The following is a 57,209-nucleotide window of genomic DNA, read 5'->3' as shown; positions in this document are numbered from 1 at the left end:
GGCTGGCGCGGATAGGTGACCGAGAAATTGGCCATCGGCGGGTCGGTGAACAACACCTCGTCCAGCGCGTCGCGAGTGGACAGGCTGCCGCCGAGGACGTCGCCACCGAACCGGTCGTCGGTGAGAATCAGCAGCAGGGTGTTGACGATCAGATTCTGCAGCGGTTCGATACCCGCGCCGTAGAGCACGACGAGCTGGTGGATCACCTCCGCGTCGTCCAGGCCGGCCGGATGCCGCAGCAGTCGTGTGGTGATGTCCCGGCCCGGCTCGGCGCGCTTCAGTTCGATCAGCCGCAGCAGGGCGGTGCCGAGCATGCGGTTGCCCTCCTCGGCGTCCACCCCGTCGAACACGGCGGCGGTCGCGGCCGCGACCTCTCGCCCGATCTCCGGCGGGCAGCCCAGCAGGGCGTTGATCACCTCGAAGGCCAGCGGAAGGGCGTACTGGGATACCAGATCGGCGCTGCCCGCCGTGCCGAAGCCGTCGATCAGCCCGGCCGCGATCCGCTCCACCGTTTCGTGCAAGGCGTGCAGGTCGACGGCGTTGATGCTCGCGGTGTTGACCTGCCGGTAGCGCGCGTGCGCCTCGCCCACGCTGCGCATGGCGTTGGGGCGCCACTCCAGGACCGGCAGCACCGGGCAGTCGGCGGGGACGTTCGCCTGCCAGGCGCGCGGGTCGGCGGGAAAGTGCTGCGGGTCGTGCATGATTCGCACGGCGGTGTGGTAGCCGAGCACCAACGTCGCGGGCACGCCGGGGGCCAGCTCGACCGGCGCCATAGACCCGTAGCGGGCCCGCATGTCCCGGTAGGCGCGATGTGGATCGCTCGCGAAATCCGGCGAATACAGCGGTATCCGCTCGATCCGGTGGTCGATGGGCGAACCGTGGTGGGCGCCGGACTCGTTGCTGGTCCGGTCGAGATCTCGGGGCGTGGTCAAACGCGTGACTCCCACAGTAGAAGCGTTTTCGGCGAGCGCGGATGAGCGAACTCGGCGCGGATCGTCGCGACGCCGTCGTTCGGTCCATGCGGTGCACCGCTGGGCCGCGTCTTCTCGACCGCGCGGTGGCTCGCCACACAGGATGGTCGCGTAGGTAGGCTCCGGACATCGGTAGTGGCGGCCTGCCTGCGGCGATGCGATCACTCGTCCGCGCGGCATCCGCCCCCCACCGGCCACGGTCACCGGCAGCCGCGCGCGACTTCGTCCGCGCTCCCGAACCCGTTGGTGATGCTGAACCCGTTGGTGATGCTGAACATTCGCTGAAGGCGGTCGGGGCGATCGAGCGGTCGGATGCGCTGCGAGCTGCCTTCCGCGTGCTCGCATCGCCGGGAGCACAAGCACTTCCACGCGCGGACGGCTGGTGTATAACTTCCATCGGCCCGGTCGACTCCACCGACAAGCGATAGCGAGACACGATGCACGGTTACCTGAATCAGGTGTCCCAAGGCACGACCCCCTCCGGCTATCCGACGCGTGCGCCCGAGACCCACGCGGTCGCACCGCCCCGTCCGGCGGATCTCGTCGTCAGCGCACTGTTGTGGTTCCTGCCCGCGACGCTGGCCGCGATGTCGACCATCCTCGCGCCGTGGTTCCTGATGGCGGGGGGCATCTGCGCGTCCAAGCCCGAGTGCCGGGTCGATACCAGCGCGGGCGTGTGGATCATGGTCGGGGGCGGGATCGTGGGATTCGCCGTGGGGGTGCTGCTCTCGGGTATGGCGGCCCGGCAGGGGCGGGCGTTGTTCCCCGGCGCGCTCGTCGGTGCGGTGCTGGTCGTGCTGGCCTGGTTCGCCGCATCGTTCCTCATGGGCTGAACGCCGGTCGGCCGGACGACGGTCCGGCGGGAGTGGCACCGACCATCCAGGCTTCTGCACCCTCCTCGCCTCCGTGCGTCGACCGAACATCCCGGCTCTTCTCCCCCGGCACGGAAAATTGGCGCGGGTGTACTATTCGCCGGAATCACCCCACCGCGGGAGCTCGGGTACGGCCGGGCTGAGAGGGCGAACCGCACGCGTCGCCGACCGCATGAACCTGTCCGGGTAATGCCGGCGTAGGGAGAGCGTTTCCGTCATGTCGTCATCGACCCGCGCGAACGCGCACGAAGCCCCCCTGACCCTCGACCAGCCCGCACCGAAAGTGCTCTCGTTCTGGGACCAGAGTGCGTTCTGGGCCAATCTCGGCGTCAGCCTCTTCGCCTTCTCCGGGGCGTACACGGTGCTCGCGCCGAACGCCGAGGGGGCCGCGCAGCTCTCGATCGCGGCCGGAATCCTGGCCACCGTCCTGGGCACCCTGGTCGGCGCGGCGATGCTCGGCGCCGCGGCACTGACGGGCGCGCGCACGGGACAACCCGCGATGGTCCTGCTGCGCGGGCTGTTCGGCGCGAAGCTCAGCTATCTGCCCACCGCGCTCAACATCGCTCAGTTGATCGGCTGGGGAACGTTCGAGCTGATCGTCATCGGTGACGCGGCCGAGGAACTGTTCGGCGGCGGCCCGCACTGGCTCTACGTGGTGGCCGCGGGCGTACTGACGACGGTACTCACGATCTGGCCGCTCGGCTCGGTGCGGTTGCTGCGCCGATTCGTCACCGCCGGCGTCGTGATCGCCCTTGTCTGGTTCTACGCGCAGTTCTTGCGCGCCGGTCTGCCCGATCTGCGGGCGAACCCGGGCCCGAGCGGGGGTGGGCCGTTCGGCGTCGACTGGAACCTGTTCTGGGTTGCCACCGATGCCGCCTTGGCCGTCTCGATCTCGTGGGTGCCGGTCGCCGCCGACTACACCCGGCACGCCCGCTCCGATCGCTCGGCGTTCGGCGCGGCTAGCGGGGCATACGCGCTCACCCAGATCATCGCCTACGTCCTCGGCCTGTTCGCGCTGGCGCTCGCGACCGGCGAAGGCGGACCGTACGCGCCTTTCCTGCACGTGAGCCTCGGTGCCCTGTTCTTCTTCGTTTTCGTGCTGCGAGAGGCGGATCAGTCCTTCGCCAATGTCTATTCCACCGCCGTCTCGATCCAGAATCTCGCACCGCGCGTCGATCGCCGGGTGCTCTCGATCGGCCTCGGTGCCCTGATCACGATTCTGGCTCTGCGGTTGAACATGGCGAACTACTTCGGCTTCCTCGGGCTGATCGGCTCGGTGTTCGTGCCGCTGCTCGGCGTGCTCGTCGCCGACTTCTTCTTGCGTGCCCGCCGCGAATGGAACACCGCACCGGACGCGCCCGCGCGCTGGGGAATGGTGGCCGCCTGGCTGACCGGGTTCGCCGTATATCAACTGGTCAACCCGGGTGACGCCGGTGCGTGGACGCGATTCTGGGACGGCGTTCGGCAGGCTGTGCACTTCACCGGGCAGGCGTGGATGAGCGCGTCGCTGCTGTCGTTCCTGGCGGCGCTGGCGGTCGCCTGGCTGGTCGGCAAGGTGACGGCGAAGACCCCATCGGCGTAGTGAATTTGCCACCATGGAGGGATGGGCCGGATCAGGATCGGTACGTCGGGCTGGGTCTACCCGCCGTGGCGCGGAACGTTCTACCCTCGGGGCCTCGCGCACAAACGCGAATTGGCCTATCTGTCGGAGCGACTCGACAGCGTCGAGATCAACGGCTCGTTCTATTCGTTGCAGCGCCCGTCCAGTTACCAGAGGTGGGCGGAGCAGACTCCGGACGACTTCCTGTTCGCGGTGAAGGGCAGCCGCTTCATCACACACATGAAGCGGCTGCGCGACGGTGACGAACTGCTGGCGAACTTCCTCGCGTCCGGCCCGCTGGCGCTCGGGCCCAAATTGGGCCCGATCCTTTGGCAGCTGCCCCCGACCTTCCGCTTCGACGCCGACGTGCTGGACGGCTTCCTGTCCCGGCTCCCCCGCAGCACCGAGCAGGCCGCCGAGATCGCGCGGCGCCACGATCACCGCGTCGACCCCGCGCACACCGGCACCGATGCCGACCGGCCGGTGCGGCATGCCCTGGAGATCCGGCACGACAGCTTCCTGACCCCGGCGTTCACCGATCTGCTGACCCGGCACAACGTGGCCCTCGTCGTCGCCGACGCCGCGGGCAAGTATCCGCTGCTCGAAGAGGTCACCGCCGACTTCGTCTACATCCGGTTGCACGGGCACGACGAGCTCTACGTCAGCGGATACACCGACGACGGCTTGGACATGTGGGCGGAGAAGATCCGTTCGTGGGCGGGATCGTGCGACGTCTACACCTATTTCGACAACGACGCGAAGGTGCGGGCGCCCCGCGACGCGATGGCGTTGCGCGAGCGCCTGGAACCGGTCGTCCGGCCCGCGGGGTGAGGCCGGTGCGGCAAGTCGCGGTCTGCGGGCCGAGAGAGTGCACGCAGCAGGAAGCGGAGTGGGCGCGCGCGGTCGGCGGGCTCTTGGCGCGAGCGGGGGTGACCGTGCTGTGCGGTGGCGGTACCGGCGTGATGGCCGCGGTCGCCGCCGGCACCGCCGAGGACGGCGGGCTCGTGATCGGCGTGCGTCCGGACACCGATCGCGGCGCGGTGTGTCCCGGATTGTCGGCGGTGCTGTTCACGAACATGGGTGAGGCGCGCAACGCGATCCTCGTCGAGTCGGCGGACGCGGTGATCGTCATCGGCGGCTCGTGGGGCACGCTGTCGGAGGTAGCCCTCGCGCGGCGGCGCGGCGGGATTCCGGTGGTCTCCCTGGGCGGTTGGGAGATTCACGACGCGAACGGGCGACCGGTGGCTGCCACGGTGGTCGCGGCCGACCCGGCGGATGCGGTACGCCGGGCGCTGGACGGGATCGCGCAGGCCGACCCGACCTGATATCGCCGGGCCGCCACAGTCGGACGGACGAAGGGCCCTGCCCCTACACCATCCGATTACCCTCCGCGACAGTTATTTCGGCATACCGAGGCCGCTGATCTGGTCTGACACAGGACTTTCCGATCACGCAAACTTGCGTGCCATGCAAGTTGAGTTACGGTGGAGACGCCGGTCATCCGGGAGGCACTGCGGCAACTGTCCCTTCTTCCAGGAGCATTTCCGATGGACGTACCGTCCCAGCACACCCTCGCCGTCCCCGGCGCCACCCTCTACTACGAGGTCCGCGGCGCCGGACCGCTGTTGTTGCTGATCCCCGGCGGAAACGGCGACGCGGGGACTTTCGACGGCATCGCCGAACGTCTCGCCGACCGCTACCGCGTGGTCTCCTACGACCGGCGAGGTTTCACCCGCAGCCCCATCGACGGACCGCCGGACGATCGCGTGGTCACCGACGGCCTGGACGCCGCGGCGCTGCTCACGCACCTGACCGACCAGCCTGCACACGTGCTCGGCACCAGCTCGGGCGCGATCGTGGCACTCGAATTGCTGCGCGCCCGGCCGGAACTGGTGCGCACGCTCGTCGCACACGAACCGCCACTGGCCACGCTGCTGCCCGATGCCGAGAAGTGGCTGACCTTCCTGGACGGCATTTACGAACAGAGCAGGAGCGAGGGCACGTCCGCGGCCATGGCGGCGTTCGCGAAGGGCATCGGTCTGCGGATCGCGCCGCCTCCGCCGGGCGAGCAGCTGCCGCCGGAAGTCGTCGAGACGGCGCGGAGGATCCAGCGGAACCTGGTGTTCTGGATGGAGCACGAGCTGAGGCAGTACCCCCGCTACACCCCGGATCTCGCGGCGTTGCGTGCGTCGGCGGACCGCCTGGTGCTCGGCGTCGGACGCGAATCGCGAGGCACCTTCCCGGCGCTCCCGAACGCCGCGCTCGCGAAGGAACTCGGGCTGGACCTCGTCGAGTTCGCGGGCGATCACGTCGGCTACCGGAGCGCACCCGACGAGTTCGCCGCCCGGCTCGACTCGATCCTCACCCGCGACGACCGGTGACGCCGTCGCGGTGGCAGGTCAGGCCGACTGCCGCAGCGGATGCAGGGCAGCCAGTGCCCGCAGGGCGTCGGCGCGCGAAATGGGCTGGTCGTTCTCCAGGGCGGCCAGCTCCAGTTCGATCCAGTCGCGAATGAGTGCGGACATGGTCACATTGCGCTGCTCGGCGGCCTTCTTGACGCGCTGGTGCAGATCCAGCGGGATGCGCAGCGACGTGGTGACGGTGACCGTGTCCTCGGCGCGCAGCGGCGGGGGCAGCTCGGCCGGGTCGACGGGCGCGTCGCTGTATTCCAGACCGGACAGGAAGTCCCGGACGTCCTCGGGGTTCGTCGGATAGTCAGTCATCGGCGTGCTCCCAACGCTCGAGTTCGGCCACCTGGGCTTCGGTCATCTCGACCGCGCCCAGGATGTCCCACTGCCAGCCTTCGGTGCGGCGGACAGCGACGATGAGCGGCCGGCCCGTCTCGGTTCGGCCCCACACCGTCAGGACCGCGAGTTCGTTCCGGCCACGCGCCCGCCGAGGCCATCGGCGGGCGCCCATGAGCACCTGCAGCACTTCGCGAGGGTCGATCCCCACCAGCGACAACAGTGCCCACTCAGGCCAGTTATAACCCACGATCAGCGATAATACAAGTGTATTGCACGGGAGCTCACCGTGCTCTCGCCCGGGACAGATTCCAGCTCTGCCAGACGTCCCCGTCGAGGTCCGCGCGCAGCCCGGTTCGCACCTGCGCGCGCAGCGGCTCGGGGAGCCGATCGGTCGCGGGCAGGATGTCCGGCGAGAGGGTCACCAGGTATTCGGTGTCCAGCGTTTTGCCCCGCTGCCAGCGATCGATGTTCTTCTCGGCGATCAACCGCTCCGGGTCCAGGACGGCCAGCGCGAGCAGCGTCGCCATCGCGGTGCCCACCACCGCGCGCGGCAACCACGCCCGGCGCAGCCGCAGGACCGCGGCCGACACCAAGACGTAGACCAGGCCGAGCCACAGTTCGCACACTTCCACCAGCAGGCGCAGCACCGTGAACCCGTAGGCCTGCTGGTAGGTCCACATCCGGCCGAGCGCCGAGGCGACGATCACCAGCGCGAGCACACTCACCGCCACCAGCAGCCCCCGCAGCCACCACCGGTCGGCGGCGGTGTCCTGGGCCGCCCAGCGCAACACGACCATCAGCACCGCGAGGGTCAGCACGGTGACGGCCGACAGTTGCCAGAAACCGGTGCGCGCGTATTCGGCGTAGGTCAGGCCCGACGTCTCCTGGACGTAGTCGTCGCCACCGAAGAGCACCACGAACTGGGTCGTGACGAACGCCGCGAACAGGACCGCGAGCGCACCGACCGGCAGCGCCCACTCCGATCGGCGCAACGTCCGCCCGGCCACCGCCGCTGCGGCGGGCGGCGGCGGGCCCGCCAGCAGGAACAGAGCGCCGAGCGTGCCGAGGCCGGCCACCGCGAACAGTGCGATCCAGCGTGTCACCGACGGCATGTCCACGTCCGGCGTCACGGTCTCGAGCAACGCCGCGAACATGGCGTCGGCGCTGCCGAGCAGCGGAACGAACACCGCGAGCAGCGCGACGGTCACCGCTGCCGACAGCCCGAGCCGCCGCGCACGCAGCGCGTTCCCGCTACGCACGCGGGCGGTACCGGCGTATGCCCACGGCACGGCGGCAGCCGCCGCGAGCCAGACGGCGCACGCGTCGTAGAGGATGCCGTTCGCCGAGCGGCGTGCGACGACCGCCAGCGAACCGGCGACGCATGCCGCGACCACGCACAACGCGAACAACCAGCCCGCGGCGCGGACGGCACCTACCGCGAGCAGGGCGAGGGTGAGCGTCGCCCACCACAGCCGCCCGGCGTCGAACCGAGGAGAACCGGTGCGGGCCGTCGGTCGTCCTGATGTCGCCTCGACCGCATCATCGCTCGTCGTACTCGCCGCTCGCCTGCGGGCATTGCGGTCGACGAGGAACACCGCCGTCGCGGCGACAGCGGCCGCGAGGAGCCACCCGATGCCGGGCCGGTCCCAGTGGATCAGAACCGCGGCGGCCGATCCGGAGACGAGCGCGGCGAGCGCCACCCCGGGAGGGCAAGCGACCCCTCTCCACTTGGACGGACGCGGGGGAAGCATCGGCCCGGCCACCGGCGGACCGGCCTTCTCCGCCCGCGCCTCGGCCACCGCGACCCCTGAGCGCCCCGGCGGCGCCCACACCGATGCCTGCGTGGCGGGGACTGCGCTGGAATCGGTTGCGGATGGCGCGGATTCAGTTGACCCGGGGTCGGGCGCCGACGCTGGTTCGGGTTCTGGAGACATGGTTCGTTCCTTCGATAGGCGTGCGGAATCGCCCCGGGTCCGCGCTGCGGTCCGGGTCGGGTGGGATGTCAGATCAGCGTCCGGGCAGAACCACCCGGATGCGGGAGCCGGGATCGGCGACCGCGATGGTGCCGCCGTGCAGGTCGACCACCCACCGGGAGATGGCCAGGCCCAGTCCGGTGCCTCCGCCCGCGGTGCGGCCGCCTCTGGTGAACCGGTCGAACACCTGGGCGCGTTCGGCGAGCGGAATGCCGGGGCCGTCGTCCTCGACGTCGATCACGATCTCGCCCTGCGATGCGCGCACGGCCACGCGGACTTCCCCGCCCGCGGGCCCGTGCCTGGCGGCGTTGTCGAGCAGGTTGAGCAGCACCTGGTGCAGGCGGGCACGGTCGGCGTACACGCGGGCGTCCCCGGGCAGCACGTCGGTGCGGAAGCGCACGCCGCGTCCGAGCGCGGCGGTCATGACCTCCGCTTCGGCGACGACGTCGGCCAGCAGCGGCGCGATCGGCAGATCTTCACGATCGAGCGGGAAGGCGCCCGCTTCGATGCTGGAGAGGTCGAGCAATTCCGAGACGAGCAGCGTCAGCCGTTCGGTCTGGGCCAGCGCGGTGCGCAGGGTCGCCGGGTCGGGTTGGGAGACGCCGTCCACCAGGTTCTCCAGTACCGCGTGCAACGCCGTGATCGGGGTGCGCAATTCGTGCGAGACGTTCGCGATCAGATCGCGGCGTTGCCGGTCGGCCGCCGCCAGGTCGGCGGCCATCTGGTTGAACGCCTCGGCGAGTTGCCCGACTTCGTCGCGCGAACTCGCCCGCACCCGCAAGGTGTAGTCGCCGTGGGCCATCCGTTTCGCCGCCGCGGTCATCTCCCGCAGCGGCCTGGTGATGCCGTGGGCGAGGAACTGCGAGGTGATCAACGCGATCACCACCGCGGTGAGCGTGGTGCGCGGCGGCAGCCACCCGATCTTGAATCGGAAGAACCCGAACGCGACACCGCCGGAGCACAGCATGAGGATCGCGAGCTTCAGCTTGATCGACTTCACCGGGTCCAGCGGCCGCGGCAGCAGCTCGGCCACCCCGTCGCCGAGCCTGCGCCACTCGCCGGAAACGGTGCCGGACATCGTCTTCCGCGCCCGCGGCGCGTTCTCGGGACCGGCGCTCATCGGGCTTCCAGGGCGTATCCGACGCCGCGCACGGTGCGGATCAGGTCGGCACCGAGTTTGCGGCGCAACGCCTTGATGTGACTGTCCACCGCGCGGGTGCCCGCCGCGTCGGACCAGTCCCAGACGTCTTCGAGCAATCGCTCCCGCGCGAGCACCATGCGCGGGCGCCGGGCCAGCCGGGCGAGCAGGTCGAATTCCAGCGGCGTGAGCAACGCCTCCACCTCCGCGCGCCAGACCCGGCGCTGGTCGACATCGATGCGGAGGTCGCCGACCAGGATCGTCGCGCCGTCGCGGTCGGCCGCCCGGTCCATCCGGCGCAGCAGCGCGTGCACCCGGGCGGCGAGCACGCGCAGCGAAAACGGCTTCGTCAGATAGTCGTCCGCGCCGACACCCAAGCCGACTAGCTGGTCGGTTTCGTCGGCGCGCGCGGTCAGCATGAGCACGGGCACCGCGCGGCGCGCCTGAATACGACGGCACACCTCCAGCCCGTCGAATCCCGGCAGCATGACGTCGAGCACCACCAGGTCCGGGTCGACGGCCTCGGCGGCGGCGACGGCCGAGGGGCCGTCGTGTGCCAGTTCGACGGTGAACCCCTCCGCCCGCAGGCGCGCCGCGACGGATTCGGCGATGGTCATCTCGTCGTCCACGACCAAGATCCGCCGTACGGGGTGCGCCGGTGCGCTGTGTTCCATGCACCGAACCCTAACCACCGGTTGTGGAGAGAACCGGCGTCATTTGTGGAGATTTCGTGTGCGCGGGCAGGCGGTGCGGCCCGCGTTCACGGCCGGGGCCATGGACGCTTGTCGATGCGTTCGATGTCGGTGTTGAACCGCTTCAGGAATCCGGCGAACGCGGCGACGTCCTCGGCGGTCCAGTCCGACAGCACGCTCTCGAGAGCGCGGACGTTGTAGGCGCGTTCGGCGTCGAGCTGGCGCCCGCCCTCGGCGGTGAGGCGGAACTTGCGCGCCATGCCGCCGTCCGGATCCGGAATGCGTTCGACGAGTCCGGCTTCGCGCATGGCGGTCGTCTGACGGTGCAGCGTGGAGGTGTCCAGACCGAAGGCGTCGCTGAGTTCGCCCACGGACATCGGGCCCTGCACTCGCAGCCTGCTCAGCACCGTGTAGGCACTGCGGTCGAGGTGGCCGCTGCCCCGGCGGGCCTTGGCGCTGAGGCTGTGCCGCCCCAGCAGCATGGTTTCGAACTCCACCGAAGATACGGGCTTGTCCACACAACGCTCCTGCCGATATCCGCCGCTACGGGCTCATCTCCGCACCTATACCACACCCACCTGCCCGGGCCAGCGCATTTGCATAATGCAATTCTTGTGCATAATGCAATCAGTATGTACTGTACACACAATTCGAAGAGAGAGGGAGATCCGCGTGGCAGCACCATCGGAAGTCCGGTCGGAGGGCATAGTCGGCGTACTCGCGGCGGCGGGCATCGTCGCCGCCCTGATGCAGACCTTGGTGGTGCCCCTGATCGGGGACCTCCCCCGGCTCCTGGGCACCACGCCGTCCAACGCCTCCTGGGTCATCACGGCGACACTGCTCGCCGGTGCGGTGGCCACGCCGATCACCGGCCGCCTCGGCGATCTCTACGGCAAGCGGCGCATGCTGCTCGCGTGCACGGTTCCACTCATCGGCGGATCGCTGGTCTGCGCGCTGGCGACCTCGGTCGTTCCGATGATCGCCGGACGCGGCCTGCAGGGCATCGGCATGGGCGTCGTGCCGCTGGGCATCAGCGCGCTGCGGGACCTCCTGCCCACCGAGCGGCTCGGCACGTCCATCGCGGTGATGAGCGCCTCGATGGGAATCGGTGGCGCGCTGGGCCTTCCGATCGCCGCCGCGGTCGCCGAGAACGCCAGCTGGCGCGTGCTGTTCTGGGGCTCGGCCGTGCTCAGCGCCGGCGTGGCCACGCTGATCTGGCTGCTGGTGCCCGCCATCCCGGCGCGCGGAGGCGGCGGCTTCGACGTGCTCGGCGCGCTCGGCCTGGGCACCGCGCTGGTGTGCCTGTTGCTCGCGGTGTCCAAGGGCGCCGACTGGGGCTGGACGAGCGGAACCACCCTCGGCCTGTTCGCGACCGCGATCCTGGTCCTGGCGGTCTGGGGCTGGTGGGAACTGCGTACCGCCGACCCGCTGGTGGATCTGCGCGTAACCGCGCGCAAGCAGGTGCTGCTGACCAACGCCGCCTCGATCGTGGTCGGGTTCGCCATGTACGCGCAGTCGCTGATCATCCCGCAGCTGCTGCAACTGCCGGTGGTCACCGGTTACGGCCTCGGGCAGTCCATGCTGGCGATGGGATTGTGGATGGCCCCCGCCGGGCTGGTGATGATGGCGGTTTCCCCGCTGGGCGCCCGGCTTTCGGCCGCGCGCGGCCCGAAGGTGACGCTCATCGTGGGCAGCATCGTCATCGCGCTGGGGTACGGCTCATCGGTCCTGCTGCTCGGGTCGACCTGGGGCCTGCTCGTCGTGACGTGCGTGTGCAGCGGTGGCGTCGGCCTCGCCTACGGCTCCATGCCCGCGCTCATCATGGGCGCGGTCCCGCTGTCGGAAACCGCGTCGGCCAACAGCTTCAACACTTTGATGCGCTCGATCGGGACCACGGTGTCCGCGGCGGTCGTCGGAGTCGTCCTCGCGCAGATGAGCACCGGGCTCGGTGGACACACCATCCCCACCGAGGCCGGTTTCCGCACCGGCCTGCTGATCGGGTGCGGCGTCTCCGTGCTCGCCGCACTGGTCGCGCTGGCCATTCCGGTCCGCAAGCCCACCGAGCCGCCGCGCGACACCGCAGAACTCGAGCCCGCGGCCGCGCGCGCCTGAGGATCGCCCCGGCTCAGGCGAACAGGCGGGCGACGAACGGAATGCTGTGCGGCAACGAAGCGGCCATCGTGGCGCTGTGATCCTTCCCCGCGTACACGTGCACGTCGGGCCGGACACCGTGCGATTCCAGATCGATGACCAGCTTCGCGGTCAACGGGGCGGGGACGTCGGTGTCGTTGGTGCCCTGCCCGAGGAATAGCGGCCGGTCGTATCCCGTCAGCGGGACGTCCATGACCGGGCGGGCCGTGGCGGCGAAATCGCCGTCGGCGAGCGGGCGGGAGAACAACTGGTCGACCGAGATTCCCTGCGCGCGATCGGCGAGCGGCTGGAAGCACAGCGACTCCGCCGCGATCGCCAGTTGCTTGCCGACCGGGCTGAGATAGCTGTCCAGATCGAAGCCTGGTCGCGCCGCCTTCAATCCGTTCATCACATACGCGATATAGGCGGTGAGGTGCGCGTTGCCGATCGCGGGCACACCTGGTCCGAGGAACGAAGCGGCCTCGACGATATTGGAGGCGGGGCCGGTGGCGACGGCGCCGCGATAGTCGAGTTCGGGTGCGTATTCCGTAGCCAGTGACGCGGTGAACACCGCGGCGCCCCCGCCTTGCGACTGCCCGATCGCCACCCATTTCGACGACAGCGAAACGTCGGCCGCGCGAGCCGCACGCACCATGTCGATCGCCGCGTGCGCCTCGGCGCGTCCGTCCAGGTACGCGTGCGGTCCCGGGGTGCCCAGACCGATGTAGTCGGTCGCGACGACGGCGTAACCCTGGCGCATCCAGGTCGCCAGGTAGTCCAGGTCGCGTTTGCTGCGACCCGCGGTGGAAGGCGCGCATTCGTCGGCGAGGCCGACCGTTCCGTGTTCCCAGGACAGCACCGGCCAGCCCCCGCTCGGCGGCGTGCCCGCGGGCACGAAGACGGCGCCGCTGGACAGCGCGGGCTGGTCGTCGGAGGTCCGGGTCCAGTACGTCAAGCGACGGGCCGAGCCCGCGCCCTCGATCCAGAGCGGTTCGGGCATTGCCGCATCGGCGGCGACCGTGCCCGGCGCCGACCCCAGCCCCGCGGGATCGGCCACCGCCGGACCCATCTGGGCGCCCGCGCACAGCAGCGCCGCCATGGCCACGGTAATTCCCGCACGTCGCACCGACATGGGCGTCACCTCTCGATCGTCGGCTTGGTGTCTCGATGAGACACTCTAACCCGACAATCGGCTAAAGTGTCACTTTGAGACATCAACGTCGGACCATCGCGAAGAGAGCTGCGGACATGACGGGCGTGAACGGTCCACGCGAACGCGAGAAGACGCGAGTGCGCCGGGAGTTGGTCGAGGCGGCGCTGCGGCTGTTCGAACTACACGGGTTCGAACAGACCACCGTGCAGCAGATCGCCGACGCCGCGCGGGTCTCGCGGCGCACCTTCCATCGCCATTTCCCCTCGAAGCTCGCGGTGGTCTTCAGCCACGAGGAAGACCTGATGGCGCAATTGCTCGCCGCCGTCGACCGGCGCCCGGTGAGCGAATCGGTGCTGACCGCGCTGCGCGCGGCATTGCGCGACTTCTTGCTCGATGAGCAGGACGCCCCGGCACGCCACCGCCAAGCGGACACCGCGCGCCGGGCCAGGCAGCTGCTGGTCGGCAATCCGGAATTGCGCCGGGAGAACTTCATCGGCGCCCTCGGACGCCAGCGCGCGATGGCGCTGAACTTCGCCGCCCGCGCCGGGCTCCCCGCCGGCGATCTGCGGCCGCAGCTCACGGCCGCGGCCTGTTTCGCGGCCTTCGGCGTCGGCCTCGATCACTGGATGATGGGCGCGGACCATTCGATTCCGGCCCTGCACCGCGTCCTCGATCGCGCGGTGGCCTCGCTCCAGCAGGGCATCGACATCGAGGGCGCGGGCTGAGCGCGCCGAGGGCGGCGCAGCCCGCGCCGTAACCCGTTCCACCCGGGTCGCATACCATCGCGAAGGTGATCACGGTGGCCACTTGGAACGTTCTGCATCGCGTGCACGCCGAGAACTGGTACGAGGACGTCGCTACCCGATGGCCGGACGAGGGGGCGCGGATCGCCGCGGTGACCGCGCGGGTGGCCGAACGCACCGAACGGATCATCGCGTTACAGGAGGTCAGCGGCGATCAGTTGGCCGGTCTGCGAATGGCGCTGCCGGGCCGGACGATCCACGCGATGCGGTATCAGCGGTTGCCGACACCGCGGCGCGTCCCCAGCTCCCTGCTCGACGGCGGCGAATATCTGGTCGTGCTCACCGCCGAGCCGAGCCGTGAGGTCACCGCCGAATCCTTTGCCCAGGACCGCGGCAAAGGCGCACTCGTCGTCGACGCGGGCGGCCTGACCGTGATCGCCACCCACGTGACCGGTGACCGGCGGCGCGCCGACCAGCTCACCCGCCTGGCCGAACTCGCCACCGACGCATCACAGAACGCCGCGGTGCTGCTGGGTGACTTCAACATCGACCGCGCCTCCGTCGCCGCCGGGTTGGGCGACGCCTTCGTCGTCGCCGAATACGCCGTGGGCGCGATCCCCACCCGTCCGCGTGATTCGGGCCCGAAGTCGCAGTACATCGACCACGTGGTGGTGCACGGGGCGACCGTCACCGCGGCGGCGGTCGACGATGTCGGCGGGGTATCCGACCACAACCTCGTCCACGCGGCCCTCGCGATCTGAGTCGGCCACGTCGCCGTTGCGCTGCAGAGATATTGCGCGCCGAGCCGATTCGGCCCGAACAGCCCGGACTCGCGGCAGACCCGATGGCAGGGCTCGAACTCGATCCGATGCCGGTCACCGCTACGACAGGAAGTAGTATGAGCCGGTGGATAATCCGGCGGTAGTAGCGGCGCGGATGCGCGGCGCGTTCGTCGGATCCGCGGCCGGGGCGGTGAGCATCGCGGCGCACGCGCTCGGCGGCGGCGCGCTGTCTCCCGGCGCCGCGCCGATCGCCCTGCTGATCGCCGCGTGCGCGGCGGTGGGCGTGCTGGCCGGTGCGCGGCCGCACCGGCGTGGACCGGGTGAGATCATGGCGACGCTGGCGGTGGGGCAAGCCGTCGCGCACGTCGCATCCACCCTGTCGTCCGGCCATCACCACCACGCGGGCACCACGTCGGCGATGCTCCTGACGCATCTGGCGGCCGTTCCGCTCGGCGCGCTGCTCATCCGCGCCGCCGAACAAGGTGTGCTGCGGGCGGTTTCCGACGTGCGGCACGCGGTGCGCGTGCTCGCCGCCGGGCCCAGCGCACCGGTCCGGCTCGGCTCGTTCGCCTTCGGCCGGGCGCTGCCTCGTCCACGGCGCCTGCCGCTCGCTTCGGGCTCCGGTCTGCGCGGTCCACCACTCCGGGCCTGACCTCTTCCTCGCGCCGGCGAGCATCGCGGGCTCACCGCCCCGCGACGCGAATCGGATCGACATCGTCCACGCGGCTCGAAACCCTGGATTCAGCGAATGCCATGGCAGCTCGTGGCACACGGCACAGCGGTTCGCCACGAGATTCGGTGAGCCGCAGTCTATTTCGACGAGTCCCCCAGTGGTTGCGGCGTTCAGGAGAACGCCCGCCTCGGCCGGTCCGGTGATGTCCCCACGACTCCGCTGCGCCGGCCGATCGCACCCCGGTGACGGACCGGCAGGCCCACCGGCGGATCGGCCGACTCCGCACGCCTCGTCGGCGCACCACACCACATCGCGCGAAACTTCCGGAGTTCTCATGTTTGTCAATAGCTTCACTGCACCACCGATCTCTCGCCTCCTGCGGGGCGCGATCGCCGCCGCGGCGGTGCCGCTTCTGCTGACCGCGTGCTCGTCGGCCGACAAGGCCGACACCGTCGCATCAGCCGATGCCGTGACGATTGCCGACCAGTGGGTCAAGGCGGCCGACAGCGGGATGTCGGCCGCGTTCGGCGACCTGATCAACAGCGGCGATACCCCCCGCACCATCGTCTCGGCCACCAGTCCCGCCTCCGGCCGGATCGAGCTGCACGAAGTGGTCACCGACGCGAACGGGACGAAGGCGATGCGGCCCAAACGCGGCGGATTCGTCGTCCCCGCACACGGCCGCACCCAACTACGACCCGGCGGCGACCACATCATGTTCATGGACCTGCACGGACCACTGCGCACCGGATCGGAGACATCGCTCACGCTGACCTTCGACGACGGCTCGAGCACGACGTTCACCGCCCAGGTGCGCGACTTCGCGGGCAACCAGGAGAATTACGTGCCCGATCACGCGGGCGGCGAGTCACACGCCGGCGCGCAGACCCCCGCCCACGGTGGCTGAGCGGAACGGACCGCGACCCGCACGGATCAACCGGCGGCGCCTGCTGGGCGGCGGTGCCGCCGCGGCAGGCGTCGCCGGTGCCGGGCTCGGCGCCGCCGCCCGCATCGGACGGCGCGGGCCCGATCCGGCGCCGTGGGACGCGTCGGTGCCGTTCTACGGACCGCACCAAGCCGGGATCGACACCCCGGCGCAAGCGCACGCGGCGTTCGTCGCATTCGATCTGAGAGCGGGAGTGGGGCGCGAGGACCTCGTCGGACTGCTGAAGATATGGACCGGCGACGCCGCCCGGCTCACCCAGGGGCGGCCCGCCCTCGCGGACACCGAACCCGAACTGGCGCAGCGCCCGGCGCGGCTCACCATCACCGTGGGTTTCGGGCCCGCGGTGTTCCCGGCGACCGGCCTCGAGCACCGCAGGCCGTCCTGGCTGCGGCCGCTGCCCCCGTTCCCCATCGACCGGCTCGAAGCCGCCTGGAGCGGAGGCGACCTGCTCCTGCAGGTGTGCGCGGACGAGGCGACCACGGTGGCGCACGCGGTGCGTGTGCTGTGCCGGAGCGTGTCGTCGCTGGTCACCGTGCGGTGGGTGCAGCGTGGATTTCGCGATGCCGCGCCGGGCGGGACGCCGCGCAACCTGATGGGCCAGGTGGACGGCACGGTGAACCTCGCTCCCGGCACGCCGGAGTTCGCCCGCCTGGTATGGGACGACGGCGCGATCCAGCCCTGGCTGAGCGGCGGCACCTCGTGCGTACTGCGGCGGATCGCGATGACATTGGACACCTGGGACCGAATCGACCGAGAGGAAAGGGAACTCACCATCGGCCGCACCGTTGCCAACGGTGCTCCGCTGACCGGAACCGACGAGTTCGACGAACCGGACTTCACGGCCGTCGACGCGAACGGGATACCCGTCATCCCGCCGTCGTCGCACATCGCTCGAGCTCATCACACGCACGACGGCGAGCGTTTCCTGCGTCGCGGCTACAACTACGACGACGCGCCCGCGCCGGGCGGGATCTCCAACTCGGGTCTGCTGTTCGCCGCCTATCAGCGCGACGTGGACACGCAGTTCGTTCCGGTGCAGCGCAGGCTCGCGGAATTCGACGCGCTCAATGTGTGGACGACGCCGGTCGGTTCCGCGGTGTTCGTGATCCCGCCCGGGGTCGCGGCACCGGGCGGTTATCTCGGGCAATCACTGTTCGAGGCGTGAGATGTGTTCGGCGCCCAGTTGGGCGCCGAACACATCAGGTCAGAACACCTGCAAGGCATCCCGTCGAACAGCGCGTCGTCTCAGCCCGCGTTGCGGATCTGGGTCAGGAAATCTCCATTGGTCTCGGTTTGCCTCAGGCCGGTCAGCAGCAGTTCGAGCGCTTGCTGTGGGTCGCGGCCCGACAGGGTCTTGCGGAGGGATCGAGTGGCGGCGAGTTCATCGGCGGTGAGCAGCAGTTCCTCTTTGCGGGTGCTCGACCGGTCGATGTCGATCGCGGGGAACAGGCGGCGGTCGGCGAGGTGCCGATCGAGCTTCAGTTCGGCGTTCCCGGTGCCCTTGTACTCCTCGAAGATCACGGTGTCGGCCAGCGAGCCGGTCTCGACCAGCGCGGTGGCGATGATGGTGAGCGAGCCGCCGTTCTCGATATTGCGGGCGGCGCCGAGGAACTTCTTCGGTGGCGCGAGCGCCCCGGCGTCGACGCCACCGGAGAGGATCCGGCCGGACCCGGCGGCCGCCAGGTTGTAGGCACGGGCGAGCCGGGTCAGCGAGTCCAGCAGAACCACCACGTCGCGGCCCATTTCGACGAGACGTTTGGCGTGTTCGATGGCCAATTCGGCGAGCGCGATGTGTTCGCGGGCCGACTGGTCGAAGGTCGCGGCGGCGACCTCGGCAGGCACCGCGCGGGACAGGTCGGTCACCTCTTCCGGGCGTTCCCCGACCAGTACCAGCATCAGGTGGCACTCGGGATGATTCTTGGCGATGCCGTGCGCGATGGATTGCAACGCGGACGTCTTGCCGGCCTTGGGCGGTGCGACGATCATCGCGCGCTGGCCCTTGCCGATCGGCATCATGAGGTCGGTGACGCGCGTGGTCAGCTCGTGCGGCTCGGTCTCCAGCCGTAGCCGGTCCTGCGGATAGATGGGAATCAAGTCGGCGAAGTGCGGTCGCGACCCGGAATTGCCCGGAGGCAGGCCGTTGACGCGTTCGACTCCGACCAGCGGCGCGAGTTTCGCGCCTTCCCGCTTGGATCCGACTGTGCCGGTGACGATATCGCCACGGCGAAGGCCGTACTCGCGGATCGAGCGCACGGGCACATGAGCATCGTGCGGTCCGGGCAGGTAGCCGTCGACGTGCAGCGAGGCATGGTTGTCGGTGATATCGAGGATGCCCGTGACCGATGTCGTACGGTTCTCTCCGGTTGCGTTGTCTTGTCTGCGAATAGTGTTGTCCTGCATGGATTTACTCCTGCCGAGTTGTGGATGCGGCGGGTCGCCGTGAATGCCGCCTGCTGGGAATGACGCTCGCTGCGGCGCGCCGATGTGCTGTGTGGCCGGAGCCATCCAGTCCGAGCGCGGTGCCGTGGGCACGACATGCGAGAACGCCGTGGCGAATGTGGACTCTTGTGGGAGGGAACTGTCACCTACATCCACAAGATGGATACCGCACCAACAGTAGCGGCACCAGTGACAACACGCAATGGCGCCCGATTGTTCCAGTGGTCGATCGGATGACCATCGCCATGATCGAACCAGTACGGCGCACGTCGCACGAATCTGAGAAATGCGAGCCGAGTGGGTGGGCGGGGCGATGATCACGCCCGGCGTGACCGGCCTCGACGACATCCTGACCGGCCTTGCCGCACATGGCATCGGCCACGAACCGGTGGAGACCTATGGCAACGTCGTCGTACCCGACCCCGACGGGGACAGCCTGTCGCTCTCCGAATAACCGAGCGGCGACACGAATGCGCGAGACGACGCTCGGCTCCGCATCGAGAAATCCGACAGGTCGGGCTCTCGCGGCACGGCGGGAGCCCGACCTGTCTTGCGCACTACTTCGGTGCGTACGGGTTGTATTCGTTGGTGTAGAACTTCGAAGGATCGAACGAACCGCTGATCGCGCCGGTATCTCGCAGCCAAGCCTCCCAGCGCAGAAAGTCGGCGTCGGTGATGACGCCGCTGACGGCGGGCACTCCGACCGACAACCAGTACTTCACCGACGAGGCGTCCTCCCCCGATCGCTTCCGCTTCTCGATGATCTCGGTGAACTTCGCGATCACCTGGTCGCGCGGGGTCGTCTTCTGCCATTCGATGGCTTTGGCGACCCCGTCGACGAATGCGCGGACACTGTCGGGATTCTTGGCGATGAAGTCGTCGCGGAAAACGTACTGACCGCCGTTGAACGGACCGAATTCCTCGTAGTCGGTGAACACCGGACGCAGTCCGCCGTTGGCGATCGCCCGTTGCTGGAACTGCCCGCTCAACGCGGCGACGTCGACCTGACCGCGCCGAACGGCGTCCTCGGTGTTCGGCGGGGGCAAAACCACCAGCTGAACCGACTTGATCTGCTGGTCGTCGAGACCGATCTTCTTCAACGCGGTGTGGATATCCGCCTCGGACTGGCCGCCCAGCGTATTCACTCCGATCTTCTTGTCCAGCAGATCTTTCGGAGTCTTGATCGGGCTGTTCTCGGGAACATAGAACCCGGTGAACGTCTTCTCGTCGGACCCGTAGTAGTTCACCACGGCCGTAATCGGCGCGCCACCCTGCGCCAGCTTGGCCACCGCGCCCCCGAACGCACCGCCGAAGTCGACCTGACCGGTCGCTGCCGATTGGATGTCCTGCGGACCGCTGATGGTATTGCCTTGCCACTCGAGCTTCACTTTGCCGTCGAAGAAGCCGAGATCTTCCGCGAGTTCCGGAATGACGACTTGAGACGCCCAACCTTGATAACGCAGGACCGGCACACCGCCGGACGTACGGACCTCCCCGCCGCCGCATGCGGTCAGCAGCATCGCCACCGTTGCGGCGACTATCGCGCCGACCAGAAACCTGCTGTGCGCTCTCACGCTCATACTCTCCTCGCTAGCAGCAACGCACCGACGCGTCGCAGTCCAGCGATCGTTGAGCACGGGCGATCTCGCGTCCATGATTGTTTTCGGCGCGATTCGAAAGCGGCGATCAGCACGTGCGTGTCCACCGGCCGCGCCCGGGCGCCTACGATCCGGTCATGGCGGAGATCAGCACAGAGCGGCGGGACAAGGTCGCGGTCATCACCGTGCACGACCCGGATCGGCGAAACGCGTTGACACCGGAGCTGTCCGGACAACTGGCCGCCGCGGTGGCCGAGGCCGAGCGCGATACCGGCGTGCACGCGGTGGTCGTCACCGGAACCCCGCCCGCGTTCTGCGCGGGCGCCGATCTCAGCGCGCTCGGCGAGGCCCGGGAGCAGGGACTGCGGGTGATCTACGACGGATTCCTCGCGGTCGCGCGATGCGCACTGCCGACCATCGCGGCGGTCGGCGGCGCGGCCGTCGGCGCGGGACTCAACTTGGCGCTGGCCGCCGACGTGCGGATCGCAGGCCCCCGCGCCCGGTTCGACGCCCGGTTCCTGCGGCTCGGCATTCATCCGGGTGGCGGGATGACCTGGATGCTGCAACGCGCCGTCGGGCCGCAGCGGGCCGCCGCGATGACGCTGTTCGGGGAGATTCTCGACGCCGAGGCCGCCCGCGACGCCGGTTTGGCGCACCGGGTGATCGACGGTGACCACGCTGCGCTGCTGGACGGCGCGGTCGAGTTCGCCGCGGCCGCGGCCGACGCGCCACGCGACCTGCTCATCACCACCAAGCGCACCATGCGCCACACCGCGAATCTGGCCGCCCACGCCGACGCGGTCGACGCCGAGATCGTACCGCAGGTGGCCTCTCTCGAATCCCCCGAATTCGCCGCGCGGCTGGCGGCGAAGAAGGCCGAGATCGGCCGATCGAGATGATCCGACGGCGCTCGTGCGGCAGGGGCCGGCCGCCGCGCGCGTGACCCCGTTCGGCGGCCGGACAGCCGAGGAAGGCGAGCTCCGGTCCCGCTGACCTTGGCGGATCGAGCGACAACGGCGAATCCGGTTTGGTGTATTCAGCGGCGGGTAGCCGCTTCGAGACCGCATAGGACATGCGCGGCAGTTCTTGCTCCTCGTCCTCTGCGACCGACGATTCGTGCTGCTGCCCCCCAGGGCACGGTGCTTCTCGTGCGCGTCGAAGTGTCGGGCGACTACGGAGAGCAACAGGAGGCCCCATGCACTACATCGATGACACCAAACATTTGCTGAGCGACCTGGTGGGGTGGCTGATCGAGTCGGCGAGCAGCTATTCGAGCAGCCAAACCGTGACCATCGCTCGCCCGCGAGCCGAAGTCGAGCGGTTCTGGCGCGACCCGGCGAACCTGTCGGAGGTGCTGGGCGATGTCGCCGAGGTCAGGTCCACCGAACCGTCGATTTACGAGTGGACGTTGCACTCCGGCACCGACGGGCGCACGACCTGGAAGACCACCCTGCGCGAGGAGGACGGGCATCTGCGGTTCGTCGGCTCCGAGGACGAGGACAGCGCCTCCGCCCGTGGCCTCGAGGTCGACCTCGGCTTCCGGGACGCGCCGCGCAACCTGGGCACCGAAGTGACCATGCGGGCGCGGACCCCCCTGCCCGACCTGCTGACCGGCGCGGCCATGTTCACCGCCCTGTATCGAGCCCGAGCCCGGCTGCAGACCGGCGAAATGCCCACCCTCGCCCACAATCCGAGCGCTCGCTCGTCGGCTCGGTGAACAGGAGGAGACATGCGTGCGCTCTGCTGGAACGGCGTCGACGACCTCGCCGTGGAAACCGTGCCCGACCCCACGCTGGTCAATCCGCACGATGCCATCGTGCAGGTGCGGCTGACCACCACCTGCGGCTCCGACCTGCATTTCATCGACGGATATCTGCCCGGAATGCGGGAAGGTGACGTCTTCGGGCACGAATTCATGGGCGAAGTCGTCGAAATCGGGGCCGAGGTCGGCTCGACAAAGGTGGGCGACCGCGTCGTCGTCCCGTCCTTCATCGGGTGCACATCGTGCTGGTATTGCGACCACGAACTGTATTCGATGTGCGACACCACCAATCCGAACGGTGCGCTGCAACAACCGCTGCTCGGCTATCCGAGCGGTGGGATCTACGGCTACACCCACCCCTTCGGCGGCTATCAGGGCTCCCACGCGGAATACGTCCGCGTGCCCTTCGGCGACGTCAACTGCTTCCGGATACCGGAAGGCATCACCGACGAACAGGCATTGTTCCTCTCCGATGCCGTACCGACGGGCCTGATGGGCGCCGAGTTCTGCAATATCCACCCCGGTGACACCGTCGCGGTGTGGGGTAGCGGCGGGGTCGGATTGATGGCCGGGCACACCGCCCGCCTACTCGACGCCGACCGGATCTTCGTCATCGACCGGTTTCCCGAGCGGCTGCGCGTGGCCAGTGAGCAATTCGGCGCGGAGACCATCGACTACACCGCCGTCGACAGCGTCCAGGAGACGCTGCGCGAGAGCACCGGTGGCCGCGGCCCGGACGCCTGCATCGACGCCGTCGGAATGGAAGGCCACGGCACCGGATTCCAGCAGATCTACGACAAAGCCAAACAACTCCTGCGGCTGGAATCCGATCGGGCGACACCGCTGCGAGAAGCGATTCTCGCGTGCCGGAAAGGCGGCGTGGTCGCCGTGCTCGGCATCTACGGCCTCACCGACAAGTTCCCCATGGGCGTCGTGACCAACAAAGGCCTCACCATTCGCACCGCACAGCAGTTCGGGCAGCGGTACGTGCCCCGGATGTTCGATTACATCCAGCAGGGTGACCTGGACCCGTCCTATTTGATCACCCACGACATGCCACTCGACGACGCGGTGTACGGCTACGACATCTTCAAGCACAAAAAGGAAGGGTGCATCCGATCCGTCTTCCGGCCTTGATGCCGAATTTTCGAAGGATTGGGTGACCCTCCGGCGGCCCGCCCGTCTCGAGCCATGCGGCGCGACTTCCCCCCTGCGCGCCGACGCCCGGCACTGTGGTCGGCGGGGGGCTTCGAGCCGCGTGATCGCGACCAACCGCCGGGGCGCCGGGACGCCGACGGTGGCACCGCCCCACCGACCCGGCTACCAGGTTCGGAAGCGCCGATCTCGATTGGGAGAGCGCGACTTTCGGACAAACTCTTGACTCGTTCCAGAAAGCGGACGAGACTTCCGTGCATGCCAACGGCCTCGGAATTCCAGCAGCTGCTGCGAGGAGTTTCGCTGCGTGTGACCCGTCCGCGGGTCGCGGTGCTCAGCGCGGTGCACGACCATCCGCACGCCGACACGGAGTCGATCATCCGTGCCGTTCGATCCGCGCTGCCCGAGGTATCCCATCAAACGGTGTACGACTCGTTGAACGCGCTCACCGCCACCGGCTTGGTACGGCGTATTCAGCCCTCCGGGTCCGTCGCGCGCTACGAGTCGCGCGTCGGCGACAATCACCACCACGTCGTATGCCGGGCGTGCGGGGTGATCGCCGATGTCGACTGCGCCATCGGCGATGCCCCGTGTCTGACCGCGTCCGATGACAGCGGGTTCTCGATCGACGAGGCCGAAGTCATCTACTGGGGCCTGTGTCCCGATTGTGTGGAAACACAGGCTTCCCGATCACATCCGTGATCGCAGCCCACATCACTCATTCAGGAAGGAATGCTGTGTCATCCGATAGCCGCCCGCCCAATCCTGACACCGAAACTCACAGCTCGAGCGAAAGTGAGAACCCGGCGATCCCGTCGCCCACCGCGAAGACGGATCATCGCCCCCGCAGCAACAAGGACTGGTGGCCGGAGCAGATCGATGTCTCGGTGCTGCACGCCCATTCGTCCAAATCCAACCCCCTGGGTGAGGACTTCGACTACGCCGCGGAGTTCGCGAAACTCGACGTCGATGCCCTCAAGACCGACGTCGCCGCGGTCCTGACCGATTCGAAGGACTGGTGGCCCGCCGACTACGGCAACTACGGCGGCCTGTTCATCCGGATGAGCTGGCACGCCGCGGGTACCTACCGCATCGCCGACGGCCGCGGCGGCGGCGGTCAGGGCGCGCAGCGCTTCGCGCCGCTCAACAGCTGGCCGGACAACGCCAATCTGGACAAGGCTCGCCGGCTGCTGTGGCCGGTCAAGCAGAAGTACGGCAACAAGATCTCCTGGGCCGACCTGCTCGTCTTCGCGGGAAACGTGGCCTTGGAGTCGATGGGTTTCCAGACCTTCGGTTTCGGCTTCGGCCGCCCGGACATCTGGGAACCGGAAGAGGTCTTCTGGGGCCCGGAGGACACCTGGCTCGGCGACGAGCGCTACAGCGGCGACCGTGAACTGGCGGGCCCGCTCGGCGCCGTCCAGATGGGCCTGATCTACGTGAACCCGGAAGGCCCCAACGGTCAGCCGGATCCGGTGGCCGCCGCGCGGGACATCCGGGAGACGTTCGGCCGCATGGCGATGAACGACGAGGAGACCGCCGCACTGATCGTCGGCGGCCACAGCTTCGGCAAGACCCACGGCGCCGGTGACGCCGGCCTGGTCGGCGCCGAGCCCGAAGGCGCCCCGATCGAGCAGCAGGGCCTGGGCTGGAAGAGCGCCTACGGCACGGGCAAGGGCAAGGACGCCATCACCAGCGGCCTCGAGGTCGTCTGGACGTCCACCCCGACCCGGTGGGGCAACGGCTTCCTGCAGAACCTGTACGGCTACGAGTGGGAGCTGACCAAGAGCCCCGCCGGAGCCTGGCAGTGGAAGCCGAAGGACGGCGCGGGCGAGGGTGCCATCCCGGATCCGTTCGACGGCCCCGCGCGTACCCCGACGATGCTGACGACCGACCTCGCGCTGCGGGAAGACCCGATCTACGGCGAGATCACCCGTCGCTGGTTGGAGCACCCCGAAGAGCTGGCCGAGGCGTTCGCCAAGGCGTGGTACAAGCTGCTGCACCGCGATATGGGACCGATCACCCGCTACCTGGGGCCGTGGGTTCCGGAGCCGCAGCTGTGGCAGGACCCGGTTCCCGCCGTCGATCACGAACTGATCGACGAGCAGGACATCGCGGCCCTGAAGAGCAAGGTCCTCGAGTCCGGCCTGTCGGTGGCGCAACTGGTCAAGACTGCCTGGGCGTCGGCGGCCAGCTACCGCAGCACCGACAAGCGCGGCGGCGCCAACGGTGCCCGGATTCGTCTCGAGCCGCAGAAGAACTGGGCGGTCAACGAGCCGGACGAGCTGGCCAAGGTTCTGCCGGTGCTCGAGCAGATCCAGCAGAACTTCAACGGTTCCGCCTCCGGCGGCAAGAAGGTCTCGCTGGCCGACCTGATCATCCTGGCCGGGTCCGCGGCGATCGAGAAGGCCGCGAAGGACGCCGGGCACGACGTCACCGTGCCGTTCACCCCCGGGCGGACGGACGCGACCCAGGAGAACACCGATGTCGAGTCGTTCGCGGTGCTGGAACCGCGGGCCGACGGGTTCCGCAATTACGCGCGCAGCGGCGAGAAGGCTCCGCTGGAGCGCCTGCTGCTCGACCGGGCCTACATGCTGGACGTGACCGCTCCTGAGCTCACGGTGCTCATCGGCGGTCTGCGGGCCTTGGGTGCCAACTACGGCGGCACCGACCACGGTGTGTTCACCGACCGGCCGGGCGTGCTGACGAACGACTTCTTCGTCAACCTGCTCGACCAGGACACCGAGTGGAAGGCGTCCGAGTCGGCGGAGAACGTCTACGAAGGCTTCGACCGGTCCTCCGGTGCGGCCAAGTGGACGGCCACCGCCAACGACCTCGTCTTCGGGTCGCACTCGGTGCTGCGCGCATTGGCCGAGGTGTACGCGCAGGACGACGCCGGGGCGAAGTTCGTGAACGACTTCGTCGCCGCGTGGGTCAAGGTGGTCGAGAACGATCGGTTCGACCTCGCCTGATCCGTCCGGGCGAATTCCAGGCCGACCCTACGGGGCCGGCCTGGATTCGCGGGTAACGATGTCGCGTGACGCCCGGATCTAGCCGGGCTGCAGAGCCGTGTCGTCGGGCCGCTGCCCGGTGGTCATGTACAGGGTGCGGCGGCCGACCTCGACGGCATGGTCGGCGAAGCGTTCGTAGTAGCGGCCCAGCAGGGTGACATCGACCGCCGCGGCGGTGCCGTTGTCCCAGCCCTCGGCGAGGATCGCGGCGAGCAGATCGCGGTGCAGGTCGTCCATGGTGTCGTCGCGGGCGTCCAGATCCGCGGCGTCGCCGGGGTCGGCGGTGGTCAGTACGCCGACCGCGGCGTCGGCGAGGTCGACCGCCGTCTCACCCATGTGACTCACCAGGTTGCGCACCGGCGCGGGGACCGCGTCGGCGGGATGCCTGCGCCTCGCGGTGCGGGCGATGTGCTCGGTCAGGGTGCTCATCCGGGTGAGGTCGTCGACCAACTGCAGCGCGGTCACCACTCGCCGCAGTTCTCCCGCCACCGGCGCCTCGAGCGCCAGGAGCGTGACCGCGGCGTGTTCGGTGTCCTCGCGCATCGCCACGGTTTCGGCGCAGTAGTCGATGGTGCGCTCGGCCAGCTCCAGATCCGCGCCGAGCAGCGCGTCGGTCGCCATCGCGATGGCTTCCCGGTTGCGCGCGCACATCACTCGCAGTTGACCGGCGAGCTGCTCGAGGTGATCGTGATAGCGGGTGCGCACTACTCCATCATCGCGCGGATCCCGCTCGTGCGCTGCAGGCTCGCGGGCATCAGCCCGGTACAGGTCGCCCCCCCCTGGCGCACGGGTCACGGAATCGTTCGGGCAAATGCTCCACGGACAAGCCCACGCAGCGCCGCGCGGTCGGCACGCCGCCGTGAGTCAGCCGCTCCCGCCACGGCGGACCGGGGCTGCTGCGAGACCCGATCAGCGCTGCACGTAGCCTGCTCGTCGCACCTTCCCGGCGGCGAGCACCAGCGGGATTTGCAGCGGAAGCCGCACCAGGGCAACCGCTTTCACAGGCGCCGGGATCCGATCGTTACGCAGCCAGTCGACCGCCATCTGAATGTTGGCCGGGAACACCGCCAGGAACAACCAGGCGGCCCATCGCCCGCCCCACCGCCGCGTCCGCGGCGTGACGAGCGCGGCGGCCACGACGAGTTCGGCGACCCCGGAGCCGTGCGTGTACAGGCGGGGGGCGGCCGGGCAGCTGGGCGGGGATCACCGAATCGAACGGCTGTGGCGCGAGGAAGTGCAGTATCCCCACGCCGAACAGGAGCGCGGCCAGTCGCCGCGCCGTCGATGCCGCTGCGCGTTCGCTCGCGTCGGCATGTTCCACTGATGCCATCACCTCTCGCCTTCCGGCAACCGAGCGGGATACCCGCGTGGATAGAGAGAACCTTTAGTAACTTAATTACTTGTACTTGCCGACTCTAGCGGCCCGGCTATAAGCCGTCGACACAACATCGAATTTCGAAATAATCTGCCGCTCCATTCTGCCATATGGACGCGCGCACCGATCGACCAACAACGAGAACATCAGTTCACATAGTGCGGTGCGCGAGTAGGCTGTCGTCGGACATGTCGCTGCCGGTCGGGCGGGAAGGGGCGGGTGTGGGATTCCCATCAACCGGACCGTTGACGGCGCGCACCGGCGCTGCCGGCACGTGGTGGTCGTGTTGCGCCGCCGGGATGTCGATGCCGTGGCGCACGGTGTTCCCCCGCCGCCCCGACGCGGAATTGCTGGGCTCGATCACGAACGCGGGACTGCCCCCGGCACGGGCCACAGTTCGTTTGACGGCGCTCGTCCACGGTGTGCGCCCCGCCCCGGCCTACGGGGTGATCGAAGGAGCGCTGCGGCCGCCCACGGTAGCGATCGCGATGACCAGTTTCCTGGTCGAACACCCGGAAGCTCGTTTCCTGGTCGATCCGGCGATGTGCGCCGACGTGCACACCCTGGTCCTGCCGCGGCTGCGCCGCCCCTATCGCGGGCTCGTCGCGCCGAGGAAACCGCTTGTCGGATTGGGCGATTCGCTGGCGATGTCGGCCGTCCCCGTCGACGCGGTCGACTTCGCGATCGCGACGCATCTTCACTGGGATCACGTGGCCGGACTGCTCGATCTACCTGCGTCACTCGCGCTGCGCACGTCCGCGGCCGAACTGGCGTGGGCGACGAACCCCGCGACGGCCCCGGTGGGAGTCGCCGAGTCGCTCGGCTCACGACCCACCCCGTCCTTCGACCTCGATGGACCTCCGGTTCTGACTTTTTCCCGCAGTCACGATTTCTTCGGCGACGGCTCGGTCCTGGCGGTGGATCTCTCCGGCCACACCCCGGGCAGCATCGGGCTCGTTCTCGCCGTACCGGACGGCGGCACCGTACTGCTGGCCGGTGACGCCGTCTGGCGCCGCGAGCAGATCGCCCTGCTCCGCGAAAGGCCTCCGCTGCCGGGTCTGCTCGTCGACCATGATCGGCCCGCCGCCTTCGCCGCCATCCACCGCCTGCACCGCCTGCCCGCCGGCATCGAGGTCATTCCCGCCCACGACCACGCGGCAGCGAAAAGATGGGCGCTGTAAGAGATCCTGGCACCGGGCCACATTCCCGCACCGGGTCGGCTGGTGAGCGACTCGGAGCCGAGCCGACCCCAGGCCGCATACGGCCGCATCGGGCCTCGGTCATCTCCTGAATCGGTCGACGAGGGCGGGAAGCTTGGAGGCGGCCAGCAGGGCACGGAACTGCCAGCTGCCGTCACCGGGGAGGATTCCGGCCCGTTGCGTGACATCGAAAGCGTCGTAGAGGGTTTCGCCTTCTTCCATCAGTCCGTCCTGGTTGAAGTGATAGCGGTCCACGGCCGGGCACTGGATGAATCGGCCGTCGCCGTGGAGCGCGGGCGCGCTGTCGTCGTAGGGGTACAGGCGCAGCGGGCCGTCCCAATGGCCGCTGCCGATGTACCGGATGACCGTGCGCACCCGGCCTTCCGGCGTCACGTCGAGGTACACCTGGCCGGGCACCGGGTCGTATCGCCAATCCGGGATGGCGTCGAAGAAGGCGAAGTTGTACTTCACGAACTCGTCGATGCCGACGATCGTGCGTCCGAACGTGGTCACATCGGTATAGCGGACGTCGGCGGTGTAGAGCTCGTGGTTGAGGCTCATGTCCCGGACCAGGAAGCTCCACCAGTACTTCTTCGCCCAGTCGAGCAGCCAGCCCAGATCGATGCCGAGCTTGCCGTAGTAGGCCAGTTTGCGCTCGAACTCGCCGAACCACTCCTCGGTCGTGGCCTGTAGCTCCGCTTCCGGGACAGCCCGGATCGGCACCGCCCGGTTCGTGCTGAGGAACTCCGGTACCGGTTTCGACAATCGGGGACGTCGCAGGGCTTGCTGGAACTGTTCGTCGCTGAACATGGGCAACCTTTCACCGCGGCCGCAGGGCGGGCGAGGCGGCACGCCCACCGAACTTGAATCAGATGATTCATGTTGAATCGGATGATGTCAACACCGGTGGCGCGGCATCGCGATGCGAGGATGAGCGGGTGAATGCGCCCAAGCTCTGGCGTGGCCAGACGCTGCGAGACCGATCCGGCGATCGCCGCGAACAACTCCTGGACGTCGGGTTCGAACTGCTCGGTACGGCGGGGACGAGCGCGGTCACCATGCGGGCGGTCACGCGTCAGGCGAACCTGAGCCCGCGCTACTTCTACGAAAGCTTCGACAGCCGCGAGACACTGATCCGGGCTGTCTACGACCGGGTCGAAGCGGCCTTGCGGGAGCGGGTCGCCGCCCTCGAGCCCGCCACCGATCCGCGCGCCGCCGTCCGATCCGCGCTGCGGACCTGCGCGGACTTCTTCGAAGAGGACCCCCGCCGCGCCCGGGTACTGCTGCGCGAGCCCCTCGCCGATGACGACCTGCGCCGCCACGTCGCCCTCCGGACGCCCGCGGTCGTCCGGGCCTTCGCTCCGGTCCTCGGCACGGCCGCCGTCGGCCTGTTCGCCAGCAGCGACGAGACGCTCGCCGCCATCGGCACCGCCCTGGCCGGCGCCCTCACCGCGGTCTACGTGGACTGGATCGACGGCAGGCTGCCGATGGACCGCGACCGGCTCGTGGACACCGCGGGCGACATCGTCGTCGCGCTGCTGAGCGTCGCCTTCGAGTTCTGATCCGGAATCTCGATGGTCTCGGACCCACTGCCACACCCAGGAGAGCCATGGCCACGGGAATCCGCTCCACGACACACACGCTCGCTGAGGTCGGCTGAGGTCACACCCACTTCGGGACGTTCGGCCCACGCTTACGGGTAGCAGTACCCTCCCGTCGGAACCACCGCGGGAACAGTCTGTGTGCTATGTCACCCCGGTTCATCCCCCGACACTCGTCCGGCGGAACCCCGGACCCGGAGGCCGCTCCGCTGGCGGTTCCCGCGGTGGTGGTCGCAACGATCATGCTGCTCGGGATGCCCGCCGCGGTCCTGGTGTTGCTGCCCGAATGGGCCCGCGATTACGGCGCGAGCTTGGTGTACCTCGCTGTCCTGATCTACGCCGGTCTCGCGGTCCGGCTGTTGTGGTGGGGCGTGGCGATCCTGCGTACCCGTGTGGCGGAGACCGAGGAGTAGGACGTGAACGTCACGGCGGCGGGGGCCCCGATCCGCTCCGGCGCCGGACGCGCGGGGACCAAGGACCCTGCGTCCCGGGCGGAACGCCCGTGGTCCGCCGCGACGATCGCGCGAAGACTCGAAGCATGACCGCGAACGACGAAGCACCCGGCCTCCCGGTACCCGATCATCGGGTGATGCTTGCCGCGCTGCGGCTCGCCACCCGCGCGCCGTCGGTGCACAACACCCAACCATGGCGCTGGATCTTCGACGGCACGCGCCTGCACCTCTACACCGACGCCGACCGGCTACTGCCCTCGACCGATCCGCACGGACGCCAGCTGGTGATCAGCTGCGGAGCCGTGCTGCATCACGCGCGAACCACCTTCGCCGACCGGGGCTGGCACACCTCCACGACGCGCGTACCCGACCGGCAGCGACCCGACCACCTGGCGGTGATCGAATTCCAGCCGTGGGCCGACCCGCCCGAGGGAATCCACAGCCGAGCACTCGCCATCGACCGGCGACGCACCGACCGGCTGCCGATGACCGAACCCGGCGGCTTCGCCGACGTGCTCCCCCGTCTGCGGATGCTCACTTCCCCGCACGAGGTGGAACTCAGCGTCTTGGACGACAGCGTCCGGCCCCGGCTGGCCGCCGCCTCCGAGCAGGTCGGCGCGCTACGCAGGCACGACTTGCTGTATCTGACCGAATTGGAATGGTGGACAGGGCATTCCGAGAACCCCGAGGGCGTGCCCGCCGCCGCGCTGGTGTCCGACGCGGAATTCGCTCGGGTCGGAGTCGGCCGCGCGTTCCCCCCGGCTCCGCATTCGATGCGACGCGCCAGGCAGGAGGATCGCGCGCGGCTGGTGGTGCTCGGCACCGAAGGCGATTCGGTGACGCAGTGGCTGCGCACCGGTGAAGCGTTGTCGGCCGTCCTGCTGGAATGCACCGCCGCGGGGCTGGGGACCTGCGCGCTGACCCATATCACCGAACTGCCGACAACACGCGGACTGCTCGGCGGTCTGGTCCCGCGTCCGGCCACCCCGCAAGTGCTGATCCGTATCGGAACCGCGCCCGACGACACGGACCTGATCCCGCCGACCCCGCGACGACCGGTGACGGACATCTTCACCGTCACCGGTTCGCGCTGGACCACTGAGACCTAGGTGGCGACATCCGACAACCACGATCCACCCCTGAAAGGCACCCTCATGAGCTACCACCGCGACCCCCTCGCACCGGCGATACACACCGCACACGAATGGCTGCGCACTCTCGCCGACGGACTCGCCACCGAAGACCGGCCCTTCGCGCACCGCGCCTTGCGAGCCTGGCTGCACTCCGTCCGTGACCGCATCGGCGTCAACGCCTCCGCGCACCTGAGCGCCCAGCTGCCCGAACTCCTGCGCGGGATCTACTACGAGGGCTGGGTTCCCGCGCACGTCCCCGTTTCGCACGACGTACCCTCGTTCGTCGATCAGTTCGCGCGGGAAGCGGGCGTCTCCAGGGACGAGGCCTACGCGCTCGCGGGCGCGGTGACCGACGCGCTGGCCGACTTGTTCTCTCCCGGACAGCTCGATCACGTGTTCGCCTGGCTGCCGGAAGATCTGCGGGCGGTACTGCGCGGAACCGACCTGGCGGGCACCCTGCCGGAGAAGACCGCGGTCCGGCCTGCGGAATCGCCCCGTCTCGACGAACTGGACAGCCGCCTGCGGGCACTCACCGACGCGGTGACGGTGCTCGCCCGCAGCCTCGAAGCGACTTCGGCCGGCGACGCGGGCGATACCGAGCAGCTTTCCGCCGCCCGGCAAGCCCACCGGATCCTGATCGCCGAAGGACTCGCCCGCTCCGACGCACCCGCGCGCTGACCCGATCCCCGGCGGCGGGCCGGCTTCCGGCGCGTCGTCCCCAGCCGCCGCGCATTTCGCAGCGCGCCGCGCGCAGCTTGACGCGTCCGCGCGAATTCATGATGGGCAGTTGTGCGATACCTATTCGTCCGGGGAAGAGGACTTTGGTCCGTACCGAGCCTTCCGTCTCCTGCGTAGTGTCGACCACACACCTGCTCCCGGATTGGACACCATCATGATCACGGTGTTTCTGGTCGACGATCACGAGATCGTCCGCCGCGGCCTGGCCGACCTGCTCTCCGACGACCCGGAACTGTCGGTGATCGGCGAAGCGGGCGACGTCGCCCAGGCACTGGCCCGCATCCCCGCCCTGCGCCCCGACGTCGCCGTGCTCGACGTACGCCTGCCCGACGGCAACGGCATCGAACTATGCCGCGACCTGCTGACCAAACTCGACGACCTGCGCTGCCTGATCCTCACCTCCTTCACCGACGAACAAGCCATGCTCGACGCCATCCTGGCCGGAGCCAGCGGATACGTCGTCAAAGACATCAAAGGCATGGAACTGGCCAAAGCCATCAAAGAAGTCGGCGCAGGCCGCTCCCTGCTCGACAACCGCGCCGCCGCCGCCCTCATGCAACGACTGCGCACCAACACCCAGCAAGACGGACCTCTGGCCGGCCTCACCGACCAAGAACGCAAACTACTCGACCTCCTCGGCGAAGGACTGACCAACCGGCAAATCGCCGAACGCATGTTCCTCGCCGAGAAAACCGTCAAGAACTACGTCTCCCGATTGCTGGCCAAACTCGGCCTCGAACGCCGTACCCAGGCCGCCGTCTACGTGTCGAAACTCCGCTCCCGTTCGCCCGGCTCCACCATCGACTTCTGATCGTTCATTTCCGCCACGGGGTGAAATATCCTGGAGCAATGGCGAGCAGCCGCGCGGGCGGCGTTCCAGGGGCAGCACAGCCGGCCGATTACGCGTCGGCCGACGCCTATTCGGTGCGTGACACGCTCTCGCAACTGCGGCTGCGCGAACTGCTCGGCGAGGTCAAAGATCGCATCGAGCAGATCATCGACGCCCGCGACCGGATGGACGGCCTGATCGAGGCCATGCTCACCGTCACCTCCGGCCTGGATCTGGACCGCACCTTGCGCACCATCGTGCACACCGCGATCTCCCTGGTCGAGGCCCGCTACGGCGCCCTGGGCGTGCGCGGCCACGACCAGCAACTCACCCAGTTCATCTACCAAGGCATCGACGAACCCACCCGCGAACGAATCGGTGACCTCCCCCAAGGCCACGGCGTCCTGGGACTACTGTTCAGCCAGCCCAAACCCATCCGGCTGGACAACCTCGCCGAGCACCCTTCCTCGGTCGGCTTCCCCGCCCACCACCCACCGATGCGCACCTTCCTCGGCGTACCCGTCCGCATCCGCGACGAAGTGTTCGGCAACCTCTACCTCACCGAGAAAGCGGGCGGCCAGCCTTTCACCGAAGACGACGAAGTCATCGTGCGAGCCCTGGCTGCCGCGGCGGGCATCGCGATCGACAACGCGCACCTCTACGAATCCGCCCGCACCCGGCAAGCCTGGATCGAAGCCACCCGCGACATCACCACCGAGTTCCTCGCGGGCACCGCACCCGATCGAGTCCTGACCGACCTGGTGGAGGCCACCTGCCGGCTCACCGGCTCGCAACAGACCTTCCTGGCGGTCGTCCCCGACCCCGAGAGCCCGCCCGAGGAGATCACCGAACTGCTGATCACCCACACCGCGGGCAGCACCGACGACCAGCGGCCGATCAAACTCCCACTCGGAGACACCACGATCGGCCAAGCGTTCGGCTCGCGTTCTCCGCAGCGGGTCAACGACGCGCGCCGCGCCGATCTCGGCAAGATCTTCCCCGACGCCGGACCCGCCCTGGTGTTGCCCATGCAGACCTCCGACTCCACCGTCGGCGTGTTGGTGGCGCTGCGCACGGTGGAATCGGCGCCCTATGACGACGAGATCCTCGCATTGACCGCCGCCTTCACCGATCAAGCCGCTCTGGCGATGCGGCTGGCCGACGCCCAACAGCGCATGCGGGAGCTGGACATCCTCTCCGACCGCGACCGCATCGCCCGCGACCTGCACGACCACGTCATCCAACGCCTGTTCGCCGTCGGATTGAGCCTGCAGGGAACCGTGCCCCGCACCCGCGTTCCCGAAGTGCGCGAACGCATCACCGACGCCATCAACGACCTGCAAGACGTGGTCCAGGAGATCCGGACCTCGATCTTCGACCTACACGGCGGCGACAGCCACAGCGCGCGAGTACGCCAACGCATCGAGGAAGCCATCCGGCAGCAGACCGAGGCCAGTGGACTGCGCACCTCCGTGCGCATCACCGGTCCCCTCTCGGTGATCGACCCGGAACTGGCCGACCACGCCGAAGCCGTTGTCCGCGAAGCAGTCAGCAATGCCGTACGACACTCCGGCGCCGACACCATCGCGATCGAGATCACCGTGGCCGACGACCTGACCGTCGTCATCGAGGACGACGGACGCGGTATGCCCGCCGATGTGACGCCGAGCGGACTGACCAATCTGGCCCGGCGCGCCGAGCAGGCCGCCGGAACTTTCACCGTCACGGCCGGTACCGGCCCGGACGGCAACGCAGCGGGCACCCGATTGTGCTGGACAGTGCCGCTGCGCTGATCATCGAGAGTCCGGTAAGGGCGCATTGCCGAACGAGGAGGGTCATGGCCGAGGAGCCGACGGAGTGGGGTGGTGCGCTGTGGGCTGCTGCCGACCTGGTGACCCCCATGGCCATCCGGGTGGCGGCGACGCTGCGGCTGGCCGACCACATCGCCGCGGGCACACGGACGGCCCAGGCGCTGACCACGGTGGTGGACGCGGACCGGGACGCGCTGGGACGCCTCTTGGACCACCTCGTGACCGCCGGGGTGTTGTCTCGTGAGGATCCCGGTACCTACGGCCTGACGGCGTTGGGCGAGCGCCTGCGGGACGATCATCCGGAAGGAGTGCGACGCTGGATCGATCTGGAAGGCGCCGTCGGACGCGCCGATCTGTGCTTCGTGCAGCTGTTGCACACCGTTCGCACCGGTGAACCCGCGTTCCCACGTCAGTTCGGCCGCACCTTCTGGGACGATCTGTCCGCCGACCCCGGGCTGGGAGCGTCTTTCGACGCTCTGATGGGAGCCCGGCTCGCGCAGGACGCACCCGCGGTGGCCGACGCCTACCCATGGGGCGCCCTGAAGCACGTCATCGACGTCGGCGGCGGCGACGCCAGCCTGCTCATCGCCCTCCTTCGCGCCCACGGTGCACTGCGCGGGACGGTGATCGACCTGCCCGGCCCGGTGGCCCGCGCGCACCGGGCCATCGCCTCCGCCGGACTGGCCCATCGAGCCGACGCACAGGTCGGCAGCTTCTTCGATCCCCTCCCCGCCGGAGCGGGCGGCTATCTGCTCTCCGGTGTCCTGCACGACTGGGACGACGAGGCCGCGGTCCGCATCTTGCAGCGATGCGCCGACGCGGCCTCGGAGACGGGAAGGGTGCTCGTCGTCGACCACATCGGCGACGCAGGCGGCAGCCCGCCGGACACCGAGGGAGATCTCCGGATGCTCTGCTACGTCCGCGGCCGGGAACGCACCCTCGACCAACTGAGCGCGCTGGCCGAGCCGGCCCGCCTACAGGTCGGTTCGGTCGTCCCGGCCGGTTCGCGGTCGATCATCGAGTTGCGTCCTACTCGCTGAGCCACCACCGAGCGGGTGCACCGGATCGCAGCCCGCGACTTCCGATCGTGTTCGCCCCTGATGCGATTCAGGCGCTCAGCACATACCCCTCCCGAGGTGGATTGCGCCGCTCGTCGAGGCGGGGTCCCGCTGACCGGATTCAGGGTCGCAGTTGGGAGGCGGGTCCGGAGCCTGGACCGCTACAACGATTGCGCCCGAACACTGACCCTTGATCTGCCCGATCCCTCGCGGCTATGCGATCTATCGGGACGGTCGAACCTGCCTGCCGGCGTTGGATTTCGACAGCACCCTCGACTGCCCGCTGCGGTCGACCGTGAGGTCGAGCGCTGCCTGGGATGGGTTCGCGAAGCCGGCGGCAGCGATCACCGACGGCATCCAAAACGGACTAAAACAGATCGAAGATGCGTTGCCCAGCAACTAGTCCTGGGGCGTTAATGGAAACAGCGGGCCGCCAATCGAGTCGTGCACCAATCCGGTGCAGAGCAATCAGCACCACCACGGCAACAGGAGGCTGTGCCATGCCTACCATCACATCCATCTCGCCCACGTCCGGACCAACGACGGGCGGTACCAGCGTCACCATCACCGGCACCGGGTTCACAGGTCCCACGACCGTGCGATTCGGCAACACGGCAACAACTTTCACCATGAACTCCCCGACCCAGATCACGGCCATCGCGCCCGCCGGGTCGGCCGGTACGGTACAGGTCACCGTTACCACCGCGGCCGGAACCAGCAACGGGGTCTCCTATACCTATCTCCCTGTTCCTTCCCTGAGCAGCGTCAGCCCCAGCCAAGGGTCCACCTCCGGCGGGACGACGGTCACGCTCACCGGGTCCGGCTTGACCGGAGTCACCGCGGTCAATTTCGGAAGCACGCCGGCCACGTCGTTCACGGTCAACTCCAACACCCAGATCACCGCGGTATCTCCTGCCGGGAGCGGCATCGTATCCGTCACCGTCACCGGGCCGGGTGGCACCAGCAACCCGGTCACCTTCGTCTATGTCATAGTCCCGACCATCACGTCGATCTCCCCGACAGCGGGTCCCACCTCGGGCGGGAACAGTGTCACGATCACCGGCACCAACTTCACCGGTCCCCTGACCGTGCGGTTCGGCTCCACCGCAACCCTTTTCACTGTCAACTCGCCGACCCAGATCACGGCCACCGCCCCCGCCGGGTCGCCCGGCACGGTGCAGGTCACCGTCACCGGCTCCGGTGGAACCAGCAACGGCGTCTCCTACACCTATGCCGGAGTTCCCACCCTCACGTCGATCAACCCGAGTTCGGGGCCCACCACCGGCGGCACAACCGTCGTGCTCACCGGCACGGGCCTGGCCACTGCCAGCGCGGTCACTTTCGGTGGTACACCGGCGACCTCGTTCACGGTCAACTCCAACACGCAGGTCACGGCGGTCGCTCCTGCGGGTACAGGGACGGTACAGGTAACCGTCACCACCGCCGGTGGCACCAGCAATGGACTCCCCTATACCTATGTCGCCGCGCCCAGTCTGAGCTCGGTGGTGCCGAATTCCGGTCCAGCGGCAGGTGGGACGACGGTCGTCCTGACCGGAACGAATCTGACCGGTGCTACAGCCGTCACCTTCGGTGCGACACCGGCGACCTCGTTCACGGTCAACTCGTCGACCCAGATCACCGCCGTCGCGCCTGCCGGAACGGGAACGGTGCAAGTCACTGTCACCACCCCAGGCGGAACCAGTAACGGGGTGTCCTACACCTACATCCCTGTTCCGACTCTGTCCTCGGTGGTGCCCAGTTCGGGACCAGTGACGGGTGGAACGACGGTCGTTCTCACCGGAACAGGATTCACCGGAGCCACCTCGGTGAGTTTCGGTGTGACACCAGCGACGTCGTTCACCGTCAACTCCTCGACCCAGATCACCGCCGTCGCGCCCGCCGGAACGGGAACAGTCCAAATCACTGTTACCACCCCAGGTGGAACCAGCAACGGGGTGTCCTACACCTACGTCCCTGTTCCCACCCTGAGCACGGTGGTGCCCAGTGCGGGTCCGGTCACCGGTGGAACGACAGTCGTTCTCACCGGAACGAATCTGATCGGTGCTACAGCCGTGAGTTTCGGTGCGACACCGGCGATCTCGTTCACCGTCAACTCGAACACTCAGATCACGGCCGTCGCGCCCGCCGGAACAGGAACAGTCCAAATCACTGTCACCACCCCAGGTGGAACCAGCAACGGGGTGTCCTACACCTACGTCGCGGTTCCGACTCTGTCCTCGGTGGTGCCGAGCGCGGGTTCGGTCGCTGGTGGAACAACGGTCGTCCTGACCGGAACGAATCTGACCGGTACTACAGCCGTCACCTTCGGTGCCACGCCAGCGACGTCGTTCACCGTCAACTCGAACACACAGATCACCGCCGTCGCGCCCGCCGGAACAGGAACAGTCCAAATCACTGTCACCACCCCAGGTGGAACCAGCAACGGGGTGTCCTACACCTACGTCCCTGTTCCCACCCTGAGCACGGTAGTGCCCAGTGCGGGGCCGGTCACCGGCGGAACGACAGTCGTTCTCACCGGAACAAACCTGGCCGGAGCCACCGCGGTGAGTTTCGGTGCGACACCGGCGACGTCGTTCACAGTCAACTCGTCGACCCAGATCACGGCCGTCGCGCCCGCCGGAACAGGAACAGTGCAAGTCACTGTCGCCACCGTCGGCGGTACCAGCAACGGGGTCTCGTACACCTATGTTCCTGTTCCCACCCTGAGCACGATAGTGCCGAGCGCGGGGCCGGTCACCGGCGGAACGACAGTCGTTCTCACCGGAACAAACCTGGCCGGAGCCACCGCGGTGAGTTTCGGTGCGACACCGGCGACGTCGTTCACCGTCGACTCCGCAACACAGATCACCGCCGTCGCTCCGGCCGGAACAGGAACCGTACAAGTCACCGCCACCACCCCAGGCGGAACCAGCAACGGCGTCGCCTACACCTATGTTCCAGCTCCCACTCTGACCACCGTGGTGCCGAGTGCAGGTCCGGTCACCGGCGGAACGACAGTCGTGCTCACCGGGACCAACCTGACCGGAGCCACCGCTGTCACGTTCGGTGCGACACCAGCAACGTCGTTCACCGTCGACTCCGCAACACAGATCACCGCCGTCACACCCGCCGGAACAGGAACAGTCCAAGTCACCGCCACCACCGCAGGCGGAACCAGCAACGGCGTCGCCTACACCTACGTCCCCGTTCCCACGCTGAGCACGGTAGTGCCGAGCGCGGGGCCGGTCACCGGTGGGACGACAGTCGTGCTCACCGGAACAAACCTGACCGGAGCGACGGCGGTGACTTTCGGTGGCACACCGGCGACGTCGTTCACCGTCGACTCCGCGACCCAGATCACCGCGGTAACCCCGGCGGGCACGGGGTCCGTGCAGGTCACCGCCACCACTGCAGGCGGAACGAGCAACGGCGTCGCTTACACCTATGTTCCGGCTCCCACCCTGGCTAGCGTGGTTCCCAGTGCGGGTCCGGTCACGGGTGGGACGACGGTCGTTCTCACGGGGGCCAATCTGACCGGGGCCACAGCCGTCACTTTCGGTGCGACACCGGCGGTCTCGTTCACGGTCGACTCCGCGACCCAGATCACCGCGGTCGCCCCCGCGGGGACGGGTTCCGTTGCGGTTACCGTCACGACCGTCGGCGGAGTCAGTAACGGCGTCACGTACACCTACATCCCCGTTCCCACGCTGAGCACGGTAGTGCCGAGCGCGGGGCCGGTCACCGGCGGAACGACGGTCATCCTGACCGGGACGGGATTGATAGGAGCGACCGCGGTCAGTTTCGGTGCGACACCGGCTACGTCGTTCACCGTCGACTCCCCGACCCAGATCACCGCCCTCGCTCCGGCCGGAACGGGGACCTTACCAGTCACCGCCACCACCGCAGGCGGAACCACCAACGGCGTCGCCTACACCTATGTTCCGGCCCCCGCACTGACCACGGTGGTGCCGAATTCGGGGCCCGAGGGTGGTGGGACAACGGTCGTTCTCACCGGAACGAATCTGACCGGAGCGACCGCAGTGACTTTCGGTGCGATAGCGGCGGCTTCGTTCACGGTCGACTCCGCGACACAGATCACGGCAGTCGCTCCCGCCGGAACGGGGACCGTACAAGTCACCGCCACCACCGCAGGCGGAACCACCAACGGCGTCGCCTACACCTATGTTCCGGCCCCCGCACTGACCACGGTGGTGCCGAATTCGGGGCCCGAGGGTGGTGGGACAACGGTCGTTCTCACCGGGACCAACCTCACCGGGACCACAGCCGTCACTTTCAATGCGACACCGGCGGCCTCGTTCACCGTCGACTCCCCGACCCAGATCACGGCAGTCTCTCCCGCCGGAACGGGAACAGTACAGGTCACCACCACTACCGTGGGTGGGACCAGCAACGGCGTGGCCTTCACCTACGTTCCGGCTCCCGCTCTGACCACAGTGGCACCGAACTCGGGAACCGCAGCGGGTGGGACGACGGTTGTCCTCACCGGCACCGATCTGACCGGAACTACCGCGGTCAGCTTCGGTGCGACACCGGCAACCTCGTTCACCGTGGACTCCCCCACACAGATCACGGCCGTCACTCCCGCCGGAACCGGGACGGTGCAGGTCACCACCACCACCGTGGGCGGCACCAGCAACGGCGTCGCCTACACCTACATTCCGGTTCCCGCTCTCACCAACGCGGTTCCCAACTCGGGACCGGTGGCGGGTGGGACGACGGTCGTCCTGACCGGATCGGATCTGACGGGAACGACCGCGGTCGGTTTCGGTGCGACACCGGCGGCTTCGTTCACCGTCGACTCCCCGACACAGATCACCGCGGTCTCTCCGGCCGGAACGGGGACGGTGCAGGTTACCGCCACTACCCCGGGTGGTACCAGCAATGGCGTGGCCTTCACCTTTGCACCGGTTCCGACAGTGACCACGGTGGTGCCCAGCTCGGGAACGGCAGCGGGCGGGACGACGGTCGTTCTCACCGGAACGGATCTGACCGGAGCGACCGACGTCAGTTTCGACGGGACACCGGCGGCTTCGTTCACCGTCGACTCCCCGACGCAGATCACGGCCGTCACTCCCGCCGGAACGGGAACGGCGCAGGTCACCGTCACCACCGCGGGTGGTACCAGTAGCGGCGTCTCCTACGCCTATGTCCCGGCCCTGAGTTCGGCGTTCCCCTTCCAAGGGCCGGAAGCAGGCGGAAATCAGGTCTTCCTCACCGGGAACGGCCTGACCGGCGTCACCGCGGTCACCTTCGGCGGCACACCGGCAACCTCGTTCACGGTCGACTCCGACACACTGATCACGGCCTTCGCCCCCGCGGGGACGGGCGCCGTGCAGGTCACCGCCATCGGCCCGAACGGCACCAGCAACGGCGTGTCCTACACCTATATCCCGGTTCCCACCCTGACCTCGGACAGCCCCACCTCAGGGCCCGAAGCAGGCGGTAACACGGTCACCCTGACCGGGACCGGCTTGTCTACCGCGGGCGCGGTTCTGTTCGGTATCTCCGCGTCCGACTTCACCGTCGTATCCGATACACAGATCACCGCGACCGCTGTTCCGGGGACGGGGACTGTGCAGATCACTGTCATCACGGCAGGTGGAACCAGCAATGGTGTCGCCTACACCTATGTCCCGGCTCCCACCCTGACTACGGTCACACCGAATTCGGGGACGGCAGCGGGCGGCACGACGGTCGTTCTCACCGGAACCGATCTGACCGGAACCACCGCCGTCGATTTCGGTGCGACACCGGCGGCTTCTTTCACGGTCGACTCCGCCACACAGATCACGGCAGTCTCTCCCTCCGGAACCGGCACCGTACAGATCACCGCCACGACAGGTGGTGGGACCAGCAACGGCGTCGCCTACACCTTCATCTGACAGGTGATTCGACTGGGCCGCCGGCACGTTGTGCCGGCGGCCCGGTCTCGTATCCGTGCCCCTTCGGAACAATGCTCGACAAGATAGCGGCTGCCGCGTGAAAGGCGAATTGGAAACGGACTAAACCGGATTGAAGATGCATTGCTCAGCGACCGCTGCATGGGAGTTAATGGAAAGGCGGGCCGCCCACACAACTGAGCACCACCCGGTGCCGAGGAACCATTCAGCAATAAAGGGGCAACGCCATGCCTACCATCACTTCCCTCGCCCCGACGTCCGGCCCCACGACGGGGGGTACCAGCGTCACGATCACCGGTACCGGCTTCGCCGATACCACAACTGTCCAATTCGGTACCACCTCAGCCGCCTTCACGATCGACTCCGCCACACAGATCACCGCCACCGCTCCCGCGGGGACGGGCACCGTGCAGGTCACCGTCACCGGTCCGGGTGGAACCAGTAATGGTCTTTCTTACTCGTATTCACCATGCGTGAGTACCACGACCATTACCGTGACCGGGACGCTTCAGTTCACCATTACGAGGACGGGTAACTGTAATCCCTGCACCTGTGCCGCGACTCCCACTCTGAACGCGATCAGTCCGAGTGCGGGCTCGGCGGCAGGCGGGACCACTGTTACCCTCACCGGCACGAATCTGTCCACTGCCAGTGCGCTCTCGTTCGGAAGTACGGCGGCTCCGTCGTTCACTGTCGATTCCGATACCCAGATCACGGCCGTCTCCCCTGCTGGGACAGGGACCGCGCAGGTCACCGTCACCACGGTGGCTGGTACCAGCAACGGCGTCGCCTACGCCTACATTCCGGCACTGGCGTCGATCTTCCAGTTCCAGGGGCCCGAAGCGGGCGGACACCTCGTCTACCTCAACGGGACCGGCCTGACCGGAGTCACCGCGGTCACGTTCGGTAGTACGCCGGCGACATCGTTCACTGTCAAATCCGATACGGAGATCGCCGTTTTCACCCCTGCCGGAACGGGTACCGTGCAGGTCACCGCCACCGGCCCGAACGGCACCAGCAACGGCGTGTCCTACACCTATGTTCCGGTCCCCACTCTGACATCGGTCAACCCGACTTCGGGGCCCGAAGCAGGCGGGAATACGGTTGTCCTCACCGGGACAGGTCTCGCTACCGGCGCATCGGTGAGGTTCGGCATCGTGGCATCCGACTTCGTCGTGGACTCCGATACGCAGATCACCGCGACCGCTGTTCCGGGGACGGGGCCGGTGGATATCACCGTCATCACCGCGGGTGGAACCAGTAACGCCGTCAGCTACACCTACATCTGACAGGTGCCGCGCGAAGTTCCTATGTGATCTGGAAGAAAGACTTCTTCCGGTGCGCGGTTTGCGCGAGCGGAGGTGGTTCAGAACACCGTCTCGGCGAGCTTCTGGGTCGCCTGCTGGAACGGGACGGCCAGCGACAGTGCGGCGTCGTCGACGTAATTCAGTGCGGCGGTGAGGATTTTGCTGCCGTCGGGGGTGCTGAACATCAGCGCCGCGTGGCCCGCTGCGCCGCCGTTGTGGGTGATCACGGTGCCGCCGGAGGCGGTGTCCTGCAGGAACACTCCCAGGCCGTAGCCCATGCCCGGGAGGGGCGTCGCATGCGGATTGCACATCTCGGCCAGCAGCGGGGCCGGCAGCAGCTTGCCGCTCGTCAGGGCGGAGATGAAGGTCTGCAAATCCTGAGTGGTCGAGATCATGTCGCCGCCGCTGGAGATCCAGGAGGGGTTGTGGCGGGTGACGTCGACCGTCTGCTCAACTCCGTCGTCCTCGTACCGGAAGTAGGCGTGGGCGTGCGGTTCGGGGATCTCGGTCCGGGTGCTCGGCGCGGCGGTTCCCGACAAGCCGAGCGGACCGATGATCAGTCGCTGCATCTCCGCGGCGACCGAGCGGCCGGTGACTTTCTCGATCAGCAGCCGGGCCAAAACGTAATTGGTGTTGGAGTAACTCCAGTCGGTACCCGGCTCGAAACGCGCCGGCTTGGACAGCGCCAGCCGGGCCAGTTCCTCCGGCCGGTAGGTGTGGAACCGGTTGTCCACCCATTCCTTGCCCGAGGTGGTGGCGGGTATCCCGGGCACCATTGTCCCGTCGGGGTAGTACTCGCCGGTGAAGTTGAACACGCCGCTGGTGTGCTGCAACAGCATTCGCACCGTGATGCGCGGGTCGAGATCGAACTCGGGCAGATAGGCGGCGGCCGGGGTGTCCAGGTCGACCTTACCCTCGGCCACCAGCGCCAGCACCAGGGTCGCGGTGAAAGTCTTGGTGTTGGAACCGATCCGGACGTGCCCGTCGACCGGCGGCTTCGCGGTCCCGCCCAACTCGGCCACCCCGGCGCTGCCGATCCACTCGCCGTGCTCGTCGCGCACGCGCAGGGTGATCCCGGTGATGCCGGATTCGACGAACTCTTCCAGGATCTGCTGCAGTTCGGGGCGATCCGGCCCGGCAGCGCTGTCCGCGGCGTCGAGGGCTGCGGTGATCTTGCCGACCATCGCAGCCGCTGTAGGGCTGGGCTCGCCCGTGCAAGACCGGGCCGCCGCGTCGACGGCGATCAGGACGGTGCTGCGGAAGTTGCCGGCCTCGGCCGGATCCGGCGCCAGCAGGTGCATGGCCGAGGTCAGGGCCGGCAGCACCTGGTCGGCGAGCTCGGCGACGGACTTGCCGTCTAGTTCGATCTCACCGGATTTCGCGGCGAGCACATGCCCGGCCAGGCCGGTGGCCGAGGTCAGGGCGATGGAGGCGTCGGTGGCCGACCGGTGCGGCGTGCCGGTGGCCGACAGCAGCGAAACGGCACCGTAGGCGGCGGTCCGCAGGATGTTCTTGTCCTGGTCGGTCAGGGTGATCGACATGGCGATTGTTCCTTTGCAACAGTGTGACTCGGTTGGTATGCGAATACTGTCGCCCGCCTGCCTGATACCGGCCTGACACCGGTCTGACACGACCGCTGACACCTGACTCGGACATCAGCGAACAGCCCGCGACCACGCCGGAGCCCCGTTCCACATGGTTTGCATCGCGTCGCCGAACGCGACCAGCCGGTGCCCGGGTGAGGTGATCATGTAGCCGAGATGGCTGAGGCTGTGGCCCGGAAGGGCCAGGGCGTGGACGCCAGGGAAGATTTCCGCACCGTCGGTGACGGGGCGGACTTGGGCGGCGAAGACATCGAGCATCTCGGCGCCGGCGCCGGTCGCTGCGGCGAGGCCGCGGTGCTGCAGTGACCTAACGCGCTATGAACCCACAGACGTAGCGAATTCGCTGCCCAACGGGTGCTCCAAGAGAAGGTAGAGACCGGTGAAGGTGAAACCCACCATGACCAGCATCAGAGCCAGTTGGCCGGTGACCCGGTGGGCCCGCGGCAGCAGCCGTAGGCAACGGTCGTGCGCGGCGGCTACGCCGAGGATGTGGCCGATCACCACGGCCAGCACCTTGATCGTGCCGAGCACCGCGGGGTGGGTGGACAGGAGGTAGGCGACGTCGCGGTCGGCGAGGCCGGCCAGGTTCCACCCTCGTCCGAACGGATCCGCGAACAAGAGCAGCGTCGCCTGACCCTTCTCGACCAGGAACGTGAGGTAGTGGGCCACCAGATAGCCCGCGACGATCGGGGTCAGGCTGTGGGCGAGGCGAACCGGAAGCAATGTCCGCTCGGCCGCGGAGAGGCCGCCGGTGGCGCGGGAGGCGGTCCGGAACGCGACGGCGACGACGAGGATGAAGCCCAGCAGCCCGGCCGTCTTCAGGAGGGTCGGCAGGACATCGGATCCAGTGTCACCGGCGTCGGCCAGCAGCCCGCGCCAGGAAGGGAATGTGGTGAAGCTGTCGAACGCCGTCGAGCCGAGCAAAGTGGCGGCAACGGCCACCCCGCCGATCCGCACCGGAGTGCCCGCGAGGTTGTCCAACGGCGATCGCAGAACGAGTGCACCGGTCTCGCGCCGGCCGACCGGGCTCAGCCTGCCCACCAGACTGCTGTACACCTCCAGCGGATCGGCCTGCTCGGCCCATGCGGTGCCGCACACGATCAGTCCCGTCGTGCTCACCACCAGGTAGGCCACGAACCACGTCGTCACGGCGCTCACCGAACCGGGTTCCGGGTAGGCCAGTTCGAGCCACACGAAGGAGAACAAACCCAGCACCGCGGGCCACTGTCCCCAAGAATCGGGATAGCGCACCAGACCGTCGGCGGGCCGACGCCCCCACACCAGGCAGATGGCGCGATGCACCGCACGCGCCGGTGACAAGACCTTCCACACGGGTCCGGCGACCAGCGAGGCGACCATGACACCGACCCACAGGAAGATGTAGACGACACCGGGGACGGGGTTGCGTGCCGGGGCGGATGGCCCGAACAGGCCGATCGCGACGACGGCGATGGCAACGGCCACGCTCACCGTCGAGATCGCGACCCGGACCGCCCGCGAGTCCACGAGCGCTCGCACCACCGACGGCAGCGCGACCCCCGGCGACCGGGAATCGAGCCGGGGTTCGCGCCAGGCGAGCACCAGCACCGCGAACGAGAAGGTCAAGGCCCAGGCGGCTCCGATGAGCGCGTACGACAACGGGATCGGCAGGTCGGTGGCACCGCCGATGCCGTGGGCGAGAACTGTCATCCGCGCACGAGCAGCGTCGCCACCGTGCGCCGGGCGTGGTGCAGTTCGATCTCCACCCGCCCTGGCACTTCCACGGTGAAGCGGAACCGCTGACCGGCACCGGGGGCGATCGCGAAGGTGTGCTCGGGCGTGGCATGGACGTGCAGTTCGTCGTCGGTGTCGCTGTCGACCACGAGTTCGATCGGTCGTCCCACCCTGGTTTCCAGGCGGACGTCGGCCGGGCTGACCGAGCCGGCGGCGATCCGCACGGCGACGACGAGACTGTCCGACTCCCCGGTTACGGTGGCCGGCGGCGCGTCGGCGGCGGGATCCGAGAAGGCGCAGCCCGCCACGAGCAGACCACCCGCGAGGACGAGCGCGCCCCAATGCCGCGCGAAAGCCATCACTCCTCCTTCTCCCCGCCGTGCTCGGACGGCGAACCGGACGCTCGATCGCGCTCTTCGGCGCGACGATCTCGCACAGCGACGAGAACTACGACGGCGACGACGAGCAGGGCGGGCAGGAAGGCGGGGATCGCGAGCAGGAGCGAATGATCGGCCAGCACGTCCACGCTGCCGGAGCCACGGGTCATCGGGACACCGCCGGTTCCGGCACGGCCGTTCGGCTCGTGCGCGGATACCGGTCGTTGATGCGCGCCGCGCCCCAGGACAGCGCCCCGACGAGGATGAGGCTGCACGCCAGCACGACGAGCGACGCCGCGGCGAACAGCCAGGAGGGGTAGTCGAACGACCGCTCCCGCTGAAGCACGGAGATCTCGCCGATGAACGGCCGGGTGAACGAGGCGAGGGCGGGCACCTCCTCGACGCCGATGCCGGGGTCGGCGGCCATGAAGATCGGCGCCGCGGTCAACACGCGCCCGTCCTGCATGCGCAGGACGGTCTTCCACGACCCGTGCGCCGGAACGGGTTCGGTGGAGACGTAGTGCCCGGCTTCCACTCGCTGGAGGTGGTCGACGACCAGCCCACGGCCGGGACTGTCCGAGCCGATCCCGCCCTGCCAGGCGAGGATCTGCATCCATTCGGGATCGGAACCGACGAGATCACCGGGCGTGACGCGGACGTCCGCGAGCACCATCCTTTTGTCCGTGTCCGATCCGGCGTCGCGCAGTGTGACCGTGGCGGTGGCCTGTTCCGGTACGTCGATCAGCAACCCGTTGGCGGTCGCGGCCGCCACGATCAACACCGCGGCGCTCATCAACCCGCGGCGCACCGGCGGACGTGGCAGCGGCTCGCCCCGCAACGTCATCGCCAGCAGAGCGCCGACGACACCGCCCGCGACGCCGGTGGGCACTGCCATCACCAGTAGTTCCGGCCACATGGCGGTCGGCCAGGGGTTGACGAACATCGCACCGACCCAGAGCGATTCGAGCCACAACCCAACAGTCGCGATCCCCAGACCGCAGAGCGCGCCCCACCAGATCGGCCGCCGGGTCAGCGGCAGCAGCGCGAGCAGTTCCACCACGACCGCGCAGCCCAGATAGAGCGGGAAGACATTGCGTGGCGCGTCGATGATCGGACCGCCGACCAGCACGGCCACCACGGTCCGCACCAGAGCGGCGAAGCCGACCACCACCAGCGTGCTGAACGGCCCCAGGCTCGCGCGCGCGGCGACCAGGGAGATGGCCGCCGCGGCGGCGATGAGCATCGGTTGCAGCACGAGCCGGAATTGCTGCACGCCGAAGTCGAATTCCACCTGGAACACCGACAGCCCGATGAGCAGGCCACCGAAGGCGAATGACCGCAGCAGCCACATCAACCGGCCGTCGGCTCGGTCGGGTTCGGGCCTGCTGTGCCTGCCCTCGAATTCGAGCAGCAACACACCGACCAGCGACAAACCCGCGCCGCCGATGAGCATCAGGTGCGTCGGCCCCCACAGCGTGACGTCCTGCCCGAAGATCCGATGCCAGATGTCGTCGAGCGGGAAGCCGATCAAGGCGTAGAGACCGGCGCCCGCGATCAGGATGCCGCCGACGGGCGCGTACCAGGTACGGGTGATGCGGACCGCCGCGGCGCCCGGCTTCTCGTCCAAGGGCAGCACGATCGCCGACATCCCGGCGGTGAACAGGAAGAACAATCCCGCCAGGATGAAGTAGTGCGCCGGATTCGCCAGCGGGCCGTTGTCGCGGCCGTTGCCCACGTGCAGGCTGACATCCCAGATGAAGCCCAGCAAAGCCGTCAGAATCGTCGCGAGGAACATCGCGAGCGGAAGGGCGACCCAGCCGGGGCGATTGAACAGTCGGCCGAGACGATCGGCGACCCGCTGCAGCCAGCTGATCCGGCGGGTGCGGTGCAGATACCCGACCCACAGCAGGACGAGGGCCACCACTCCGGCGGCGCCGGTCATGATCGCTACCTGGTCCAGCGCCGCTCCGCCGCCCTCGGCGCCCGGTGCGGCGAACCATCCGACCTGATCATGCGCGATGTCGCGCACGGGAGACCTCCATCACACGCAGGAATATATGTTACGAACGGTACCATAAAAAGTGTCGCCGGAGCCGCGAATGGCGCGAACGGATCCGTTCAGCCGACGATCGGCAGGTCGCGTTCCTCGTCCAGCCTGGTCAGCGCCTCTTGCATGATCCCGGTGACGTGCTGGTAGGCCGCCTTCGGGTCGAGCTCGGGACCCGACACCGCCCGCAGATCGATCGGGTCCAGGAACTCGACGGTGATCTTGCTGGGCAATGGCAGATGCCCGGCGAGGTCACCGACGTCGAGCCCCCACGGAAGAGCGATCGAAATGGGGAACACCTTCAGCCGCAGCATGCGGTCCAGCCGCAACAGGCGCGCGATCCGGTCGCCGCGGGTGAGCACCAGCTGGGTCTGCTGCGCACCGATGTTCACCACCGGCACGATCGGCACCCGCTCGTTCCAGGCCAGGCGGAGAAAACCGGTGCGACCGGCGAAGTCGACGCGGTCCTCCTCCCAGGTCGGGCGGTGCACCTCCCAGTCGCCCCCGGGGTAGACCAGCACGGCGGCGCCGTCGCGCAGCGCCTGCTCGGCGTTGCCCGGGTCGGCGTTCACCGTGCCGAAGCGGCGCAGCAACGAGCCGATCACCGGGTAGGCCATCACCATGTCGTGGGCGAGCTGGAAGAAGGGCCGGTGCGGGCCGAAACGCCGGACGAAGGCCAGGGTTGTCACCAGCACCTCCGGCGAGACGTTCCCGCCCGAGTGGTTGCTCACCAGCAACACCGGCCCCTGCTCGGGGATCCGCTCCAGGCCGCGCACCTCCGCCCGGAAGTAGAGGCGCACCAAGAGCCAGCCGAGGCCCATGGTGTCCGCGATGAACTTCGGGTCACGGTCGGAGGGGTCCGCGGTGGGAACCCGCGCTTTCACTTGCCGGGCGACCCAGTTCGTCGCGTGATCGACCGTTCCGCCGGCCAGTCGGAAGACACTCATGGGTAACGACTTCCGTGACTAGCCGCCGATCGAGAGCAGCTGGTCGAAGAACGCCCGGTACCCGCGCAGCGCCTGCCGCAGCCCCTCGGTGTCGGACGTGTCGCCGCGCCGCTCGTCGAGTTCGCGCTTGCGCTGCTGGTAGGTGGCGGTGATCTGGTCGATGATGTCGCTGAGCAGGGTGTCCGCACGGGCGACGGCGTCACTCGGATCGTCGACGAAGGTCACCTGGGCCTCCCGCCACTGGGTGCGCAGGCGATCGAGGTCGGAGTCGGCGAACAGCGGCGCGGGCCGGTCTTCGGCCGCGGGGGCAGCGGTCGGCGTGACGCCCGAACCGGTACCCGAGTCGTGTGCAGCGGCTTGTTCGGCCGTCCCGATGCTGCCGCGCTCGGCATCGTCGCCGAGTTCGGTGTGGGTGGCGTGCTGTCCTGCCGGAGCGTTCCCGCGGGACGACTCCGCTTCCTGAGCCACGGAACCGGGCCGATCCGGCTCGGACGCGGCGTCGGTGGTCCGTGCGCGTCCCGCCTCGTCGATCAGATCAGGGTTCGCCGCCTGCCCGGTATCCTGGCGCGTTGCCGCGGATTCGCTCATAGCGCCTGCTTCGTGCCGACGCTCGGCCTCGCCGGACCCGTCGTACTGCGACTCGGCGCGGGTTTCCCCCGCTGTCGCCGACTCGCCTTCCGCCTCGACGCTGTAGGGCCGCCGTTCGGACTCGGTACTCATTATTTCACGTCCTTCTTCCCCTGATCGGTCACTCCGACCAGGTCTTCGAACAGTTCCCGGTAGTGCACGATGGCCGTGCGACGATCCTCGGTGGACACCGCGGCGCCCGCGGGTCGAGTCGCGATTTCGTGCGCGGCGCGATAATGGCCCAGCGGCTCGGCGTGCTCCACGGAGAGATCGGCGAGCTGCTGCTCGTAGTTCTCCGTGGGGTAGCCGCGCTCTGACATGATCGTGGTGACGAGGCGGTCGGCTTCGGTCAGCGCCCCGGCGGGGTCGTCGATGAATCGTTCCTGCACCTCTACCCAGCGGGTGGAATAGACCCGTTTCTCGTCCTCCGAGAGATCACGCAACCGCAACTGCGAGTGCCTGCGCTCGCGTTCTGCGAGCTCCCGCTCGGCGGTCTTGCGGTCCTCGAGTTCCTGGACCGTCCGGTCGTATTCCGGGCCGAACCGGCGCCGTAGTCGCTGCCTGCGCAGCGCGGGCCACACCAGCAAGGCGATGATGGCCACGACGACGACAATGGCGATGACGACAATGATTGCCCATACTCCAGCCGACATCCGAACCTCCTTGTCGAGCTTGTCCGCTGGGGTAATGCCTCCTCGCCGTGGTTCCAAACACATGTTCGCCAAGGGGATTCGACGGATGCGGCAGGGCCGCTCGGACACCCCCGCCCATCCGGTGTCCGAGCGGCCCTGCGACGAGTTCAGCGCACCAGCGCCGGTCGCTTGCTATCGAAGCGCCAGCCCGGCACGAGGTACTGCATGGTCGCGGCGTCGTCGCGATCGCCGAGGCCGGCCCGGTGGTAGAGCTCGTTGGCGGCGGCGACCCGCTCGTCATCGAGCTCGACGCCGAGTCCTGGGCGCGCGGGCAAGGTGAGCATGCCGTCGGCGATGCGGTAGGGGTCGCGGGTGATGCGCTGGCCGTCCTGCCAGATCCAATGGGTGTCGATGGCGGTGATGGTGCCGGGGGCGGCCGCGGCGACGTGAGTGAACATCGCCAGGGAGACATCGAAGTGGTTGTTGGAGTGCGAGCCCCAGGTCAGCCCCCACGCGTCGCACAACTGGGCGACCCGGACCGAGCCCGCCATGGTCCAGAAATGCGGGTCGGCGAGCGGGATATCGACCGCCCCCGCGCGCACGGTGTGGCCGAGTTCGCGCCAGTCGGTGGCGATCATGTTTGGTGGCGGTGGTCCACGGCGGCCCGTTCCCCGCTACCAGCGCGCCCGCGACCACCTCCGTGGGCAGCCGCGCCATCGAGCGCTTCCTGCGCCCGGTCGCCTACCAGAACGTCCCCGATGATCTTCTCGCCGATGAGATCCGCGCGGACAACCCGCTCGGCATCTGGCGGCGCGTGGAGGGAGCCATCACGCGGGACTGAGATCCGGCCCGCGTAAGTACCGAGCGGCACGCCCGGCGACACCGCCGGGCGTGCCGCCGCCTCGAGTCATGGCCGCTTCGCGAGCGTCATGCCCACGCCTGCTGTCCGGTCGCCATGGGCACCGGCGGGATGAGTTTCGCCCAGAACTCCCGGCGCACCGCGTCCCACAGCCTCGCCAGCTCCGGGAGAAGTTCTCGTGCCCCCGCGAGGTCGGGGTAATTCTCGGGGCTGAAGGAGACAACGGGTGACGCATCGCAGGTGTTGTCCACGGCGACGATCGCGATCAGATGGTGCCGCACGAAACGCCAGGTCACCCGCACGCCGTCGACTTCCGTATGGCGTACGTCATCCATCGCCGACACCCCGACGCCGCGCGCCGCGTTCGTGCTCGCCCTCATGGCCTACCAGCCGTAACACCGTTGTCTCGGCCGCCGACCCGCCACGGCAGCGGACGCGCCGGCGTGGTCGCTCGCTATGCCTGCTCCGGCTCTCCGACATGAAGAAATCCCACTCCGATCGCGACGCCCGTGGGTCCGGGCGCCTCTGCGGCCAGTTCCACAGCGATTAACATAAGACATTAGAGGTCATAGTTCAATGCCGGGCGCAACTATCACTGCTCGCGTACGTCCGCTCCCGTGTCGAGCCGGGCATTCGACGGCGGTACCTCTAATCTCAGACTTCATGTTTCAAGTGTTCGTTGACTAGGATCGAGCTACATCCCATCGAGGAGTCGCGTTGTCCAAGCGGGAGAGCGCCGGGTTGTCCGCTCTCGGTGCCGTGCTGTCACCGCTCGAGGGTGGCGGTCCGAAAACCGAGGCCGTGGTGCAGCGACTGTGTGCCGCCATCGGCCTCGGCCTGATGGTCGACGGCCAGCAGTTGCCGAGTGAGACCGAACTGGCCAACCAGTTGGGTGTGTCGACGATGACCCTGCGGGAGGCGCTGGCCGTCCTCCGACAACGCGGCATCGTGCACACCAAGCGCGGACGCGGCGGTGGCAGTTTCATCCAGGGCGCCGCGGAGGCCTTGGAGAGCACGTCCTTGGTGAAGTTGCAGCAGATGAGCATCCAGGAATTGCGCGATCTGGGGGACGAACAGTTCGCCGTCACCGGCGCGGCCGCCGTATTCGCCGCGCGCCGCGGACTGCGGGCCGATATCGCCCGGCTCCGGTCCTTGGCCGACCGGCTGGAGGGCAGCAGCGAACCCATTTCGGCGCGCCGGGCCGACAGCCGCTTTCATATCGAAATGGCGGTGTGCGCACAATCCACCCGACTGACGCGTGCCCAGGTCGCTCTGCAAACCGAACTCTCCGCACTGCTCTGGTTGCCCGGGCTGGAACTGGATCCGGCGGCCGAGGCGACCGCTCACCGTGATTTGGTGGACGCGATCGAAAGAGAAGACGATATCCGGGCGAGAGAGCTGGCAGAATCACAAACCGAATCACGTATCCGCCGCCTCGTCGCCCTTCGCTTGGAGCTCAGTTGATCCATGAGGGACACCGATGAAGATGCCGCCCCGGTGACCGTCGAGTCGCTCGCTTCGGCCGTCACGGAGCTGGCCGAGGAGGTCTACCGGTCGCTGGGAATCATCGGGTCGGAGCTGGCCACACTGTGGGAAGCCTTGACCGGAGAGCGGAAGCTCGCCCCCCGATCGGCCGACTTGGCACCTCTGCGCGAGACCATCGTCGGCGAACTCGAGCGGCGCGGGAAGCTGCTCGAAAGCGCGGGCGTAGTGATGGCCGACGGCATTCTCGCCGATCGCCCGAGGTACTTGGAGTGGTGGTTGCTGGACGCACAGCGCAGGCCGCAACGCCTGGTGCTGGAATTGAATCCCCACAGCGAATACTTCTACGACTACACCGGAATGGAATGGTTCGCGATACCGCGTGAGCAGGGCCGCCGCTGGGCGCATGGGCCGTGTCTCGATTACGCGTGCACCGATCAGTACGTCTGCACCTTCGCGGTACCGGTCACGATCAGCTCGGGAACTTTCCTCGGAATCGCCGGTGCGGACGTCCCGGTCGCCTCGATCGAGGAGATTCTGCTGCCACGCTTCCGCGCATATGACCGGCGAGTGGTGCTGGTGAACAACGAAGGGCGCGTCATCATGGGGACCGATCCCGAATTCACCACAGGATCCAAGACCAGCCGGATGGACCGACCCGCCGCGGCGGTGCCGATCGAGGCGACGGCCTGGTCGTTGTATCCGCTGGGACAGCGGTAGCGGCGCCACCCGCGCAGCGGGATCGCGCGGACGGCGTGTGGTGCGCCCCGATGAATGGGGTCGTGCGACGCGCAGGAGTTCGCCGAATACTCGTGCCCATGAAGGCGATCACCACGAGCCTCCTCGTGACGGCCACACTCCTCGCTCCGCTGTCGACCGCGTCCGCCGCGCCGCTCGAACGGCAGGCGCCCATCGCGGAGTCCGGGTCGGCGTCGACCGGATCCGCCACCCAGGCGCTGTGCCGATTGCTGCGCATGCTGCGCGCCGGGTACGTCGACAGTTCCGGTGGTGGTCCCGCTTGCACATTCCCCTGATGCCGCGGACGGCAACCGCTCTCGATACAGCCGGGGGATCGCCGCGTCCCTGACACAACCGCCGATCCGCCTATGCGTCATCGACGTCATCGAGATCGCTTGCCGCGCTTGCATTCTCGTAATAGCAAGCGGAGCGGACCCGCACCGCCGAGACCGGGCATCGTGAGTCGGAGCGCAGGCAAGCCGAGGGACGCGGGAGTGCGGCGGCACTGGACTGGAGCGCCTGGTCGGCGAAAGATGTGAGACGCAGCATAATTCGCCCGGCGCTGCCGTATGCCGTGCCGAAGGCAGGTCACCGGCTGTGTACTGTCCGGGCGGGGGCAGGCACTCCGGACTTCTCGCGAGAGGACTACCGGTGTGTCTGCGACACCATTGCGAGCAAGTAGCGAGGTCGTGGGTCGGATCGAGGGTGTTCGGTGTGAGAACCGGCGCCGCCTGAAGGAGAGAGTACGGGAATGAAGATGGATCGACGTTCTGCGCGTGGAAATCGCCGTCGCCGCTCCGGCGCTCCCCTCTTCGGGCAACTGCTCACCGCCGCGGTCGAATCCGCCGCCGACACGGTGGCGATCCGGTTCTCTCCGACCGGTGATCCCGCCGACACCGTGCAGCTGACCTACCGGCAGCTCGACGAAAGTTCGTCTCGGCTGGCGCGGGAGTTGATCGACCGAGGACTGGGCCCCGGTGACGTGGTGGCCATCGGCATACGGCGCTCGCTCGAGTCGGTGCTGTCGGTGTGGGCGATCGCCAAGACGGGCGCCGCCTATGTGCCGATCGATCCGACCTATCCGCCCGACCGGATCGCCTACATGGTGTCCGATTCCGGAGCAGCGCTCGGTCTGACCACTTCCGCCTACCGCGAGGCGCTCGGCACCTCCCTCCCCTGGATCGAACTCGACGATCCGCGAGACCAGGAGCGAATCGGGCGGTGGCCCGCGCACCCGGTCTCCTACACCGATCGGGTGCGGCTGCTCACCGAGCAGCACCCCGCCTACGTCATCTTCACCTCCGGTTCGACCGGCCGGCCCAAGGGCGTCGTAGTCACCCATTCCGGATTGGGCGCGATGGTGGCGTCCGAACGCGAGCGCTACGACGTCACGGAAGGCTCGCGGGTGATGCACATCTGCTCGCCGAACTTCGACGTGTCGGTGCTGGAACTGCTGCTCGCCTTCGCCACCGGATCCACCCTGGTCATCGCGCCGCCGACGGTGTTCGGCGGGTTCGAACTCGCCGATCTGCTCCGGCGCGAACGTGTCACGCACATGCTCATCACTCCCGGTGCGCTGGAATCGGTGGACCCCGCGGGCCTGACAGACCTGCGCGTCGTCATGGTCATCGGCGACAGGTTCGGCCCCCACCTGGTGAACCGGTGGGCCGGTGACGGCCGCGCGATGATCAACGGTTACGGCCCCACCGAGGCCACCGTCATCGCGACAAGCAGCGCGCCGCTCGTGCCGGGCGAGACGGTCACCATCGGCAGCGCGATACCCGGATTCGGCTTGTTCGTGCTGGATTCCCGATTGCGCCCGGCTCCGGCCGGCGTGATCGGCGAGCTGTATCTGTCGGGTCCCGCGCTGGCGCAGGGCTATCTGGACCGGCGGGGTCTCACCGCGGCACGCTTCGTGGCCAACCCGTTCGGCGGTGAGGCCGGTAGTCCCGGGTCGCGCATGTACCTGACCGGCGATCTGGCCCGTCGCCTGAGTTCGGGTGGCATCGAGGTCTTGGGACGTTCGGACTTCCAGGTGAAGGTTCGTGGCTTCCGCGTCGAACTGGGCGAGATCGATGACGCGCTGAGCCGCCATCCGGATGTCGAGTTCGCGGTGACCTTGGGCAAACGGCAACCGAACGGGACGACCATGCTGGTGTCCTACGTGCTGCCCGAAGCGGCCACGGTCGACGCGGCGGGTATCGGGATCGACTTCGACACCACCGAACTCGTCGACTTCATCTCCGAGTCGTTGCCCGCTTACATGATTCCGGCGTCGATCGTGGTGTTGGAAGAGATTCCGTTGACGCCGGTGGGGAAGTTGGATCGGGCGGCGTTGCCGGAGCCGGTGTTCGCGGCGCGGGCGTTTCGTGCGCCG

53 protein-coding genes, 4 pseudogenes and 1 riboswitch (1 of these 58 running past the window's edge) are annotated in these 57,209 nt (G+C 68.3%); of the genes and pseudogenes, 33 read left to right on the top strand and 24 right to left on the bottom strand.

Annotation, left to right across the window (positions count from 1 at the left end; all coding sequences use genetic code 11):
• Window positions 1–869, bottom strand: partial view of a cytochrome P450 gene (locus ABZ803_RS33090; protein WP_357045463.1) — the 5' portion only. It extends 325 nt beyond the left edge of the window; 869 of the gene's 1,194 nt are visible here — the first part of the coding sequence; its start codon is at window positions 867–869; its stop codon lies beyond the left edge, outside the window.
• Window positions 870–1,408: 539 nt separating this feature from the next.
• On the opposite strand from ABZ803_RS33090, the gene ABZ803_RS33085 reads away from it, so the two are divergent.
• The 5 genes from ABZ803_RS33085 to ABZ803_RS33065 all read left to right on the top strand — a co-directional run bounded on the left by ABZ803_RS33085 (window position 1,409) and on the right by ABZ803_RS33065 (window position 5,824).
• Window positions 1,409–1,804 (top strand): hypothetical protein, encoded by a 396-nt coding sequence (locus tag ABZ803_RS33085; protein ID WP_040871966.1) that lies wholly within the window; start codon window positions 1,409–1,411, stop codon window positions 1,802–1,804.
• A 145-nt stretch (window positions 1,805–1,949) separates the two neighbouring features.
• A riboswitch (TPP riboswitch) is annotated at window positions 1,950–2,064 on the top strand.
• Window positions 2,061–3,425: a cytosine permease gene (locus ABZ803_RS33080; RefSeq protein ID WP_357045426.1), complete on the top strand. Its 1,365-nt coding sequence runs from the start codon at window positions 2,061–2,063 to the stop codon at window positions 3,423–3,425. Its footprint overlaps the riboswitch before it by 4 nt.
• A 21-nt stretch (window positions 3,426–3,446) precedes the next feature.
• Complete coding sequence (locus ABZ803_RS33075) at window positions 3,447–4,274, top strand: DUF72 domain-containing protein (protein ID WP_357045424.1); 828 nt, start codon at window positions 3,447–3,449, stop codon at window positions 4,272–4,274.
• Window positions 4,275–4,279: 5 nt separating this feature from the next.
• Window positions 4,280–4,768: an LOG family protein gene (locus ABZ803_RS33070; protein WP_357045422.1), complete on the top strand. Its 489-nt coding sequence runs from the start codon at window positions 4,280–4,282 to the stop codon at window positions 4,766–4,768.
• A 222-nt stretch (window positions 4,769–4,990) separates the two neighbouring features.
• Entirely contained in the window at window positions 4,991–5,824 is an 834-nt protein-coding gene (locus ABZ803_RS33065; RefSeq protein ID WP_357045420.1) for an alpha/beta hydrolase, read from the top strand.
• A gap of 18 nt (window positions 5,825–5,842) precedes the next feature.
• Here ABZ803_RS33065 and ABZ803_RS33060 read toward each other — a convergent pair whose 3' ends face one another.
• From ABZ803_RS33060 to ABZ803_RS33035, 6 genes are all read right to left on the bottom strand, one after another.
• Complete coding sequence (locus ABZ803_RS33060) at window positions 5,843–6,166, bottom strand: CopG family transcriptional regulator (protein ID WP_051175844.1); 324 nt, start codon at window positions 6,164–6,166, stop codon at window positions 5,843–5,845.
• Window positions 6,159–6,437 carry a hypothetical protein gene (locus ABZ803_RS33055; RefSeq protein WP_040871963.1) on the bottom strand — a complete coding sequence of 93 codons (279 nt, stop codon included), beginning with the start codon at window positions 6,435–6,437 and terminating at the stop codon, window positions 6,159–6,161. The genes ABZ803_RS33060 and ABZ803_RS33055 overlap by 8 nt, the downstream gene beginning before the upstream one ends.
• 34 nt (window positions 6,438–6,471) lie before the next feature.
• Complete coding sequence (locus tag ABZ803_RS33050) at window positions 6,472–8,124, bottom strand: DUF4153 domain-containing protein (RefSeq protein ID WP_357045417.1); 1,653 nt, start codon at window positions 8,122–8,124, stop codon at window positions 6,472–6,474.
• Between the two features lie 73 nt (window positions 8,125–8,197).
• A complete protein-coding gene (locus ABZ803_RS33045) occupies window positions 8,198–9,241 on the bottom strand; it encodes an ATP-binding protein (RefSeq protein WP_357045461.1) in 1,044 nt (347 codons plus the stop codon).
• 38 nt (window positions 9,242–9,279) lie between these two features.
• On the bottom strand, window positions 9,280–9,975 hold the full coding sequence (locus ABZ803_RS33040) for a response regulator transcription factor (protein WP_357045415.1): 696 nt from the start codon (window positions 9,973–9,975) through the stop codon (window positions 9,280–9,282).
• A gap of 86 nt (window positions 9,976–10,061) precedes the next feature.
• A complete protein-coding gene (locus ABZ803_RS33035) occupies window positions 10,062–10,511 on the bottom strand; it encodes a MarR family transcriptional regulator (RefSeq protein ID WP_357045413.1) in 450 nt (149 codons plus the stop codon).
• 154 nt (window positions 10,512–10,665) lie between these two features.
• Between ABZ803_RS33035 and ABZ803_RS33030 the strand changes: the two genes are divergently transcribed.
• On the top strand, window positions 10,666–12,105 hold the full coding sequence (locus ABZ803_RS33030; RefSeq protein ID WP_357045411.1) for an MFS transporter: 1,440 nt from the start codon (window positions 10,666–10,668) through the stop codon (window positions 12,103–12,105).
• Window positions 12,106–12,118: 13 nt separating this feature from the next.
• Here the strand turns inward: ABZ803_RS33030 and ABZ803_RS33025 are convergent, their stop codons facing one another.
• Window positions 12,119–13,255, bottom strand: a complete 1,137-nt coding sequence (locus ABZ803_RS33025) for a lipase family protein (RefSeq protein ID WP_357045409.1) — start codon at window positions 13,253–13,255, stop codon at window positions 12,119–12,121.
• Window positions 13,256–13,371: 116 nt separating this feature from the next.
• On the opposite strand from ABZ803_RS33025, the gene ABZ803_RS33020 reads away from it, so the two are divergent.
• The 5 genes from ABZ803_RS33020 to ABZ803_RS33000 all read left to right on the top strand — a co-directional run bounded on the left by ABZ803_RS33020 (window position 13,372) and on the right by ABZ803_RS33000 (window position 17,585).
• Window positions 13,372–14,001, top strand: a complete 630-nt coding sequence (locus ABZ803_RS33020) for a TetR family transcriptional regulator (protein WP_357045407.1) — start codon at window positions 13,372–13,374, stop codon at window positions 13,999–14,001.
• Between the two features lie 74 nt (window positions 14,002–14,075).
• A complete protein-coding gene (locus ABZ803_RS33015; RefSeq protein WP_357045405.1) occupies window positions 14,076–14,780 on the top strand; it encodes an endonuclease/exonuclease/phosphatase family protein in 705 nt (234 codons plus the stop codon).
• A gap of 145 nt (window positions 14,781–14,925) precedes the next feature.
• On the top strand, window positions 14,926–15,453 hold the full coding sequence (locus ABZ803_RS33010) for a hypothetical protein (RefSeq protein ID WP_357045403.1): 528 nt from the start codon (window positions 14,926–14,928) through the stop codon (window positions 15,451–15,453).
• Between the two features lie 355 nt (window positions 15,454–15,808).
• Window positions 15,809–16,381, top strand: coding sequence for a copper chaperone PCu(A)C (locus ABZ803_RS33005; protein WP_357045401.1), 573 nt, complete (start codon window positions 15,809–15,811; stop codon window positions 16,379–16,381).
• Entirely contained in the window at window positions 16,374–17,585 is a 1,212-nt protein-coding gene (locus tag ABZ803_RS33000) for a Dyp-type peroxidase (protein WP_357045399.1), read from the top strand. The genes ABZ803_RS33005 and ABZ803_RS33000 overlap by 8 nt, the downstream gene beginning before the upstream one ends.
• Before the next feature lie 80 nt (window positions 17,586–17,665).
• On the opposite strand, the pseudogene ABZ803_RS32995 reads toward ABZ803_RS33000, so the two are convergent.
• Window positions 17,666–18,802: pseudogene (locus tag ABZ803_RS32995) on the bottom strand (transcription termination factor Rho, short form); the annotation flags it as partial.
• Window positions 18,803–19,145: 343 nt separating this feature from the next.
• Between ABZ803_RS32995 and ABZ803_RS32990 the strand changes: the two are divergent.
• A complete protein-coding gene (locus ABZ803_RS32990) occupies window positions 19,146–19,313 on the top strand; it encodes a hypothetical protein (protein WP_357045397.1) in 168 nt (55 codons plus the stop codon).
• A 103-nt stretch (window positions 19,314–19,416) separates the two neighbouring features.
• Here the strand turns inward: ABZ803_RS32990 and ABZ803_RS32985 are convergent, their stop codons facing one another.
• Window positions 19,417–20,433, bottom strand: a complete 1,017-nt coding sequence (locus ABZ803_RS32985) for an ABC transporter substrate-binding protein (protein WP_357045395.1) — start codon at window positions 20,431–20,433, stop codon at window positions 19,417–19,419.
• Window positions 20,434–20,594: 161 nt separating this feature from the next.
• Between ABZ803_RS32985 and ABZ803_RS32980 the strand changes: the two genes are divergently transcribed.
• From ABZ803_RS32980 to katG, 5 genes are all read left to right on the top strand, one after another.
• Complete coding sequence (locus ABZ803_RS32980) at window positions 20,595–21,356, top strand: enoyl-CoA hydratase (RefSeq protein WP_357045393.1); 762 nt, start codon at window positions 20,595–20,597, stop codon at window positions 21,354–21,356.
• A gap of 296 nt (window positions 21,357–21,652) precedes the next feature.
• Entirely contained in the window at window positions 21,653–22,174 is a 522-nt protein-coding gene (locus ABZ803_RS32975) for an SRPBCC family protein (protein WP_357045391.1), read from the top strand.
• Window positions 22,175–22,186: 12 nt separating this feature from the next.
• On the top strand, window positions 22,187–23,356 hold the full coding sequence (locus ABZ803_RS32970; RefSeq protein ID WP_357045389.1) for a zinc-dependent alcohol dehydrogenase: 1,170 nt from the start codon (window positions 22,187–22,189) through the stop codon (window positions 23,354–23,356).
• A 276-nt stretch (window positions 23,357–23,632) separates the two neighbouring features.
• Window positions 23,633–24,076, top strand: a complete 444-nt coding sequence (locus ABZ803_RS32965; protein ID WP_040871953.1) for a Fur family transcriptional regulator — start codon at window positions 23,633–23,635, stop codon at window positions 24,074–24,076.
• A 35-nt stretch (window positions 24,077–24,111) separates the two neighbouring features.
• Window positions 24,112–26,343 carry a catalase/peroxidase HPI gene (gene katG / locus ABZ803_RS32960; protein ID WP_357045387.1) on the top strand — a complete coding sequence of 744 codons (2,232 nt, stop codon included), beginning with the start codon at window positions 24,112–24,114 and terminating at the stop codon, window positions 26,341–26,343.
• A 78-nt stretch (window positions 26,344–26,421) separates the two neighbouring features.
• On the opposite strand, the gene ABZ803_RS32955 is transcribed toward katG, so the two are convergent.
• Together ABZ803_RS32955 and ABZ803_RS32950 are read right to left on the bottom strand one after the other, a co-directional pair.
• Window positions 26,422–27,087 (bottom strand): PhoU domain-containing protein, encoded by a 666-nt coding sequence (locus ABZ803_RS32955; RefSeq protein WP_357045385.1) that lies wholly within the window; start codon window positions 27,085–27,087, stop codon window positions 26,422–26,424.
• A 204-nt stretch (window positions 27,088–27,291) separates the two neighbouring features.
• Window positions 27,292–27,712: pseudogene (locus tag ABZ803_RS32950) on the bottom strand (hypothetical protein).
• A gap of 266 nt (window positions 27,713–27,978) precedes the next feature.
• Between ABZ803_RS32950 and ABZ803_RS32945 the strand changes: the two are divergent.
• Window positions 27,979–28,938, top strand: a complete 960-nt coding sequence (locus tag ABZ803_RS32945) for an MBL fold metallo-hydrolase (protein WP_357045383.1) — start codon at window positions 27,979–27,981, stop codon at window positions 28,936–28,938.
• A 99-nt stretch (window positions 28,939–29,037) separates the two neighbouring features.
• Here ABZ803_RS32945 and ABZ803_RS32940 read toward each other — a convergent pair whose 3' ends face one another.
• Window positions 29,038–29,766, bottom strand: a complete 729-nt coding sequence (locus tag ABZ803_RS32940) for a nuclear transport factor 2 family protein (protein ID WP_357045381.1) — start codon at window positions 29,764–29,766, stop codon at window positions 29,038–29,040.
• Between the two features lie 128 nt (window positions 29,767–29,894).
• Between ABZ803_RS32940 and ABZ803_RS32935 the strand changes: the two genes are divergently transcribed.
• The 7 genes from ABZ803_RS32935 (at window position 29,895) to ABZ803_RS32905 (ending at window position 36,560) form a co-directional block, all read left to right on the top strand.
• Window positions 29,895–30,518: a TetR/AcrR family transcriptional regulator gene (locus ABZ803_RS32935; RefSeq protein ID WP_357045379.1), complete on the top strand. Its 624-nt coding sequence runs from the start codon at window positions 29,895–29,897 to the stop codon at window positions 30,516–30,518.
• Between the two features lie 185 nt (window positions 30,519–30,703).
• Window positions 30,704–30,970 carry a hypothetical protein gene (locus ABZ803_RS32930; protein ID WP_357045377.1) on the top strand — a complete coding sequence of 89 codons (267 nt, stop codon included), beginning with the start codon at window positions 30,704–30,706 and terminating at the stop codon, window positions 30,968–30,970.
• A 125-nt stretch (window positions 30,971–31,095) separates the two neighbouring features.
• A complete protein-coding gene (locus ABZ803_RS32925; protein ID WP_357045375.1) occupies window positions 31,096–32,118 on the top strand; it encodes a hypothetical protein in 1,023 nt (340 codons plus the stop codon).
• The gene (locus ABZ803_RS32920; RefSeq protein WP_357045373.1) at window positions 32,119–32,820 is read left to right on the top strand and encodes a DUF2267 domain-containing protein; all 702 of its coding nucleotides are present in this window, start codon (window positions 32,119–32,121) and stop codon (window positions 32,818–32,820) included.
• 214 nt (window positions 32,821–33,034) lie between these two features.
• Window positions 33,035–33,691, top strand: a complete 657-nt coding sequence (locus ABZ803_RS32915; RefSeq protein WP_357045371.1) for a response regulator transcription factor — start codon at window positions 33,035–33,037, stop codon at window positions 33,689–33,691.
• 38 nt (window positions 33,692–33,729) lie between these two features.
• A complete protein-coding gene (locus ABZ803_RS32910; protein ID WP_357045369.1) occupies window positions 33,730–35,502 on the top strand; it encodes a GAF domain-containing protein in 1,773 nt (590 codons plus the stop codon).
• Between the two features lie 44 nt (window positions 35,503–35,546).
• A complete protein-coding gene (locus tag ABZ803_RS32905) occupies window positions 35,547–36,560 on the top strand; it encodes a methyltransferase (protein ID WP_357045367.1) in 1,014 nt (337 codons plus the stop codon).
• Between the two features lie 385 nt (window positions 36,561–36,945).
• On the opposite strand, the gene ABZ803_RS32900 is transcribed toward ABZ803_RS32905, so the two are convergent.
• Complete coding sequence (locus tag ABZ803_RS32900; RefSeq protein ID WP_357045465.1) at window positions 36,946–37,236, bottom strand: hypothetical protein; 291 nt, start codon at window positions 37,234–37,236, stop codon at window positions 36,946–36,948.
• On the opposite strand from ABZ803_RS32900, the gene ABZ803_RS32895 reads away from it, so the two are divergent.
• Both ABZ803_RS32895 and ABZ803_RS32890 read left to right on the top strand, forming a co-directional pair.
• A complete protein-coding gene (locus ABZ803_RS32895) occupies window positions 37,142–42,481 on the top strand; it encodes an IPT/TIG domain-containing protein (protein ID WP_357045459.1) in 5,340 nt (1,779 codons plus the stop codon). The two genes, ABZ803_RS32900 and ABZ803_RS32895, sit on opposite strands and share 95 nt — an antisense overlap.
• 245 nt (window positions 42,482–42,726) lie before the next feature.
• Window positions 42,727–43,788: an IPT/TIG domain-containing protein gene (locus tag ABZ803_RS32890; protein ID WP_357045365.1), complete on the top strand. Its 1,062-nt coding sequence runs from the start codon at window positions 42,727–42,729 to the stop codon at window positions 43,786–43,788.
• Window positions 43,789–43,865: 77 nt separating this feature from the next.
• On the opposite strand, the gene ABZ803_RS32885 is transcribed toward ABZ803_RS32890, so the two are convergent.
• A complete protein-coding gene (locus tag ABZ803_RS32885; RefSeq protein WP_357045363.1) occupies window positions 43,866–45,347 on the bottom strand; it encodes a serine hydrolase domain-containing protein in 1,482 nt (493 codons plus the stop codon).
• Between the two features lie 219 nt (window positions 45,348–45,566).
• On the opposite strand from ABZ803_RS32885, the gene ABZ803_RS32880 reads away from it, so the two are divergent.
• Complete coding sequence (locus ABZ803_RS32880; RefSeq protein WP_357045361.1) at window positions 45,567–45,716, top strand: hypothetical protein; 150 nt, start codon at window positions 45,567–45,569, stop codon at window positions 45,714–45,716.
• Window positions 45,717–45,725: 9 nt separating this feature from the next.
• Here ABZ803_RS32880 and ABZ803_RS32875 read toward each other — a convergent pair whose 3' ends face one another.
• The 8 genes and pseudogenes from ABZ803_RS32875 to ABZ803_RS32840 all read right to left on the bottom strand — a co-directional run.
• On the bottom strand, window positions 45,726–47,099 hold the full coding sequence (locus ABZ803_RS32875; RefSeq protein ID WP_357045359.1) for a hypothetical protein: 1,374 nt from the start codon (window positions 47,097–47,099) through the stop codon (window positions 45,726–45,728).
• Window positions 47,096–47,482: a hypothetical protein gene (locus tag ABZ803_RS32870; protein ID WP_357045357.1), complete on the bottom strand. Its 387-nt coding sequence runs from the start codon at window positions 47,480–47,482 to the stop codon at window positions 47,096–47,098. Before ABZ803_RS32870 ends, ABZ803_RS32875 begins: the two co-directional genes overlap by 4 nt.
• Window positions 47,482–47,670 carry a hypothetical protein gene (locus ABZ803_RS32865; RefSeq protein WP_357045355.1) on the bottom strand — a complete coding sequence of 63 codons (189 nt, stop codon included), beginning with the start codon at window positions 47,668–47,670 and terminating at the stop codon, window positions 47,482–47,484. The genes ABZ803_RS32870 and ABZ803_RS32865 overlap by 1 nt, the downstream gene beginning before the upstream one ends.
• A complete protein-coding gene (locus tag ABZ803_RS32860; RefSeq protein WP_357045457.1) occupies window positions 47,667–49,442 on the bottom strand; it encodes a hypothetical protein in 1,776 nt (591 codons plus the stop codon). Before ABZ803_RS32860 ends, ABZ803_RS32865 begins: the two co-directional genes overlap by 4 nt.
• Window positions 49,443–49,618: 176 nt before the next feature.
• Complete coding sequence (locus ABZ803_RS32855) at window positions 49,619–50,494, bottom strand: lysophospholipid acyltransferase family protein (RefSeq protein ID WP_357045353.1); 876 nt, start codon at window positions 50,492–50,494, stop codon at window positions 49,619–49,621.
• An 18-nt stretch (window positions 50,495–50,512) separates the two neighbouring features.
• The gene (locus tag ABZ803_RS32850; RefSeq protein ID WP_357045351.1) at window positions 50,513–51,214 is read right to left on the bottom strand and encodes a hypothetical protein; all 702 of its coding nucleotides are present in this window, start codon (window positions 51,212–51,214) and stop codon (window positions 50,513–50,515) included.
• Complete coding sequence (locus ABZ803_RS32845) at window positions 51,214–51,774, bottom strand: hypothetical protein (RefSeq protein WP_357045349.1); 561 nt, start codon at window positions 51,772–51,774, stop codon at window positions 51,214–51,216. The genes ABZ803_RS32850 and ABZ803_RS32845 overlap by 1 nt, the downstream gene beginning before the upstream one ends.
• A 146-nt stretch (window positions 51,775–51,920) precedes the next feature.
• Window positions 51,921–52,394 (bottom strand): annotated as a pseudogene (locus ABZ803_RS32840) (enolase C-terminal domain-like protein); the annotation flags it as partial.
• 5 nt (window positions 52,395–52,399) lie between these two features.
• On the opposite strand from ABZ803_RS32840, the pseudogene ABZ803_RS32835 reads away from it, so the two are divergent.
• Window positions 52,400–52,594, top strand: a pseudogene (locus ABZ803_RS32835) (aldehyde dehydrogenase (NADP(+))); the annotation flags it as partial.
• An 86-nt stretch (window positions 52,595–52,680) separates the two neighbouring features.
• Here the strand turns inward: ABZ803_RS32835 and ABZ803_RS32830 are convergent.
• Window positions 52,681–52,992: a hypothetical protein gene (locus ABZ803_RS32830; protein WP_357045347.1), complete on the bottom strand. Its 312-nt coding sequence runs from the start codon at window positions 52,990–52,992 to the stop codon at window positions 52,681–52,683.
• Between the two features lie 337 nt (window positions 52,993–53,329).
• On the opposite strand from ABZ803_RS32830, the gene ABZ803_RS32825 reads away from it, so the two are divergent.
• The 4 genes from ABZ803_RS32825 to ABZ803_RS32810 all read left to right on the top strand — a co-directional run.
• Window positions 53,330–54,076: a GntR family transcriptional regulator gene (locus ABZ803_RS32825; RefSeq protein ID WP_357045345.1), complete on the top strand. Its 747-nt coding sequence runs from the start codon at window positions 53,330–53,332 to the stop codon at window positions 54,074–54,076.
• 3 nt (window positions 54,077–54,079) lie between these two features.
• A complete protein-coding gene (locus ABZ803_RS32820) occupies window positions 54,080–54,814 on the top strand; it encodes a cache domain-containing protein (protein WP_357045343.1) in 735 nt (244 codons plus the stop codon).
• Between the two features lie 98 nt (window positions 54,815–54,912).
• Entirely contained in the window at window positions 54,913–55,128 is a 216-nt protein-coding gene (locus ABZ803_RS32815) for a hypothetical protein (RefSeq protein WP_357045341.1), read from the top strand.
• Window positions 55,129–55,583: 455 nt separating this feature from the next.
• Window positions 55,584–57,209, top strand: a 1,626-nt coding sequence (locus ABZ803_RS32810; protein ID WP_357045339.1) for an amino acid adenylation domain-containing protein, incomplete at its 3' end; no start/stop codon positions are given.

Origin of the sequence: Nocardia sp. NPDC047648, assembly GCF_040642815.1 — a bacterium.
Lineage (GTDB): Bacteria > Actinomycetota > Actinomycetes > Mycobacteriales > Mycobacteriaceae > Nocardia > Nocardia gamkensis.
This window is presented reverse-complemented; position numbering and strand designations above follow the sequence as displayed.

Bases quoted from the DNA above. Each gene is read 5' to 3' on its own strand.
- ABZ803_RS32820 (WP_357045343.1), top strand. From the start codon at position 54,080: ATGAGGGACACCGATGAAGATGCCGCCCCGGTGACCGTCGAGTCGCTC.
- ABZ803_RS33060 (WP_051175844.1), bottom strand. From the start codon at position 6,166: ATGACTGACTATCCGACGAACCCCGAGGACGTCCGGGACTTCCTGTCC.
- ABZ803_RS32845 (WP_357045349.1), bottom strand. From the start codon at position 51,774: ATGTCGGCTGGAGTATGGGCAATCATTGTCGTCATCGCCATTGTCGTC.
- ABZ803_RS32830 (WP_357045347.1), bottom strand. From the start codon at position 52,992: ATGAGGGCGAGCACGAACGCGGCGCGCGGCGTCGGGGTGTCGGCGATG.
- ABZ803_RS32865 (WP_357045355.1), bottom strand. From the start codon at position 47,670: ATGACCCGTGGCTCCGGCAGCGTGGACGTGCTGGCCGATCATTCGCTC.
- ABZ803_RS33065 (WP_357045420.1), top strand. From the start codon at position 4,991: ATGGACGTACCGTCCCAGCACACCCTCGCCGTCCCCGGCGCCACCCTC.
- ABZ803_RS32980 (WP_357045393.1), top strand. From the start codon at position 20,595: ATGGCGGAGATCAGCACAGAGCGGCGGGACAAGGTCGCGGTCATCACC.
- ABZ803_RS32940 (WP_357045381.1), bottom strand. From the start codon at position 29,766: ATGTTCAGCGACGAACAGTTCCAGCAAGCCCTGCGACGTCCCCGATTG.
- ABZ803_RS32870 (WP_357045357.1), bottom strand. From the start codon at position 47,482: ATGGCTTTCGCGCGGCATTGGGGCGCGCTCGTCCTCGCGGGTGGTCTG.
- ABZ803_RS32975 (WP_357045391.1), top strand. From the start codon at position 21,653: ATGCACTACATCGATGACACCAAACATTTGCTGAGCGACCTGGTGGGG.
- ABZ803_RS32925 (WP_357045375.1), top strand. From the start codon at position 31,096: ATGACCGCGAACGACGAAGCACCCGGCCTCCCGGTACCCGATCATCGG.
- ABZ803_RS33020 (WP_357045407.1), top strand. From the start codon at position 13,372: ATGACGGGCGTGAACGGTCCACGCGAACGCGAGAAGACGCGAGTGCGC.
- ABZ803_RS32900 (WP_357045465.1), bottom strand. From the start codon at position 37,236: ATGGCCGTGATCTGGGTCGGGGAGTTCATGGTGAAAGTTGTTGCCGTG.
- ABZ803_RS33075 (WP_357045424.1), top strand. From the start codon at position 3,447: ATGGGCCGGATCAGGATCGGTACGTCGGGCTGGGTCTACCCGCCGTGG.
- ABZ803_RS32850 (WP_357045351.1), bottom strand. From the start codon at position 51,214: ATGAGTACCGAGTCCGAACGGCGGCCCTACAGCGTCGAGGCGGAAGGC.
- ABZ803_RS32905 (WP_357045367.1), top strand. From the start codon at position 35,547: ATGGCCGAGGAGCCGACGGAGTGGGGTGGTGCGCTGTGGGCTGCTGCC.
- ABZ803_RS32915 (WP_357045371.1), top strand. From the start codon at position 33,035: ATGATCACGGTGTTTCTGGTCGACGATCACGAGATCGTCCGCCGCGGC.
- ABZ803_RS33085 (WP_040871966.1), top strand. From the start codon at position 1,409: ATGCACGGTTACCTGAATCAGGTGTCCCAAGGCACGACCCCCTCCGGC.
- ABZ803_RS32860 (WP_357045457.1), bottom strand. From the start codon at position 49,442: ATGACCGGCGCCGCCGGAGTGGTGGCCCTCGTCCTGCTGTGGGTCGGG.
- ABZ803_RS32880 (WP_357045361.1), top strand. From the start codon at position 45,567: ATGGCTGAGGCTGTGGCCCGGAAGGGCCAGGGCGTGGACGCCAGGGAA.
- ABZ803_RS32855 (WP_357045353.1), bottom strand. From the start codon at position 50,494: ATGAGTGTCTTCCGACTGGCCGGCGGAACGGTCGATCACGCGACGAAC.
- ABZ803_RS33040 (WP_357045415.1), bottom strand. From the start codon at position 9,975: ATGGAACACAGCGCACCGGCGCACCCCGTACGGCGGATCTTGGTCGTG.
- ABZ803_RS32930 (WP_357045377.1), top strand. From the start codon at position 30,704: ATGTCACCCCGGTTCATCCCCCGACACTCGTCCGGCGGAACCCCGGAC.
- ABZ803_RS32890 (WP_357045365.1), top strand. From the start codon at position 42,727: ATGCCTACCATCACTTCCCTCGCCCCGACGTCCGGCCCCACGACGGGG.
- ABZ803_RS33025 (WP_357045409.1), bottom strand. From the start codon at position 13,255: ATGTCGGTGCGACGTGCGGGAATTACCGTGGCCATGGCGGCGCTGCTG.
- ABZ803_RS33050 (WP_357045417.1), bottom strand. From the start codon at position 8,124: ATGTCTCCAGAACCCGAACCAGCGTCGGCGCCCGACCCCGGGTCAACT.
- ABZ803_RS33045 (WP_357045461.1), bottom strand. From the start codon at position 9,241: ATGTCCGGCACCGTTTCCGGCGAGTGGCGCAGGCTCGGCGACGGGGTG.
- ABZ803_RS33005 (WP_357045401.1), top strand. From the start codon at position 15,809: ATGTTTGTCAATAGCTTCACTGCACCACCGATCTCTCGCCTCCTGCGG.
- ABZ803_RS32910 (WP_357045369.1), top strand. From the start codon at position 33,730: ATGGCGAGCAGCCGCGCGGGCGGCGTTCCAGGGGCAGCACAGCCGGCC.
- ABZ803_RS32970 (WP_357045389.1), top strand. From the start codon at position 22,187: ATGCGTGCGCTCTGCTGGAACGGCGTCGACGACCTCGCCGTGGAAACC.
- ABZ803_RS32965 (WP_040871953.1), top strand. From the start codon at position 23,633: ATGCCAACGGCCTCGGAATTCCAGCAGCTGCTGCGAGGAGTTTCGCTG.
- ABZ803_RS33080 (WP_357045426.1), top strand. From the start codon at position 2,061: ATGTCGTCATCGACCCGCGCGAACGCGCACGAAGCCCCCCTGACCCTC.
- ABZ803_RS32815 (WP_357045341.1), top strand. From the start codon at position 54,913: ATGAAGGCGATCACCACGAGCCTCCTCGTGACGGCCACACTCCTCGCT.
- ABZ803_RS32875 (WP_357045359.1), bottom strand. From the start codon at position 47,099: ATGACAGTTCTCGCCCACGGCATCGGCGGTGCCACCGACCTGCCGATC.
- ABZ803_RS32990 (WP_357045397.1), top strand. From the start codon at position 19,146: ATGCGAGCCGAGTGGGTGGGCGGGGCGATGATCACGCCCGGCGTGACC.
- ABZ803_RS32885 (WP_357045363.1), bottom strand. From the start codon at position 45,347: ATGTCGATCACCCTGACCGACCAGGACAAGAACATCCTGCGGACCGCC.